At 60.8% G+C, this 57,671-nt stretch carries 50 protein-coding genes and 1 pseudogene (1 of these 51 running past the window's edge); 24 read left to right on the top strand and 27 right to left on the bottom strand.

From position 1 onward, the window contains the following. Positions 1–963: the 5' portion of a sodium/proline symporter PutP gene (gene putP, locus JX25_RS13040; protein ID WP_128255537.1), read on the bottom strand. Its footprint begins 498 nt before the window's first position; 963 of the gene's 1,461 nt are visible here — the first part of the coding sequence; its start codon is at positions 961–963; its stop codon lies beyond the left edge, outside the window. A 420-nt stretch (positions 964–1,383) separates the two neighbouring features. On the opposite strand from putP, the gene JX25_RS13035 reads away from it, so the two are divergent. Continuing rightward, positions 1,384–1,848 (top strand): Lrp/AsnC family transcriptional regulator, encoded by a 465-nt coding sequence (locus JX25_RS13035; RefSeq protein ID WP_128255536.1) that lies wholly within the window; start codon positions 1,384–1,386, stop codon positions 1,846–1,848. Here the strand turns inward: JX25_RS13035 and JX25_RS13030 are convergent. From JX25_RS13030 to JX25_RS13015, 4 genes are all read right to left on the bottom strand, one after another. Next, complete coding sequence (locus JX25_RS13030) at positions 1,845–2,768, bottom strand: DMT family transporter (protein ID WP_128255535.1); 924 nt, start codon at positions 2,766–2,768, stop codon at positions 1,845–1,847. The two genes, JX25_RS13035 and JX25_RS13030, sit on opposite strands and share 4 nt — an antisense overlap. Further along, a complete protein-coding gene (locus tag JX25_RS13025) occupies positions 2,765–3,940 on the bottom strand; it encodes a DUF2235 domain-containing protein (protein ID WP_128255534.1) in 1,176 nt (391 codons plus the stop codon). Before JX25_RS13025 ends, JX25_RS13030 begins: the two co-directional genes overlap by 4 nt. 60 nt (positions 3,941–4,000) lie before the next feature. After that, positions 4,001–5,098: an HPP family protein gene (locus tag JX25_RS13020; protein WP_241557966.1), complete on the bottom strand. Its 1,098-nt coding sequence runs from the start codon at positions 5,096–5,098 to the stop codon at positions 4,001–4,003. A gap of 213 nt (positions 5,099–5,311) precedes the next feature. Further along, entirely contained in the window at positions 5,312–7,285 is a 1,974-nt protein-coding gene (locus JX25_RS13015; RefSeq protein ID WP_128255532.1) for a PhoX family protein, read from the bottom strand. Positions 7,286–7,452: 167 nt separating this feature from the next. Here JX25_RS13015 and JX25_RS13010 point away from each other — a divergent pair, with 167 nt between their 5' ends. Further along, positions 7,453–8,241, top strand: coding sequence for a FadR/GntR family transcriptional regulator (locus JX25_RS13010; protein ID WP_164876158.1), 789 nt, complete (start codon positions 7,453–7,455; stop codon positions 8,239–8,241). Here JX25_RS13010 and JX25_RS13005 read toward each other — a convergent pair. The 6 genes from JX25_RS13005 to JX25_RS12980 form a co-directional block, all read right to left on the bottom strand. Further along, entirely contained in the window at positions 8,231–9,052 is an 822-nt protein-coding gene (locus JX25_RS13005; protein ID WP_128255530.1) for a carbohydrate ABC transporter permease, read from the bottom strand. The two genes, JX25_RS13010 and JX25_RS13005, sit on opposite strands and share 11 nt — an antisense overlap. Then, positions 9,049–9,933, bottom strand: a complete 885-nt coding sequence (locus JX25_RS13000) for a carbohydrate ABC transporter permease (protein WP_164876157.1) — start codon at positions 9,931–9,933, stop codon at positions 9,049–9,051. The genes JX25_RS13005 and JX25_RS13000 overlap by 4 nt, the downstream gene beginning before the upstream one ends. Before the next feature lie 42 nt (positions 9,934–9,975). Then, positions 9,976–11,253, bottom strand: a complete 1,278-nt coding sequence (locus tag JX25_RS12995; protein ID WP_128255529.1) for an extracellular solute-binding protein — start codon at positions 11,251–11,253, stop codon at positions 9,976–9,978. 48 nt (positions 11,254–11,301) lie between these two features. Beyond that, entirely contained in the window at positions 11,302–12,369 is a 1,068-nt protein-coding gene (locus JX25_RS12990) for an ABC transporter ATP-binding protein (protein WP_128255528.1), read from the bottom strand. Positions 12,370–12,372: 3 nt separating this feature from the next. Next, the gene (gene arfA, locus JX25_RS12985) at positions 12,373–13,869 is read right to left on the bottom strand and encodes an arabinosylfuranosidase ArfA (protein WP_128255527.1); all 1,497 of its coding nucleotides are present in this window, start codon (positions 13,867–13,869) and stop codon (positions 12,373–12,375) included. A gap of 281 nt (positions 13,870–14,150) precedes the next feature. After that, positions 14,151–15,158: a replication initiation protein gene (locus JX25_RS12980; RefSeq protein WP_128255526.1), complete on the bottom strand. Its 1,008-nt coding sequence runs from the start codon at positions 15,156–15,158 to the stop codon at positions 14,151–14,153. A 534-nt stretch (positions 15,159–15,692) separates the two neighbouring features. Here JX25_RS12980 and JX25_RS12975 point away from each other — a divergent pair. After that, positions 15,693–16,892, top strand: coding sequence for an AAA family ATPase (locus tag JX25_RS12975; RefSeq protein ID WP_128255525.1), 1,200 nt, complete (start codon positions 15,693–15,695; stop codon positions 16,890–16,892). Further along, positions 16,889–17,857: a ParB/RepB/Spo0J family partition protein gene (locus JX25_RS12970; protein WP_128255524.1), complete on the top strand. Its 969-nt coding sequence runs from the start codon at positions 16,889–16,891 to the stop codon at positions 17,855–17,857. The genes JX25_RS12975 and JX25_RS12970 overlap by 4 nt, the downstream gene beginning before the upstream one ends. Before the next feature lie 142 nt (positions 17,858–17,999). Here the strand turns inward: JX25_RS12970 and JX25_RS12965 are convergent, their stop codons facing one another. Together JX25_RS12965 and JX25_RS12960 are read right to left on the bottom strand one after the other, a co-directional pair. Continuing rightward, entirely contained in the window at positions 18,000–19,112 is a 1,113-nt protein-coding gene (locus JX25_RS12965) for a Gfo/Idh/MocA family protein (RefSeq protein ID WP_128255523.1), read from the bottom strand. A 13-nt stretch (positions 19,113–19,125) separates the two neighbouring features. Next, positions 19,126–19,827 carry a GntR family transcriptional regulator gene (locus JX25_RS12960; protein WP_206611594.1) on the bottom strand — a complete coding sequence of 234 codons (702 nt, stop codon included), beginning with the start codon at positions 19,825–19,827 and terminating at the stop codon, positions 19,126–19,128. A gap of 89 nt (positions 19,828–19,916) precedes the next feature. On the opposite strand from JX25_RS12960, the gene JX25_RS12955 reads away from it, so the two are divergent. The 9 genes from JX25_RS12955 (at position 19,917) to JX25_RS12915 (ending at position 28,818) form a co-directional block, all read left to right on the top strand. Continuing rightward, a complete protein-coding gene (locus JX25_RS12955; protein WP_128255521.1) occupies positions 19,917–21,074 on the top strand; it encodes an LLM class flavin-dependent oxidoreductase in 1,158 nt (385 codons plus the stop codon). A 5-nt stretch (positions 21,075–21,079) separates the two neighbouring features. Continuing rightward, complete coding sequence (locus JX25_RS12950; RefSeq protein WP_128255627.1) at positions 21,080–21,958, top strand: aldo/keto reductase; 879 nt, start codon at positions 21,080–21,082, stop codon at positions 21,956–21,958. Then, entirely contained in the window at positions 21,955–22,455 is a 501-nt protein-coding gene (locus JX25_RS12945; RefSeq protein ID WP_206611602.1) for a flavin reductase family protein, read from the top strand. The genes JX25_RS12950 and JX25_RS12945 overlap by 4 nt, the downstream gene beginning before the upstream one ends. A gap of 63 nt (positions 22,456–22,518) precedes the next feature. Beyond that, positions 22,519–23,109, top strand: coding sequence for a TRAP transporter small permease (locus JX25_RS12940; RefSeq protein WP_128255519.1), 591 nt, complete (start codon positions 22,519–22,521; stop codon positions 23,107–23,109). After that, the gene (locus tag JX25_RS12935) at positions 23,109–24,398 is read left to right on the top strand and encodes a TRAP transporter large permease (RefSeq protein WP_128255518.1); all 1,290 of its coding nucleotides are present in this window, start codon (positions 23,109–23,111) and stop codon (positions 24,396–24,398) included. Before JX25_RS12940 ends, JX25_RS12935 begins: the two co-directional genes overlap by 1 nt. A gap of 24 nt (positions 24,399–24,422) precedes the next feature. Continuing rightward, positions 24,423–25,481, top strand: a complete 1,059-nt coding sequence (locus tag JX25_RS12930) for a TRAP transporter substrate-binding protein (protein WP_128255517.1) — start codon at positions 24,423–24,425, stop codon at positions 25,479–25,481. 22 nt (positions 25,482–25,503) lie between these two features. After that, positions 25,504–26,514: a YeiH family protein gene (locus tag JX25_RS12925; RefSeq protein ID WP_128255516.1), complete on the top strand. Its 1,011-nt coding sequence runs from the start codon at positions 25,504–25,506 to the stop codon at positions 26,512–26,514. 392 nt (positions 26,515–26,906) lie between these two features. After that, complete coding sequence (locus JX25_RS15155; RefSeq protein ID WP_277750083.1) at positions 26,907–27,293, top strand: DapH/DapD/GlmU-related protein; 387 nt, start codon at positions 26,907–26,909, stop codon at positions 27,291–27,293. 145 nt (positions 27,294–27,438) lie between these two features. Continuing rightward, positions 27,439–28,818, top strand: coding sequence for a phosphomannomutase (locus JX25_RS12915; RefSeq protein WP_128255514.1), 1,380 nt, complete (start codon positions 27,439–27,441; stop codon positions 28,816–28,818). On the opposite strand, the gene JX25_RS12910 is transcribed toward JX25_RS12915, so the two are convergent. The 4 genes from JX25_RS12910 to JX25_RS12895 form a co-directional block, all read right to left on the bottom strand. Further along, a complete protein-coding gene (locus JX25_RS12910) occupies positions 28,794–31,607 on the bottom strand; it encodes a fibronectin type III domain-containing protein (protein ID WP_128255513.1) in 2,814 nt (937 codons plus the stop codon). The two genes, JX25_RS12915 and JX25_RS12910, sit on opposite strands and share 25 nt — an antisense overlap. Positions 31,608–31,631: 24 nt before the next feature. Next, positions 31,632–32,915: an oligosaccharide flippase family protein gene (locus tag JX25_RS12905; protein ID WP_128255512.1), complete on the bottom strand. Its 1,284-nt coding sequence runs from the start codon at positions 32,913–32,915 to the stop codon at positions 31,632–31,634. Between the two features lie 146 nt (positions 32,916–33,061). Next, the gene (locus JX25_RS12900; protein WP_241557964.1) at positions 33,062–34,381 is read right to left on the bottom strand and encodes a glycosyltransferase family 4 protein; all 1,320 of its coding nucleotides are present in this window, start codon (positions 34,379–34,381) and stop codon (positions 33,062–33,064) included. Positions 34,382–34,400: 19 nt separating this feature from the next. Further along, positions 34,401–35,237 carry a glycosyltransferase family 2 protein gene (locus tag JX25_RS12895; protein ID WP_241557963.1) on the bottom strand — a complete coding sequence of 279 codons (837 nt, stop codon included), beginning with the start codon at positions 35,235–35,237 and terminating at the stop codon, positions 34,401–34,403. A 165-nt stretch (positions 35,238–35,402) separates the two neighbouring features. Between JX25_RS12895 and JX25_RS12890 the strand changes: the two genes are divergently transcribed. Further along, positions 35,403–36,206: a WecB/TagA/CpsF family glycosyltransferase gene (locus tag JX25_RS12890; RefSeq protein WP_128255510.1), complete on the top strand. Its 804-nt coding sequence runs from the start codon at positions 35,403–35,405 to the stop codon at positions 36,204–36,206. Positions 36,207–36,253: 47 nt separating this feature from the next. Here the strand turns inward: JX25_RS12890 and JX25_RS12885 are convergent, their stop codons facing one another. Further along, positions 36,254–36,631, bottom strand: a complete 378-nt coding sequence (locus JX25_RS12885; protein ID WP_128255509.1) for a calcium-binding protein — start codon at positions 36,629–36,631, stop codon at positions 36,254–36,256. 138 nt (positions 36,632–36,769) lie between these two features. Here JX25_RS12885 and JX25_RS12880 point away from each other — a divergent pair, with 138 nt between their 5' ends. Then, a complete protein-coding gene (locus JX25_RS12880) occupies positions 36,770–38,218 on the top strand; it encodes a mannose-1-phosphate guanylyltransferase/mannose-6-phosphate isomerase (RefSeq protein WP_128255508.1) in 1,449 nt (482 codons plus the stop codon). Between the two features lie 3 nt (positions 38,219–38,221). On the opposite strand, the gene JX25_RS12875 is transcribed toward JX25_RS12880, so the two are convergent. Beyond that, entirely contained in the window at positions 38,222–39,247 is a 1,026-nt protein-coding gene (locus JX25_RS12875) for a glycosyltransferase family A protein (protein WP_128255625.1), read from the bottom strand. A 169-nt stretch (positions 39,248–39,416) separates the two neighbouring features. Between JX25_RS12875 and JX25_RS12870 the strand changes: the two genes are divergently transcribed. Then, the gene (locus tag JX25_RS12870) at positions 39,417–40,919 is read left to right on the top strand and encodes a hypothetical protein (protein WP_128255507.1); all 1,503 of its coding nucleotides are present in this window, start codon (positions 39,417–39,419) and stop codon (positions 40,917–40,919) included. Here the strand turns inward: JX25_RS12870 and JX25_RS12865 are convergent. From JX25_RS12865 to JX25_RS12850, 4 genes are all read right to left on the bottom strand, one after another. Continuing rightward, a complete protein-coding gene (locus tag JX25_RS12865; protein WP_128255506.1) occupies positions 40,916–42,178 on the bottom strand; it encodes a glycosyltransferase family 4 protein in 1,263 nt (420 codons plus the stop codon). The two genes, JX25_RS12870 and JX25_RS12865, sit on opposite strands and share 4 nt — an antisense overlap. Further along, positions 42,172–43,551: a hypothetical protein gene (locus JX25_RS12860; protein WP_128255505.1), complete on the bottom strand. Its 1,380-nt coding sequence runs from the start codon at positions 43,549–43,551 to the stop codon at positions 42,172–42,174. The genes JX25_RS12865 and JX25_RS12860 overlap by 7 nt, the downstream gene beginning before the upstream one ends. Further along, the gene (locus JX25_RS12855) at positions 43,548–44,144 is read right to left on the bottom strand and encodes a polysaccharide biosynthesis/export family protein (RefSeq protein ID WP_241557962.1); all 597 of its coding nucleotides are present in this window, start codon (positions 44,142–44,144) and stop codon (positions 43,548–43,550) included. Before JX25_RS12855 ends, JX25_RS12860 begins: the two co-directional genes overlap by 4 nt. A 96-nt stretch (positions 44,145–44,240) precedes the next feature. Further along, entirely contained in the window at positions 44,241–44,849 is a 609-nt protein-coding gene (locus JX25_RS12850) for a sugar transferase (RefSeq protein WP_338323038.1), read from the bottom strand. A 548-nt stretch (positions 44,850–45,397) separates the two neighbouring features. On the opposite strand from JX25_RS12850, the gene JX25_RS12845 reads away from it, so the two are divergent. The 5 genes from JX25_RS12845 to JX25_RS15270 all read left to right on the top strand — a co-directional run bounded on the left by JX25_RS12845 (position 45,398) and on the right by JX25_RS15270 (position 50,604). Further along, positions 45,398–46,270, top strand: coding sequence for an ExeA family protein (locus tag JX25_RS12845; protein ID WP_241557961.1), 873 nt, complete (start codon positions 45,398–45,400; stop codon positions 46,268–46,270). After that, the gene (locus JX25_RS12840) at positions 46,267–47,652 is read left to right on the top strand and encodes a GumC family protein (RefSeq protein WP_128255502.1); all 1,386 of its coding nucleotides are present in this window, start codon (positions 46,267–46,269) and stop codon (positions 47,650–47,652) included. The genes JX25_RS12845 and JX25_RS12840 overlap by 4 nt, the downstream gene beginning before the upstream one ends. Positions 47,653–47,681: 29 nt before the next feature. Continuing rightward, positions 47,682–48,485: a CpsD/CapB family tyrosine-protein kinase gene (locus tag JX25_RS12835; protein ID WP_128255501.1), complete on the top strand. Its 804-nt coding sequence runs from the start codon at positions 47,682–47,684 to the stop codon at positions 48,483–48,485. 470 nt (positions 48,486–48,955) lie between these two features. Then, positions 48,956–49,987 carry a glycosyltransferase family 2 protein gene (locus tag JX25_RS12830; RefSeq protein ID WP_164876156.1) on the top strand — a complete coding sequence of 344 codons (1,032 nt, stop codon included), beginning with the start codon at positions 48,956–48,958 and terminating at the stop codon, positions 49,985–49,987. Then, a complete protein-coding gene (locus JX25_RS15270) occupies positions 49,987–50,604 on the top strand; it encodes a serine O-acetyltransferase (protein WP_128255499.1) in 618 nt (205 codons plus the stop codon). Before JX25_RS12830 ends, JX25_RS15270 begins: the two co-directional genes overlap by 1 nt. Positions 50,605–50,624: 20 nt before the next feature. Here JX25_RS15270 and JX25_RS12820 read toward each other — a convergent pair whose 3' ends face one another. Next, a complete protein-coding gene (locus JX25_RS12820) occupies positions 50,625–51,155 on the bottom strand; it encodes a serine O-acetyltransferase (protein ID WP_128255498.1) in 531 nt (176 codons plus the stop codon). 291 nt (positions 51,156–51,446) lie between these two features. Here JX25_RS12820 and JX25_RS12815 point away from each other — a divergent pair, with 291 nt between their 5' ends. Continuing rightward, positions 51,447–52,712 (top strand): heparan-alpha-glucosaminide N-acetyltransferase domain-containing protein, encoded by a 1,266-nt coding sequence (locus JX25_RS12815; protein WP_164876154.1) that lies wholly within the window; start codon positions 51,447–51,449, stop codon positions 52,710–52,712. Between the two features lie 87 nt (positions 52,713–52,799). Here JX25_RS12815 and JX25_RS12810 read toward each other — a convergent pair whose 3' ends face one another. Beyond that, positions 52,800–53,435, bottom strand: a complete 636-nt coding sequence (locus tag JX25_RS12810; protein ID WP_128255496.1) for a LysE family translocator — start codon at positions 53,433–53,435, stop codon at positions 52,800–52,802. Positions 53,436–53,549: 114 nt separating this feature from the next. Continuing rightward, positions 53,550–55,055, bottom strand: a complete 1,506-nt coding sequence (locus JX25_RS12805; protein ID WP_128255495.1) for a catalase — start codon at positions 55,053–55,055, stop codon at positions 53,550–53,552. 95 nt (positions 55,056–55,150) lie between these two features. Between JX25_RS12805 and JX25_RS12800 the strand changes: the two genes are divergently transcribed. Further along, positions 55,151–56,074 (top strand): LysR substrate-binding domain-containing protein, encoded by a 924-nt coding sequence (locus JX25_RS12800; protein ID WP_128255494.1) that lies wholly within the window; start codon positions 55,151–55,153, stop codon positions 56,072–56,074. A 98-nt stretch (positions 56,075–56,172) separates the two neighbouring features. Then, positions 56,173–57,169 (top strand): annotated as a pseudogene (locus JX25_RS12795) (IS30 family transposase). A 186-nt stretch (positions 57,170–57,355) separates the two neighbouring features. Here JX25_RS12795 and JX25_RS12790 read toward each other — a convergent pair. Continuing rightward, a partial coding sequence (locus JX25_RS12790) for an integrase core domain-containing protein (protein ID WP_164876153.1) occupies positions 57,356–57,671 on the bottom strand: 316 nt, incomplete at its 5' end.

The following is a 57,671-nucleotide window of genomic DNA, read 5'->3' as shown; positions in this document are numbered from 1 at the left end:
CGGGTGGAACAGCAGGTTGGACAGCACGATGAACAGCGTTTCCGGATCGGCGATCGTCAGGCCGTTCCGTTCGGCATAAGCGCGACCGAAGATACCCAGCGACAGCGCGCCGATCAGCGAAACGATCATCCAGCTCATCCCGATGTTGCGGGCGGCCGGAACTTCGGACACGCGGCGAATGGCCATGAAACGCACGATGATGTGTGGCTGACCGAAATATCCGAGGCCCCATGCCATGGCGGAAATCCAGCCAATCGCTGTCACGCCGTCAAAGAAGGACAAAAGTGCAGGATCGATTCCGGCCAGACGGTCCAGTGCCTGTCCCACGCCATTGCCCTGCCCCGTAGTCAGGATCACGACCGGCATGATGATAAGCGCAACCATCATGATGCAGCCCTGCACGAAATCGGTCAGGCTGACGGCAAGAAACCCCCCGATCACGGTATAAACAAGCACGATGCCCAAGGTGATCAGCACGCCCGTCATATAGTCGCCGCCGAAGGCGCTGGCGAACAGCTTGCCCCCGCCGACAAGGCCCGACGCGGTATAAACGGCAAAGAAGATAACGATGATGATCGCGGACACCAGGCGCAACACGCGTGCCTTGCTGGGGAACCGGCTGCCGAGAAATCCCGGAATAGTGAGGGAGTTATCGTAAATCTCGGTCTGTTCGCGCAGGCGCGGGGCGACGATGATCCAGTTCAGCAGTGCGCCGATGGCCAACCCGACGGCAATCCAGGACTGCGACACGCCCGAGAGGAACAGTGCGCCCGGAAGGCCAAGCAAAAGCCAGCCGCTCATGTCCGATGCGCCCGCCGAAAGGGCCGCTACCGAGGGCGAAAGGCTTCGGCCACCAAGAATATACTCCTCTGAATTCGACGTGCTTTTCCGCCACGCATAAATGCCGATACCGATCATCAGCAGAAAATAAGCCAAGAGGCTTATCCAAATCCCTGTCTGCATTCGCTCCTCCTTTATTGGTCGCTCGCCTTCTTCCACACCTTGTCTTGTAAACAAAGTGTTCAAGAATGTCCGTCCCGAGCTTGAATTGCGATCCGGTGCAGGCCGGATCGACCCATTGGATTTTTGTTGATACAGTGCGCTGTCCGAAGCGCCGCGATCACTTGCCCGAAACCAGGCGTTTGCCCTTTTCCGCGATCATAATCGGGACAATGCCAATCCGGCTGCCTGGTGCACCGGCGCGATCATAAAGCCCGACGCTTCGGCATGAAACGCGTATACACGCGGAAGTTTTGTCCTGTTGACGCCGGGCATGGCGACCTCCTAAGTGATCGAAAGAGGCTATCTTCTTTTTAGTAGGCGGTTCGACCATAAAAGGCCACCATCGCAGACGAAAGGAACTTTTTTTGGGGACATCTTGGTGTGGACATTGATCTTGATCCTATCGACCGCAAGATACTGGCCGAACTGACAACGAATGCCCGCATTTCCACGGCGGAACTTGCGCGCAAGGTCGGCTTGTCGAAGACGCCCGTCGCCCATCGCATTCGCCAGATGGAGGAGATGGGCCTCATCACCGGCTATCGCGCGATGCTTTCGCCCCTTCGGCTGGGACTGAGCCATGTCACCTATGTCGAAGTCAGCCTTGACGATACGCGCGAAAACGCCTTGCAGCGGTTCAACGCCGCCATCAGGGGCATTCCGGAAGTGGAGGAATGTTACATGATCGCGGGGGGATGCGATTACCTGGTCAAGATCCGCTCCAAGGATGTAGGAGATTTCCGCCGCATCATGGCCGAGAAGATCTCGGTTCTGCCCCATATCAACAACACCTCCAGCCATGTGTCGATGGAAGCCGTGGTGGAGCAGAACCCCGTAACGATCTAGCCTGCCGTTTCGCGGCGCGCTGCGGGGCGAAACAATCTCAAGGGCATCGTCACGATCACAAGGCACGTGACGACCAGCGCCACGCCGATCCATCCCAGCGGTGGAAGACGTTCCCCGACGATGGCGACAGCCAGAACCGCGGCCACAACGGGTTCGAACAGGGTTATCGTGGTGGCTGTGCTTGCGCGAACACGGGCCAGACCAAAGCCAAAGCACAGATACCCAAGGAACATGGGGACTGCGGCCATATAGATGCCGACGGCAGTATTGTTCCATGACTGAAGGAAGGGTGCGCCTGTCATCACCAGCACCGGCAGAAGAAGCACCCCGCCAATCCCGAATGTCGCGCCCATTGCCACGGAAGACGGAACGCCACGCAACATCATTCCCCGTGCCGTCCATGAATAAAGGGCATAGGTGAGGCCACCAATCAGGCCAAGCGCGACACCCAGTGGAACGGAAACTACCTCTGCCTGCATTCCGCCTTCCGCTGTGCAGATCAGGATCATCCCCGAAACGCCTACGGCGGCCCCTGTGACCCATCGCATTGTCAGACGCGCCCTGTCGAACACGTATTCGATCAGGGCAGAAAGCAAAGGTGCCGATCCGATCGTTACCACCGTTCCCACGGTGACACCCGCCAACCGCATCGAGCTGTAGAATGCCAGCGGATAAACGGCCACCGCGACCGCACCGATCAGCAGAAGGCGGCGCTGTTCAAGAAGGCTGCCACCAGCGCGCATGATGCCGCGCCACGCGAACAAGGCTTGCGCGATGCCCCCAAGCCCCATGGCCGCCGCGCCGATGGCGGCGGCGCCGACATCGGGCGCGAGAGCGGCGGCGGTTCCCGTTGTTCCCCAGACAACTGCCGCAAAAAGGATCGCGAGGATTCCCGGAAGGTTGGATGTTTTTCGCGTCATGCCACCCCCCGTACGCCCAGACCCGGAGACGTATGATCCGAAGGATCACCCTCCACCCGATAATCGTCTGGTATGTTCGGCTGAAGTTCCCCCGTCAATGCCGCCCGTGCCAGAACCGATGCATGAATGCGCGAACGGGCCGGCACCTTGCGCGGTTGATTGCGGCCAAGGCTGAGGCGCAGCCCGCCCGATCCGCGCTGCGGCAGCGGAAGGTATTCCAGAACCTTCCACCTTGCTGTCATGGAATTGGTGACGGGCGCAAACGGATTGGGCGGTGCATATTTATGATCCTGCCCCTCCCCCTGCACCAGAAGGCTTACCGTTTCGGGGCAATAGCGAAGGCCAAGCCGGCTTGTTTCTTCGATCATCCATTGCAGTGAAATCTTGGCAAGCGCCGAGGCTTTCTCGGGCAGGCCGCCGCCGATGTCGCCATGACTGCCGGTGAACCAGACCTCGCGAACGTCCTGCGCAGGATCGGATGTGTCCCAAAGAAGCGGATCGAATAACCGGCGGCGTTCATCAAGTGCAACCGCATGGCGCACATGCGCGACTGACGGGTTGCGGGAGGTGAAGGCGTGATGTCGAAGCTGTGGCAGCACATTGCGCGACGGCTCGATCACCGAGGCGACGGTGTCGAACAGGCCAAGAAGGTGGATGCAGGGGTGATGCGTGTCCAGGATCCGCTGGTACAGCTTCACCTCCTCCAGCCCCTGATCGCATGTGCAGGGTTGCGTGCAGTCGCAACTGCGGTCCCCAATGCTTTTATAGGCACGATAGGCGTGATCCAGCAGGTTCAGGTTCCGCGGCTCCAACAACCCTATCGTATGGATGAAGCCGGCCAGCATTCGCGCCGTATAGGCCCCGCGTGAGAAGCCAAGCAAGCAGATGCGATCATCCTCGCCACCTTTCGCACAGTTCCTGACAAGGAAGCGATAGGCCTCCTTGACGTTGTGATCGATGCCCATGCCCGTCGCCATGCCCCAAAGCTCTGACGACGCCTGCGCCAGACCCGACCAGTAATGCTGCGATCCCAATGTGCCCACACCGGGATCATAATAAACGATCTGCTGGTCCGTTTTATCGAGACAGCCGTAAAGGCGCAGGATGTTGGTCCGCTTTTCCTTGATACTGTTCGACGTACCATCCAGCAGGATCACGATCGTTTTCGGCATGGTGCAAGTCCTATCGGGTTGCGGCACTTTCATCCGCGCAGGCCTGCCGGTGCAAGCGGTTCAGTTGTCACGGGCACTCAGGCTGCGGCGCGCCAATGCGGCGATCATGTCGGTTCGGGTCACGATCCCGACAATGCGCCCGCGTTCAAGGACCGGCACGGCATCGCAGATGCCGTCGGCCATCATGGGCAACAGGGCGGCAACCGGCGTTCCCGTCGTGGCGCGGGGCATCGCCGTTCCCATGATGTCTGCGGCACGAACAGGCGTGGTAAGCCGGCTGTCCAGCAGTCGCTTCATCGCGGAGCCGAACCCGCGATCCAACCGGAAAACATCCTCGCGCGCACGGCGGATCAGGTGAATCTGGAAAATCACGCCAAGGAACTTATCCCCTTCCTGCACCACCGGCAGCGAGGTGAAGCCGTGATCGCGGAAGAGGTTCGCCACCTCGCCAAGCGGTGTGTCGGGACCCACCGTGACAAGATCGCGCGACATGATATCGGCTGCGGTCAGATCGCCCGAGCGATGGCTAGCCGCCTGCATTTCTGCCGCGCCGATCAGCCGCGCAAGATCCTCGGTGCCGAGGTTCAGCGACTGGCGATAATTGCGCAGGATCGCGGCAAGCTCTTCTTCGCGCAGGCCGATCCGTGCCACGGGTGAAACGTCGGGCGGCGTCGGTGACTGGGGCGCATGGCGCATGGGGTAATGCCGGCCGGTGGCGCGGGCATAGATGCATCCCGCCAACACAAGGATCGTCGTTCCGGCCGCGACGGGCGCGAAGGCGAACCACGGACCCAACTGTCCCACCGTGTCGGGGCTGAGGGCAGCCGTCATGGCGACGGCGCCCCCCGGTGGATGAACCGCACGCATCAGCAGCATCGCCGCCACGGATCCGCCCACTGCAAGCGCCACCCGCAGCGCGGGATCGCCAACCGTCATGCAGGCCACCACCCCCACAAGCGCCGCAATGCTGTTGCCCACGATCGCGGACCATGGCTGCGCCAGCGGGCTGTTGGGAACGGCGAATATCAGGACCGCCGATGCGCCGAAGGGGGCAATCAGGAAAAGCCCCGTTTTCAGATCGACCGAAGCGGCAAGGAGCAGCCCGGCGACAGCAAGCCCGATACCGGCACCAATGCCTGCGCGGAAAACCTCTGCCATCGGTGCCCGCCCAACTGCCGGGAGCAGCGGCCGAAGCCATGATGTGAAACGAGATGAAAGATCTGCCATGGTGACGGCCCCCTGCTTGCAGACGGTCCGTCATCCGGCAAAAGGCGTCGCTTTTCAAGGCAGCCTTGTTCGTAGGGCAACTTCCCGTAGGCAAGGGCACAACAAACTGGGGTGCGGGCGGCCCGGTGGCCGCCCGCAGGATTGTCAGCCGATGCGGCCGCCACCTTGGCGGGTGATCGCGACCACGGCCGGGCGCACCGGCATGTCATCGCGGAAGTCCGGCCAACGGGTCGAAAGATCCTCGTAATAGGACGGGCGGCCATGACCTTCCCAATCCTCGCCCCCGTCGCCGGGATGCTGCACGGCCACGAACATGGTCGTCATATCCTCGGTCGGGCACGGCCCGCACATTTCGGCGCCCACTGGCACGCGATAGAACAGGCGGGAGGTGCCGCGCGCATCGCCTTCCGTGTCCACGGCCCAAAGGCCATCGGTGCGGCCGGTATCGCCCATCGAGTTGCCGTCGGTCGAAACCCACAGGCGGCCGTCGGCATCGATGGCGGCGTTGTCGGGCATGCCGAACCAGCCGTTCTTCGTCGTTTCGGTCGAGAAGGTGGCGCCAACTTCGGCGACCGAGGGATCGCCGCACTGAAGCAGGATCTCCCAGTTGCCGGTCGTGGCGGTGAAGTCGCCATCGGCTTCCAAGATCTCGACGATGTGACCGAAGGCATTTGCCACGCGCGGGTTGGCGGCGTTCGCCTCTTCACGCTTGGTGTTGTTGGTCAGCATGACATAGGCGCGGCCCGTGGCAGGGTTCGGCTGGATATCCTCGGGGCGGTCCATCGGCGTTGCGCCCAGCAGGTCGCCAGCGCGGCGCGTCTCGATCAGGATGTCGGCTTGCGATTCGAAGCCGTTTTCGGCCGTCAGCGGGCCTTCGCCATGCACCAGCGGCAGCCATTCCATTGAACCGTCTTCATCGAAGCGCGCCACGTAAAGCGTGCCTTCATCCAGCAGGTCCATGTTGGCGGCGCGGTCGTCGGGGTTGTATTTGCCCGCTGTCACGAACTTGTAGACATAGTCGAAGCGTTCGTCATCGCCGAGGTAGAAGACAACGCGGCCGTCCTTGGCCACAACGCTTTCGGCACCTTCATGCTTGAAGCGACCAAGTGCGGTGCGCTTTTTCGGGACCGAATTGGGGTCCATCACGTCAACCTCGACGACCCAGCCGAAGCGGTTCGGCTCGTTCGGTTCGGCGCCGACATCAAAGCGCTTGTGGTAGTTGCCCCACTGGTAGCTGCCGCCCGGAACGCCGAGACGGTCGTAGTTTGCCGCTTCGCGGTGACCTTCGGGCAGTTCCCCGATGAAATAGCCGTGGATGTTCTCCTCGGCCATGATGTAGGTGCCCCAGGGCGTCACGCCGCCAGCGCAGTTGTTGATCGTGCCGAAAACCTTGCGGCCCGACGCATCTTCCGACGTTTTGAGGCGGTCATGGCCGGCAGCCGGGCCCGTCAGCTGCATTTCCGTCTTTGCGGTGATGCGGCGGTTCAGCGGCGCGTCCAGCACCGGCTGCCACTTGCCATCCACCTTCCGGATTTCGATCACGGTGCCGCCATGTGCGGCCATCTCGATGTTGGCGCGATCTTCGGTGGCGTCGGCCACCTCCAGTTCGCCATTCTGCATCGTGACGATGCCGGGGAACATCAAGTGTTCGTTCGTGTATTCGTGGTTCACAACCAGCAGGCCGCGATCCGTCGCGCCATCCAGCGGGATGAAGCCGACGTAGTCGTTGTTATAGCCGAACTGGCGTTCCTGCGCAGCCTCGGACTGGTTCGTCGGATCGAATTCTGGCGCGTCGGCAAACACCTTGTCGCCCCAACGCAACAGCACGTCAGCGTTGTATCCTTCTGCCACGTGGTGGTCGGCATCAACGCCGGCCTCGACCTCGGGGAAGTTGAAAACGGAGGCGGATTGGGCGCGGGCCTCATCAGCGGCAAGAAGCGCGACGGGCGACACGGTCGCGGCGATGGCGGCGGAGGCCATCGATCCTTTCAGGAAGCCACGACGAGAAAAACGGGCGGCGATGATGTCGCCCATCGTGCGGTTTCCGGTCGGGTTCAGGCCCGGCCCATCGGCTTCTTCAAGCTGCGACGTGCGGAAAAGCTGGCTTTGCTTGGTCATGATCGTCCCCTGGCATTCGCTGTTCGTGAGGAGCCATGCCACCTTCACATGTCATTTGTGCGACATTCACTTTCGGTTTTTGTGAATTGCGGCCCCGGTGCAGAACGTACGTGCCGCGTTCCGCGGGGCCGCTGGCCATTCGGCACTGTTTTTCTTCTGAACCGGCAATGATTTTCTGCTACCATACCACGATGCAGAACCCCGCGCCCGACCCCGTATCATTTTCAACCCATTCCGTGCGACGGATCAACGGGTCCATCGCCGATTGGCTGGGGCGCCAAATCGTCCTAGGGCAGTTGCCCGAAGGGGAGCAGGTTCCGACCGAAATGGACTTCGTTCAGCAGGCGGGCGTTTCGCGAGGTGCTTATCGCGAAGCGCTTCGCCAGGTGGGGGCAAAGGGGATGCTGATCAGCCGCACACGCAGCGGCACCCGTGTTGCGCCGCGCGAATCCTGGGTGCTGCTGGATCCCGACGTCGTGCGCTGGTTCTTTGAGGCCGGCGCGCCACCCGACTGGTTCATTCGCGCGATCTATGAATTGCGGGCGATGGTGGAACCGCCGGCAGCTGCCTTCGCCGCCGAACGCCGGACAGAGGCCGATCTGGCCGCCTTCCGCGCGGCGCTTCATGCCATGCGGACATGCGAGATGACAGAAACAAGCTGGCATCAGGCGGATGCGGGGTTTCACCGCGCGATCCTGCGGAGTTCCCGCAACCCTGTGCTGATCACGCTTGAGGCGGGGATTTGTGCGGCCGTCGCCTCCACCACAGCCTTCCGGTACCGGGACATGCCGAACCCCCACACCCGCAACCCGGTGGAAGAACATGCCGCGGTTTTCGAACGGATCGAGGCGCAGGACCCGCAGGGGGCCCGGCGCCTGATGGCGGATCTGGTTGACACGGCGCTTCTGGACCAGCTTGGAACCACCGTGTTCGATCAGAAATCCTCTAGCCCTTGACGCCCGAGGAAATCATCACCGCTTCGGTCACGCGGCGCTGGAAGATCAGGTAGGCGATCACCACCGGCGCTGCACCCAGGAGGGCAACCGACATCAGCCGCGCATAAGCCACGCCGAATGCATCGTTCACCTGCGTCAGGCCAACCGGAATGGTCATCATGTCTTCGGTGGTGATGACAAGGAACGGCCAAAGGAAGGCGTTCCACGCCGAAATGAAGGTGATGATTCCAAGCGCGGTCGTAATGCCCCAGTTCAGCGGAAGATACACACGGAACAGCAGGGTATAGTCCCCTCCCCCGTCCAGAACGACTGCCTCCTTCATTTCCTTCGGAACTGCATCGAAGAACTGCTTGTAGACGATAATGACGACCGGCACGACAAGCTGCGGCAGGATGATCCCGCCCCACGTGTTGATCAGGCCAAGATCGTTCATCAGGATGAACTGCGGCACCACCAGCACCTGGGCGGGAACCATGAAGCTGCCCAGCACCACGCCGTAAAGCAGCTTGCGTCCCGGGAACGTCATCTGGCTGAGGGCATAGGCGCACATCATCCCCGTTGCAAGCACGACCGCCGTGATGATAAGCGATGTTCCGATTGAATTGATGTACCAGTTCGTGAGGTTGGAGTTGAAGATCGCGTCGTAGTAGGCGCCGAGGTTCAGCTCGTCCGGGATCAGCCCGGCCTCGTCGGAGACAACGCGGTTCTCGGTCCTGATGGAGGTGGTGAAGGCCCAGTAAAGGGGAAATATCCAGATGGCGCCCGCCGTCAGCGTAAGCCCCGTCAGGGCCACGTTTTCCAAACGCCTCATCTGCGCCCCCTTATGCGAAGCAGTTGGTATTGCAGGACGGAAACTGCCACGATCAGCAGGAACACGACCAGCGAGATGGCAGAGGCATAGCCGCCGTTGTTCTGCTGGAAAGCCTCGCGGTAAACCATCAGCAGCAGCACGGAGCTGGAGTTGAAGGGCCCGCCTTCGGACAGCAGATAGATCTGGTCGAAGATCTTCAGTTGCAGGATCAGTTGCAGTGTCAGGACCAGCGCCACGACCGGCCAAAGAAGGGGCCAGGTCACGCGGGTGAACTGCTGCCAGCGCGTTGCCCCATCCAGCGCCGATGCTTCGTAAAGATCGGAGGGGATGTTGCGCAGGCCAGCCAGAAACAGAAGCACGTTGAAGCCGTTGGTCCACCAGATCGTCACAACTGCGACCGACGGCATCACCCAGTAGGGGTTCTTGAAAACGGGGATTGGCTTGCCGACGATCCGTTCGAACAGGGGCTGCAGGATTCCGAACTGGAAATCCAGCATCCATGCCCAGATCTGCGTCACCACGGAAACGGGCAGGATGTAGGGCAGGAAGAACAGCGCAAGCGCAAGTGCCTGCATCCGCCCCGACAATCGCTGGACCATCAGCGCGATGCAAAGCGCGATGACAGTGGTGGGGATCACCGTCAGCAGCATGAAATACCCGTTATTCTTGAGGGACGTGTAGAAAAGCTTGTCCGCCAGAAGCTCCCGATAGTTTTGAAGTCCGATCCATTCTCCACCGCCGATCAGGGTGGCATTGGTGAAGGAAAGTCGCACCACCTCCACCAGCGGATAAGCGAAGACCAGAGCGAAGACCGCCACAAAGGGCAGGATCAAGGTCAGGGCGACTAGCCGGTGGCGCCGCTGATTGCGTATCATAGCCATGACGGAACCTTTCAGGTGGCCCCCCGAAGGGGGCCTGCTGGATCAGTTGAGCGCGCCTTCGAGTTCGGAGCGAAGTTCTTCCACCGCATCTTCGGGTGAAAGATAGCCATGGATCGCCGGCGACAGGATGTTGATCGCGGCATCATAAACCGGCGAGGCCACGCCAGCAGCGGGCGAGCGCGGATCATAGGTTGCCCGCTCTGCAATGCCGGCATAGGTGGCGTTCGGCTCCATCGACTTGAACTCGTCAGACTCCGCCACCGGTTTATAGGCGGGGATATGGCCTGCTTCCGCCCATGCGAGCGAGTTCTTCTCCATCCACCCGATCAGCGTCATGACCGCCTTGCGCTTTTCGGGATCCATCTCGTTTTTGCCCTGGATCGGCACGGCGAAACCGTGGCTGTCGGCCCAGTTGGTGTCGGTTCCCATCAAGTTCGGGATCGTGGCCACGCCCCAATCGAAGCCGAGGTTGCCGCCTTCCTGCATATCGACCATGGTAGGAACCTCCCACGCGCCGTTGAAGAAGAAGGCGGACTTGCCCGAGGTGAAAAGCGCGACCGAGGCTTCGTACATCGCTTGTTCCGGCTGCCAGCCTTCCTCTTGCCACTTCGTCATGATCTCGATGGCGCGGGCGGCCTTTTCACCGCTGTCGCCGGGAAGCACCTCGCCGTCGTCCGAAATCAGCTGGCCGTCCTGCTGGGCAAGAAGTGTGTAGAACACCCGATAAGTGCCGCCATCATCGCCAGTGGCGTATGAGAGAGGAGCGGTGGCGCCATTCTCCTTTGCTGCGGCGAGGGCGGCTTCGAAGCTTTCCAAAGAGTCGATGCCCGTCAAGTTTCCATCGGCATCCAGGAATTCAGTCCCCTCCAGCAGCGCCTTGTTATAGAACAGGACGGTGGAGTGGATATCGAACGGAACGGCATAAAGCGCCCCATCGGGGCCGCTTGCGGCTTCCAGCGCCGGGGCGAAGAAATCGTCCTTGGACAAGCCCGCCGCTTCAAGATCCTCGGCGGTGATTGGCGTCAGCACGCCTTCCTTCAGCCCCATCGGCAGGCGCGAAAGGTGATAGGTCATCACATCCGGCCCCTGCCCCACCGCGGCCGAGGTTCGCACCTTGGTATAGAATGGCGTTCCCCATTCCAGCGTGGTCGAAGTGACGCGGATATCGGGGTGCTCTTCGTTGAATTGCTGGATCAGCGCCTTCATCCGGACACCGTCACCGCCGGCGAAAAAGTCCCACCATGTGATGTTTTGCTCCGAAAGTGCCGGAAACGCGCTGCCAAGCAGTGCAGCCGTTGCGAATACTACGAGTTTCTTCATCTAGATCTCCTCCCTGATCGGCCGGGCCTCCCCGCCCGGCGCTATGGTTCAGCGCAACCTCAACCCTTCTGTCGTAAAGCAATGGATATGGCCGGCTTCGGCGCGCAGGCGGACGTTCTGGCCTTCCAGCCGGTCACGCTCACCGCGACGCTCGAATACGATGTCGCCGCCCGAGGGCAGACGCGAATGCATATATGCGTTGCCGCCCAGTTCCTCGGCCATCTCCACCGTGACCGTGATGCCGCTTTCTGCAGGCACAAGATGTTCGGGGCGGATGCCCAGAACAACGGCCATCCCTTCGGCCGGGCGCGTTTCAAGATCAACCTCCACCTCGCCATCCTCGGCCAGAACGCGGATGCCCTGCGGGGTGTGACCGATCACGCGGCCATTGATGAAGTTCATCGCCGGTGACCCGATGAAACCTGCCACGAAACGGTTGTCCGGATCATCGTAAAGATGAAGCGGTGCCCCCGATTGCTGGACCGATCCGCCCTTCAGAACGAAGATCTCATCCGCCAGCGTCATCGCTTCGACCTGATCATGAGTGACGTAGATCATCGTTGCGCCGATCTGCTGGTGCAGGCGGCTGAGTTCCAGCCGCATCTGGACACGCAGTTCTGCATCGAGGTTCGACAGGGGTTCATCGAACAGGAACACCTCCGGCTCGCGCACGATGGCGCGACCTATGGCGACGCGCTGGCGCTGCCCCCCCGAAAGTTCAGCGGGGCGCTTGTCCAGATGGTCGGTCAATTGCAGGATACGGGCCGCTTCGCGCACCTTCCGCTCCCGCTCGTCTCGGGACGTTCGGGCAAGGCGGAGTGAGAACGCCATGTTTTCCGCCACCGAAAGGTGCGGGTAAAGCGCATAGGATTGGAACACCATGGCCACGCCACGCTTCGCAGGTTCGGTATGGGTTACATCGCGCCCCCCGATCTGGATGGTGCCGCCCGTTGTATCCTCCAGCCCCGCGATCATGCGCAGAAGCGTCGACTTTCCGCAGCCGGAAGGGCCGACGAAGACACCGAACTCCCCCTTGTTGACCGTCAGCGAGACGTCTTTGATGACGTTCACCGCGCCGAAAGATTTGGCAACATTGCGCAGAACCACTCCGGACATGCGTCACACCCTCAGACGGACGACGTGATAGGACAGCGGACCAAGCTTTCCGCGAAGGACATGGCCTTCGATCCCGAGGCCGCTTCCGTTCACCGGCGCAATCGGTTCCGCCTCCGGTCCGTTGGTGGCCATCAGATCATGCCCTTCGATCACCTTATGCTCCTCCAGGGTTGCATCGAACCCGTGCAATGACAGCGAAAGATCAAGCACCTGATCCAGATGCCGGTTGATGATGAACAGCGTGACGGTTCCATCCCCCTGAACCGCCGCCACGTCCAAGTAGTCCACATCGGAAGCGACCGCGCAATCATATTTCGGTCCGTCCACCGCGACGCGCAGCGCCGTTCCGCGTCCGTAAAGCGAGGCCATCTGGTAGGGCCAGTAGATCGACTGCCGCCATGCCTTGCCACCTTTGTCAGCCCTGATCGGCGCGATGACATTCACCAGCTGGGCGATGCACGCGATCTTCACACGGTCAGACCGGCGGATGAACTCGTTCAGAAGCCCGCCGATGAACAGCGTGTCCTCGAAGGTATAGGTTTCTTCCAGCAGTTCCGGCGCTTCGGGCCAATCCCATGTCCGCCAATTGCGGCTGTCCTCTTCGCGGCGGTGATACCAGACGTTCCATTCGTCGAAGCAGATATGAACGTCGTTCTTGGCGCGCTTCTTAGCTTTTACGAAGTCGATCACGCCGCCGATCGCGTTGATGTAGCGGCCTGTTTCCTCGATCTTGCCGAAGAAGTTCAGCGTGTCGCGCGACGAGTTGCCAAAGTACTTGTGCAACGAGATGTGATCGACATGCTCGTAGCATTCCTCCAGCACCACACGCTCCCACTCGGGATAGGTCGGCATCTCGTCGTTGGAGGAACCGCAGACGATCAGTTCGGCGTCCGGTGTCAGCGCGCGAAGCGCCTTGGCCGTTTCATCGGCCAGCCGGCCGTATTCGCGCGCGGGTTTCGCACCGATCTGCCAAGGGCCGTCCATCTCGTTCCCAAGGCACCACATCTTCACCCCATAGGGCTTCTCCGCCCCGTGGCTGCGACGAAGATCTGACCAATAGGTGCCTGACGGGTGGTTCACGTATTCCATGAAGTTCCGCGCCTCCTCGATCCCGCGAGATCCGAGGTTGACGGCCAGCATCATGTCGATCCCGAGTTCGTTCGCCCAAGATGCAAATTCATTGATGCCGACCTGGTTCGTTTCGCGGCTGCGCCAGGCAAGATCAAGCCGCACAGGGCGTTCCTCTTTCGGACCGATCCCGTCTTCCCAGCGATAGGCCGAAACGAAGTTTCCGCCGGGATAACGGATCGCCGGGATCTTCAGGTCCCGAACAAGGCTGGCCACATCGCGCCGGAAGCCGTGCTTGTCAGCCTGCGCATGACCAGGCTCGTATATCCCGGAGTAAATTGCGCGGCCCATGTGTTCGATGAAGGCCGCATACAGCCTGTCATCGATCTTGGAGATGGTGAAATCGCGGTGGACAGTTGCCCTGACTTGCATCGTTCCCTCCCATTTGTCCTACAAATTAGAAGCAGCATTGCATCCTGTCAAAACATTTGTGAAGGGACTTCGACTGGTTGTTCAGGGCACACGCGTGTGGGTGGATGCCGTCATCGGCCAAAGTGGATTATGGCAATCATCAGCGTTGGGGGGACTTCTGCCCGAATCTGATTCCAGAAGAACCCACATGCCGTGACATATGACCGTCCGCCAAGATTGGGAATGCGCCTCTCCGAGCCGGAGGGGGGCGACCTGCCAAGGCTATAATTGCCAACTGGCAATTATAGAGGGTTGGCTTCTGCATACTTGCGGAAGAATGCGAGGAAGGCCTTGTCAGGGTCCTTCACCTCAGGCTTGCCAACAGCCCACGAGCGCCATTCGCCCTCAACAAAATAGATGTCATAGCCTGCGTGGCGAAGACGCGCCGTTTCATATGTTTCGGTGCGAAGTGCTTGCCCTTTGGCGGCCAGCCATGCCGGCCGCGCCCTTCCCTGCGGAACCGGTTTTTGTTCGGGCGGCGGCTTTCGACTAACTTTTGAATATTGGAGCGCCTTGTCGGCCGCCCCGGCTGCATCATCATCCTTCCGCCACCAGCGGAGCTCCACATGCGTGACACTGCGACCGGTCTTGATTGGATCGATCGCGACCATGAAGTCCGAGAGCGCATTGACTTCTGCGACGGCTGGATCGATCGCCCTTAATTTCAGGTTGGACCACGAGGACAACTTACCTTTTGGGACCCCCAGAACGCCCCGCAAAGCTTCGAGCGAAAACTTCTCGGAAGAGCGCCAGCGCAGGTTCCCCCGCTTCTGCACCATCTCGTAAAGCGTAAGCGCGTATTTAGAGGTAAGGGCGAACATAACCTCGCGTTGAAGCCGCGCGAAAACCGTGGAATTTCCTATGATCCGTCGCAATCTGGCCGGTATCTCATATTCAATCAGGCCATCAGGACGGTTGGCTTCGACATTGCCACCCAACAGCTGTACGCGTTCTATCGCAGGCTCACCATTCCAGTTGACCGCCACCTTGACGATGGCCGACATCAGCCGCTCGATGCTGTCACCTATCCGGTCATTGGAATTATGAGAGCCGCGCAAGGTAGATTTCGCGATAACATGGCTGACCGGCTTGTCGATAGCATCCCACGCATTCTCCAGAAGCTGATTATAGATGCGCCTGTCCGTGAGGGTCAGGGGTGTAACCTCCACAAGGTCGACAAGCTCCCCTGGCTTGATGAGGCTCTCGACATTTGGCTTAACTTCGATGGTTCGGTAGGATCTTTCGGCCATTCTCATACCTCACAAGCCATACTTTTGTAGCTCGTCATATGTATGAGATCAAGGGATAGGCGCTGCACCATCCCAATACGTAAGTTAACGCGGTTCAGAGATGGCGGTCATGCTGGAAACAGAAGATCACGTAGGGCGGAGTGCGGCTCTATTCATATGAAGCCGAAGGTGCGGAGACGATAAGCACCCGAAATGTAGGTCCTGGCGCTCCGATTCGTAAGGTTTTCCATCCCTAGAAGTAATAGATGCCTCCCGAAATGTAAGTTTGGGACAGAATTTTGTAGGATTTGCAGCATGTTATCGCGTCTGAACTATGAATCTCTGAAAGAATAAGAACAAGAGGGGTTTGTTATCCACAGGATGATCAGATTTGCGCTGTAACTCTTACGGATCGGGTGATCGGAGGAAGTTTTCTACCGAGAAAATGCCACCGTAGAACGTACTTTCGCTTTTTCACCCAATCGAGGGAATTTTCCGAACTTTACCTCTACGTCCACATCGCGCATTGTCGTACAGCAAGCAGCCAGAGGCATCATGACACCGGTTCTCCCCCCCGTCACGCTCGAGGAACTTTCCCAGCTTACCTACCGCGCGAACACGGTCATCGACCGACTGCGAGAGCGGGTCTTCGCGCCAGGTACGCAAAAGCGGCTCGACTTGCGCTTCAACGTGCGAACAGCCGCCGATATGGTGGGCCGTACCGAAAAGGCCATCCGTGACGCTGAAAGTGACGGGCGCCTTCCTGAGCCAGACAAAGATCCTGAAACCCGCCGCCGAACTGGTTATACCCTGGGCCAGATCAATCGGATGCGAGAGGTTTTTGGTACGCTTCCGCATCGTGCGCCTGAAGATCCGGCCTTGGTCTTGGCCGTTCAGAACTTCAAGGGTGGTGTCGGGAAATCCACGGTGGTGAGCCATCTGGCCCAGTATTTTGCGCTGAAAGGTTACCGCGTCTGTGTAATCGACTGTGACAGCCAAGCGTCGACCACCGCTATCTTCGGCATGAACCCAGATGTCGATGTCGACGAAGAAGAGGATACACTTTATCCGTTCCTTCGCCATGGCGGGCCCAAATCGTTGCACTACGCGCTACGAGCAACCTATTGGCCAGGAGTTGCACTGATCCCTGCGAACCTTGGACTGTACGATGCGGAATATGAATTTGCCGCTCGTATGGCGCGTGAACCGACCTTTATCCTCGATCGGTTGCGTGAAGGAGTGGAAAGTATCGCAGATCAGTTTGATGTCATTCTGCTGGATCCCCCGCCGGCACTTGGCATGCTTTCACTTTCCGTCCTGCGCGCGGCAAACGCGCTTCTGATTCCCGCGCCGCCGAACAATATAGACTTCGCCTCCACTGCGCATTTCCTGAAGATGATGGAGTCTACACTTTCAGAACTCGCGCAGCATGGCGGTGCGCGAGAGTACAGCTTCGTGAAAATCTTGGCCTCCAAGATGAACGACCAGAAATCGGCGCATATGGCAATCAAACGAATGATGGACGCTGTTTTCCCCCAAGATATGTTGCAATCGACGCTTAAAGACAGCGCTGAGATCGACAACGCTACCGCGAACCTGTCCACCGTGTACGAATTGACGGGCGCTGCAACGCGCACCGAGACCCATCGCCGCTGCCGTGCTTATCTTGATGCAATGGGCCGCGAGATTGAACTTCTGGCCCGCAAGACGTGGCCCAGTCACCACCCCGCGCTTCGCAAGGAGGGAGTGCTTTGAGCAAGCGACACGATGCCATCAACGACATCCTCAAGGGTTTTGATGCCCCTAAGCCTGCCGCAGAAGACCGGGGTGGCGCGCGGTTCCTGAAGCGATCCAACGCACTGGCGGACAGCGGGGAGCGCGAGGAAAAGACGCTTCGTTGGGTCGATCCAGCGCAATGCGTGATGTGGGAACGGCACAACCGCGAATATGCATTGCTGAATGAGCACTCTTGTGCGGACCTCATCAACTCGATCAAGGCCCAGGGACGGCAGGAGTTTCCGGCCATCGTCCGCAAGAAAGGCGACGGGTACGAAGTAATCTGCGGCGCGCGGCGACACTTCGCGATCAGTTGGTTGCGCGCAAACAACTATCCGCAGTTTCGCTACCTCATCGATGTGCGAGATCTGACAGATGAGGAAGCATTCCGGCTCGCAGATATCGAGAACCGGGATCGCGAAGACATTTCGGATTACGAACGGGCGCGTGACTACGCACAGGCACTTGAAGCCTACTATGGTGGGCGTCAGAAGGCGATGGCTGAGCGTCTGGAAGTTTCCGAAGGGTGGCTCTCGCGCTATCTGCAGTTGGCAAAGCTGCCGGACATCATCATTCAGTCCTATGCTTCGCTGCGGGAGGTGAAGGAGCTGCATGCACGCACATTGAAGCCGCTTCTGGCGGACTCTGCTACGCGTGATGCAGTTCTTCAGGTTGCCGCTGACTTGGCTGCCGAACAAGCGACTGCGCGAAAAGAAGGTGCTGCGCCTGTGGTGGCTGCCCAAGTTCTGGCACGTCTTAAAGCTGCAGGGGCGGGGACCAAACGTGTGCGTCCTGCCGAAACCGTATTCCGGCGTAGTCCGCATGAAGGCGGGATAGTGATGTCCCGGAAGGGCGGAAAGATAACTCTGGAATTTTCGGATACGCTGCCCGACGAAGAACTCAGGTCCGCTTTCGAACAGTTCATGCAGGCAAGACGGTCATAATTGCCAATTGGCAATTTTCTCAAGATGAGTTTCTTCAATGGGTTACCGGATGCTTGCCTTATTGACAGCCACTATTATCAAACCCCTGCTGGCCACAAACTGACCAGCAGGGAGGTGCACCACACCACTGAAAACAGAAGCTTCAGGCAGGAATATACCCAGCTGCCTTCAGGTCAATCACCTGCCCGGTCATGGCGGCTTTCTGTGCTGCTGCGCCCATGACCACGGCCCACCAACCGTCCTTCAATGTCACCTCGGGGCTCTGCAATCCGGCGACGGTGCGGGCGAAACCTTGGTGCTGGTAGAAGGTCGATCCGTTATGATCGCCCGCTTCCAGAAGTTCGGGATCCACGGGAACTTCAAGCAGGCGCGGCCCCTTCGGTTCGCGGGGCGAAACGATAACCTGTGGCACCGGCGCTTCGCCCAGATGCTCCGGCCAGAACCGGCCAGGGCCGGGAACAAGGCACTCGATCTTTCCAAGCGGGCCGACGGCGGAGATCTCCTCCTGATACCTCGCGCCCTCCGCGAACATGCAAAGCTCCAACATGGCCCGCAGTCCGTTTTCAAATTCCACGATCACATAGGCATTGTCCCATACATCCGGTACCTGCCCCTCATACACCTCGGACAGATGGTTAACGGCCTGTCCTCCGCTGGCCATGATCCGAACCGGATCGCAGCCGGCGATCAAACGCATCAGGTCGAAGAAGTGACAGCACTTCTCAACCAGCGTTCCGCCTGTCTGCGCGTTGAATCGGTTCCAGTGCCCCACCTTGTGCAGGAACGGGAAGCGATGCTCCCGGATCGTCAGCATCTTCACCCCGCCGGTGGCGGCCTGTGCCTCACGGATCAGGTGGGCAACTGGCGGCATATAGCGATATTCCATCGCGACCCATATAGGCGCAGGGTAGGCTGCGCGAAGCGACGCCAAACGCGGTGCGTCGGCCGGATCCACAAATAGTGGTTTTTCCACCAGAACCGGCAACGGCCTCACTGCCGCGATTTCTTCCAGTTGTTGCAGGTGGAAGAAATTCGGGCTGGCGATCAGCAAGCAGTTCACAGCGTCCACCGCCAGAACTTCGGCGACTGAACCGACAAGCTTCGCACCCGGCTGAAGCGAAGCGGCCAGTTGGCGCATTGCATCATCGGGTTCATAGATCGCCACAACCTCTGCCTCGGGCAGCAGGGCAATGTTACGCAGATGTTCCTGCCCCATCATGCCGCAGCCGATGACACCGTATCTGATCGTTTTCATGTGAAGCTTCCTCCTACTTCAGTCGGGCGACGTATCGCACCGTGTCGGGGTCGAACCACGTGCGGGACACTTCGGCCCTTGCGCCATCTTGCGCTTCGCTTACCCGGGTGATGCAGGGCAGGGGGGTGCCGATGGCATGTGGAAATTGTTCCGGGGCCCAATCGGGCAAAGGCGCCTGGCCAATGCTGTCCTCGGCCCGCACGATCCACAGATTGAGGCGCGTGCGATAAAAGAGGTATAGCGAGTCGACCAGATCCGTTCGGGCAATCACCGAGGCATAAGAGCCATCGAGCCAGATCTCTTCCACCGCACCGACGCGCCCGGACAAGAACCGCAGGCGGCGGATGCGATGGCCTTCACTGCTGGTACCGAACTGGGGAAGGTCCGGATCCTTAGGAACACGTTCCACCGCCAGCACCTGCGCCGTCGGCAAACCACCACCCTCTACCAGTTCCAGACGGAACATCGCATAGATGCTTTTAGGGTCCGACGCGGCACGGATGTAGTTGCCTGACCCCTGCACCCGATCAAGCAGGCCTTTCTCGGTCAGGTCCTTAAGGGCCTGGCGCAACGTCCCGACCGCTATGCCAAGATCGGCTGCCATCTCTCGTTCGGGCGGCAGGCGTTCGCCATCGATAAGACGCCCCGCTGCAATATCGCGGATTAGAAGCTCTGAAATCTGAAGATAGACGGGAAGAGAGCCACTGGAGGACATCATCGGGCCAAAACTAAATTGATACACGATTGATTTACATATGCGCCCATGTTACGCAAGTGGAAACTCGCGTGTCCGGAGGAGATCGCATGACCGTCGTTCCCGTCACATCCGCAGACCTTGACGCGGTTGAGGTGAGCTGGTTTTCCGCCCTTTGCTCAGATGATTATGCGTTCCTTGGCGTGCCTGACGGCGCACTGCGCTCGTCTTGGGAGCATTGCTCCGAAATTGTGAAAACCGCGGAACGGCAGGGCTTTCGCAACATCCTGTGCCCGTCCTCCTATCAGGTCGGGCAGGACACGCTTTCCTTCGTGGCGGGCTGCGCCCCGATCACCGACAAGATCAATTTCCTTGCCGCGATCCGCTGCGGTGAAATGCAGCCGATCATGCTGGCGCGCACGGTTGCAACGCTGGATCACATGCTGAAGGGGCGGTTGACGCTGAACGTCATCTCCTCCGACTTTCCGGGTGAGGTCGCGCCAAGCGACTACCGCTACAAGCGCAGCCACGAGGTAGTGGAAATCCTGCGCCAGGCCTGGACGCGCGACACGATTGACTTCGAGGGGGAGGTTTATCAGTTCAAGGGCGTTCCCACCGACCCCGCCAAGCCCTATCAGCAGAACGGTGGCCCGCTTCTTTACTTCGGTGGCTATTCCCCCGCAGCGCAGGAACTTTGCGGCGCACAATGCGACGTCTACCTGATGTGGCCAGAAACCAAGGACCAGTTGGCGCAGCGGATGCGCGATGTGCATGCCCGCGCCGAGGCACATGGCCGCACGCTGGATTACGGGCTGCGCATCCACATGATCGTGCGCGACACGGAAGCCGAGGCGCGCGAATATGCCGAACACCTTGTCAGCAAGCTGGATGACGAATACGGGCAGCTGATCCGGTCGCGCGCGCACGACTCCATCTCCCTCGGTGTGGCGCATCAGGCCCGTGCGCGTGAACTGGCGGACAAGTTCGGTTATGTCGAACCAAATGTCTGGACCGGTGTCGGGCGCGCGCGTTCCGGCTGCGGTGCCGCGCTTGTCGGTTCCACCGATCAGGTGATGAGCAAGATCGACGAGTACCGGAAGATGGGCATCCGCGCCTTCATCTTCTCGGGCTATCCACATCTGGACGAGGCAGAGCATTTCGGGGCCAAGGTGATGCCGCATCTGAAAACCTGCTCGCTGCCGCATGAATATGGAAGGGTGCCTGCAGAGACACCCGCAACCCCACTCGGAAACGGAGAACGGCGCTGATGACGATGGAACGTGTGGATCTTGGAACGATCAGCCTTTCGCGGCTGGTATACGGCATGTGGCGGCTTGGTGATGATACCGACACTTCGGCCAACCATGTTCGGGCCAAGATCGAAGCTTGCCTGGAACAAGGCATCACCACCTTCGATCAGGCCGACATCTATGGCGGCTACACGGCCGAGGCTATTTTGGGCGGTGCCCTGACGCCTTCGCTGCGCGACCGGATGGAGATCGTGACAAAATGCGACATCGTGGCCCCGATGGGCCGCTATGCCGACAAGCGGGTCAAGCATTACGACACCTCCGCCGCGCATGTCGAAGCATCGGTCGAACATTCCCTTCGCGACATGAAGACCGACCGCATCGACCTGCTGCTGATCCACCGCCCCGACCCGTTGATGGATGCAGATGAAACCGGCGCGGTGCTGGACAGGCTCGTGGCTACTGGCAAGGTGCTGTCGGTGGGCGTGTCGAACTTCCGCCCATGGGACATGCGCCTGCTGCAAAGCCGGATGAAGACACGGCTGGCAACAAACCAGATCGAGTTGAGCTTGATGGCGCATGACGCGCTGACAAATGGCGATCTGGCCTATCTGCAGGAAGAACGCATCGTTCCGATGGCGTGGTCCCCGTTGGCCGGCGGTGCCCTGTCGATGGACGGACCGCTGCGGCAGCGTCTGGACAAGATCGCCGCCGAACAGGGCGCCGATTGGTCCGCGGTGGCCGTGGCGTGGCTTCTGCGCCATCCTGCCGGAATCGTTCCGGTGCTGGGCACGAACAACCCCGACCGTATCCGCGCTATCGGTGAAGCCGCGCGGGTGGAAATCGACCGTCAGACGTGGTTCGAGCTTTACACGGACGCGCTTGGTCGCGAGGTCGCCTGATGCTCGACATCCCGTTCGCACCTGACCATGATCCACGCGCCTTTCGTGATGCACTTGCCTGCTTTGCAACGGGCGTGACCGTGGTGACGATCGCGGGGCCGGACGGGCCGATGGGGATGACGGCGAACAGTTTCGCAAGCGTTTCGCTGGATCCGCCACTTGTTCTGTGGTCGCCCGCCCGTTCATCCTCGCGTTTTACGTATTTCACGACGGCGCATTTCTTTGCCATCCATGTGTTGCCTGCCGATCAGGCAGCCCTTTGCGCCCGCTTCACGCGCGGCGGGGCCGGCTTCACCGGACTGAAGGCCGAGATCAGCGAAACCGGCGTGCCACTGCTGACGGACGTGCTGGCGCGCTTCGAATGTGAGATGCACGCAACCCACGAGGGAGGCGATCACATGATCGTCGTGGGTCGGGTGCAAAAAGCAGTCCTGCGGGGGGGAGATCCTTTGGTCTTTGCCAACGGAACTTTCGGGCGTTTCTTGACGGAGGCGTAAGACCCTGCGAACGGTCAGGCCTGGCTTAAGAAACCAGGTACCGGAACTTGGGAGGGGTGAAGGATGGTCGTTCTGATCGGCCTGGCGCATATCGTCGCCACGGTAAATGCGGCGCTTCTGGCGCTCGGCCGCTATGTGGGCATGATCTGCCTTACCGTAATGGTGGTCGTTATTCTGGTGCAGGTGTTCTGCCGCTATGTGCTGGGCAATGCCTTGGCATGGCCGGATGAAACATCGCGGTTTCTGATGCTTTGGCTGACCGGCCTGATGGCCCCCACGGCATTCCGCCGCGGCGGGTTCGTCGCGATCGAGATGTTGCGCAACCTTCTGCCAGCCCTGTTGGCAACATTGGTTGCGCTGTTCTGCCTTGCCCTTTGCGCGCTGGTCCTGTGGTTCGGCATCCGTATCGGCTGGTCCGAGGCCACGGGATTCAGCGGCCGCTTTGACACCGTCTCCATGAACGTGCCGACCAGCCTTGATCTGTCCGAATGGCGAAAGGTGCCGCGCGCCTGGATGATGGCGTCGCTTGCGACCGGGGTGACACTGCTGTTCGCCGTCAATATCGAACTGATCCTGAGATCCGTCATCACGCTTATGGGCGGTGGGTCCAGATTGCCCGTCATCCCCGAAACCCAGAACGTCGGAGCGGAATGATGCTGACGCTGTTCCTTCCCCTGTTCATCGTTTTCCTGTTTCTGGGCGTCCCCGTTTTCTTCGGCCTCATCGCCGCACCCGGCATCCTTCTTTGGCTGAACGGGCAAGAGCGTGATATCGTGCTTCTGTATCGCAACATCTATGCCGGGATGGACAGTTTCCCGCTGATGGCGATCCCGTTCTTCATGCTGGCGGGCGAGTTGATGAACCGCTCCGGCATCACCCTGCGGCTGGTGGAATTCAGCCAGACGCTGATCGGCCATTTCCGCGGCGGCCTTGCTCATGTGAATGTGCTGTCCTCGATGATGTTTGCCGGACTGTCGGGTTCTGCCGTGGCGGATGTGTCGGCCTTGGGCTCTATGCTGATCCCGGCGATGGAAAAGCAGGGATATACCCGCAAGTTCGCGGCCGCGATCACGGCTGCAAGCTCCATCATCGGGCCGATCATCCCGCCATCGGGCATCATGATCATCTATGCCTATGTGATGGGTGAAAGCGTTGCTGCACTGTTTCTGGCTGGCATCGTGCCGGGCCTTCTGATCGGTGGCGGGTTGATGGTCGTGCTTGGCCTGATGGCCGACCGCTACAAGCTGCCGCCCGCCACGCCCCGCGCAAGCTGGGGCGCGCGCGGCAAGGCTGCCATCCGTGCATTCTGGCCCCTGCTGACACCGCTGATCATTCTTGGCGGCATCCTGGGCGGCGTCTTCACCCCGACCGAGGCTGCCGCCATCGCGGCCGGATATGCCGCTTTCATCGGCCTGTTCGTCATGCGCACGCTTTCGCTTCGCGATCTGCCCGATATCCTGATCCGTGCGGGCATGACTTCGGCGGTCGTACTTCTGCTGGTCGGGGCGGCAATGGCCTTCAAAACCGTCGCCTCCCTTGCCCACACACCCGAAATGCTGGCAGACCTGATCCTTGGCCTTTCGGACAACCCGCTTGTGCTGCTGTTGCTTATCAACGTGCTTTTGCTGGTCGTGGGGATGTTCCTGGATGCCGGCCCCGCGATCATCATTCTGGGTCCGATCCTCGGCCCGATCTTCACTGCGATGGGCGTGGATTCCGTCCACTTCGCGATCATCATGGCGGTCAACCTGACGGTGGGCTTGCTGACACCACCGATGGGACTGGTGCTTTTCGTCACCTCTTCGGTTTCTCGCCTGCCGGTTGAAACCATTGCCCGCGCCGTGTTGCCTTTCCTTGCCGTGGAAATTCTGGTGATCATGCTGATCACGTATTTCCCCGCAATCAGCCTTACGATCCCGCGCCTGTTCGGGTTCGTGCAATAAAACAGCCATCCAAGGGAGGATGAGATGATCAGAACCACCATGACGGCCATGATGCTGGCTGCGCTTCTGGCTGGCACGGCCGGACTGGCCAGCGCACAAGACATCACGCTGCGCGCCACCGCCAACTCCAACGAAAACGACGAAGATTATGACGGGCTCGTCGTCTTCAAGAACTACGTGGAGAACGCGTCCAACGGCTCCATCGCCGTGGAAATCTTCATGGGCACCCAGCTTTGCGCCACAGGGGAGGAATGCCTTGCCGGTCTGGCCGATGGTGCGATCGATATTTACCAGTCCACCTCGGGCGGGGCGGCCGGCATCTTCCCCTACCTGCAGGTTCTGGATCTGCCCTACCAGATGTCGGATGACCGCGTGGCCGAGCAGGTGCTGACTGGCGACTTCACGCGCTTTCTTCGGGAAAAGGCACTGGCCGACAGTGACGATACCATCCGCCTGATGACCATCGGCAACACCGGCGGCTGGCGCAACTTCGCGAATACCAAGCGGCGCGTCACCACCCCCGCCGATCTGAAAGGCCTGAAGCTTCGCACCGTGCCCGCCGATCTTCCACAGGAACTGACCCGCAGCCTCGGCGCTTCGCCCACTCCGATCCCGTGGCCAGAACTGTTCACATCGCTGCAGACCGGCGTTGTCGAAGGGACCGCCAACGGCATCACCGACATCATGTCGATGAAGTTCCCCGATGCCGGCCTCAAATACCTGACGCTGGACCAGCACAGCTATGTCGCGGCCTTCTGGTGGCTTTCAAACGCACGGTTCCAGGAACTGGACGACGCGCAGAAGAAGGTCGTGCTGGACGGCTTCGCAGCGTTGCAACAGGCCACCTTTGCCAGCCCGAAGCGTAAGGAAATTCAGGCATATGCCGATTTCCGCGCCGCCGGGGGGGATATCTATGTTCCCACGGCCGACGAAAAGGCCCAGTTCGAAGCTGCGGCAGAGCCAGTGATGGATTGGTTCGCAAGCAACGTCCGTGACGGTGCCGAAACGCTTGAAGTCTTCAACAAGGCCGTTGCCGACGCCCAAGCCGCAATCGACGCCGAGCGTGAGGCGGACCTTCAGTGACTGACCTGAACCCGGCCCAGTGATGTCTGCGCTTCTTGCCCCACTACATGCGTTCTGGCAGCTTCGGCTGCCAGGCCTTGTTGTCGCCATGCTGGTCGCCGTAACGGCGCAGTTCCTGTCAGAGCATTACGGTGCGCCCGCAATGCTTATGGCGATCCTGCTGGGCATTGCCCTGCACTTCATGACGGAAGAAGCGCGTACTGCCCCGGGGGTCGAATTTGCGTCCAAGACAGTGCTGCGCATCGGTGTGGCCCTATTGGGCGTCCGCATCAGCTGGGAAATGTTTGCCGATCTGGGCGCGGCCACCGTTTTTCTTGTGCTGGGCGGGCTGCTTGCCACGATTGGCTTCGGGTTGCTGGCCGCGCGGCTTTTGGGGCAAAGTCGCGCCTTCGGGTTCCTGACAGGTGGCGCGGTGGCCATTTGCGGCGCTTCGGCGGCCATGGCGATTGCCGCCACGCTTCCCAAGGGCAAAACCGCCGAACGGGACCTGATCTTCACCGTGGTGGGGGTGACGGTCCTTTCGACGATGGCCATGATCCTTTACCCGATCCTCGCGGCACGGCTGCATTTGGATGCACAAGCAACTGGCATCTTCTTTGGCGGCACGATCCACGACGTCGCCCAAGTGGTCGGCGCAGGTTTTTCGGTGTCGGAGGAAACCGGCGAGATCGCAACGCTGGTCAAGCTGATCCGTGTGACGGCACTTGCCCCTGTTGTGCTGATCGCCGCCCTTCTGATCCGCGCGCGCGGATCCGAGGATGGGACGCGCCCCCCACTGGTACCGGCGTTCGTGCTGGGCTTTCTTGTCCTTGCCGCACTTAACTCCTTCAACGTCTTTTCCGCCACGGTTATCGAATTTGTCAACGAACTCTCCCGCTGGGCACTCCTAACGGCCATCGCGGCGGTCGGGATGAAAACCTCCATCCCGGGCCTTTTGAAGGTGGGCGGGGCGGCCATTTCGCTTTTGGTGGCCGAAACTGTATTCCTTGCGGTTCTGATCCTTGGAGGGGGGCAGCTCGTCGCAGTCATGTGACGGCAGGGCGGCATATCTCGACCTTCAGGCTTTCCACTGCTAAAGATCAACGCTCATCGTCGTCGACCTTCTTGGCGCGGTGAAGGCAGGCAGGGCTGGCGTCGATGCATTTCGCGGGGACCTGAAAGTGGAAATGCAAGGTTTTTACGGGTTTACACATGGGTGTCAGTGCAGCTTTGAAGCGGTTGATCCGCAAGTTCCTCAAAAATGAAGCACTGAGTCGCGGAAGGTATGCCTCGCTTTGGCGGCGCCTCGGGCGGCCCACACCCGAAGAATGGGCCGAATATCTTCGCCGGCATGGCGGATTTCAACGCTTCGGCTCCAACTGCCACATCAACCCTTCGGTCCATCTGGGGGACCGGCACCTCATCTCCATCGGGAATAACGTCTGGATGACCGGCGGGTGGATGGCCTGCCATGACGGCAGCGCCATCATGATCAACCAGGCCGAGGGAACAAATTTCGACGCTGTTGCGCCGATCATCATCGGGGACAACGTCTTCATCGGCTACGGCTCGATCATCTTGCCCGGCGTAACGATCGGCTCCAATGTCGTGATCGGCGCCGGCTCGGTGGTCAGCCGCGATGTTCCTGACAGGAGCATCGTCGCAGGGGCCCCAGCCAGACAGATCGGTACCTATGATGCTTATCTGGACAAACTCGTCGCACGGAACGAGGATTTACCCTGGCGCCACCTGATCGAATGTCGCAAGGGCGGGTACGACCCGTCGTTGGAACCCGGTTTGGCGAAACTCCGTCAGGCGCACTTCTTCGGCTGACCTTGTGCGGCTGGTTTACCATGATGGCGGAACGCGGATTCGCCGGTGTTTCAAAACGTGCTCTTCCATATGATAAGGCTTGGGGAAAGATGCCCGCGGGGCTCGACTTGGTCGCAGCGTCCGCTTCACGATTGAAAGGTCCACGATGACACTGAAATTCGGCACAAGCGGTTTGCGGGGGCTCGTAACCGAACTGACCCCTGATTGCGTTACGGCCTATGTTACGGCCTTTGTTGCGGCCTGTCCTACGGGCGGTGCCTTGTTCGTCGGGCGCGACCTGCGGGATTCCTCGAAGCGGATTGCCGGGGATGTGGCGAAGGCAGCGCAGGCAGCCGGATTGCGCGTCGTCGACTGCGGGACGGTGCCGACACCCGCGCTTGCCCTTGCATCCATCGGGGCAGGGGCCGCGGCCGTGATGGTGACAGGCAGCCACATCCCTGCTGACCGGAACGGGCTGAAGTTCTACATTCCCTCCGGCGAAATCTCCAAGGCCGACGAAGCCGCCATCATGGCCATGCGCAAGATGCCGGAAGGAACCGAACCGGGCCCGGCACCCGTGACGGATGACAGCGTCGGTGCGGCTTACATGTCGCGCTATATCTCGGCTTTCGGGACGGATGCCTTGGCCGGTATGCGAGTGGGTGTTTATTCCCACTCAGCCGTTGGCCGCGATCTGCTGATCGACACCTTACGCGCCATGGGGGCCGAGGTGACGGAATTCGGCCGCTCCGACATCTTCATCCCCGTGGATACCGAAGCGGTCGATCCTTCGGTGCGTGATGCGCTGAAGGTCTGGGCGCAAGGTCTGGATGCCATTGTTTCCACCGATGCCGATGGTGACCGGCCCTTGGTGGCCGATGCGACGGGCAGGGTGATCGGCGGGGATATCCTTGGCCAGATCGCGGCAGCCGCACTGGGTGCGCAGGTGGCGGTGACACCGGTTTCGTCGAACGGCGGCGTGGACCAGAAAGGCTTCCGCGTCATCCGTACGCGCATCGGCTCTCCCTATGTCATCGCAGCGATGGAGGGGCAGGACGGCGTCGTCGGATACGAGGCGAATGGCGGCTTCCTTCTGGGGTTCGAGGCAGCAGGGCCGAAGGGTCCCCTGCCGGCCCTCATGACGCGTGACAGCACCTTGCCCATCATCACTGCGCTGGTGCAGGCGCGTGGCCGCGGACTGGCCGATCTTGTCGCGGCAGAGCCGCCTCGGTTCACCACCGCCGACCGCCTGACAGAGGTTCCGTCGGAACGTGGCCAGGCGCTGGTGGAACGACTGATCAACGACGCGGTCGCAAGAACGGAGTTCCTGTCCACCCTCGGCACCGAGGAGGGCGTGGATCTGACCGACGGGCTCCGCATCACCCTGTCGAATGATCGGGTCGTACACATCCGCCCGTCAGGCAACGCGCCCGAACTGCGGATCTATGTCGAGGCTGAAACCGCCGAGGCGGCGGCGGGGCTGCTTGCTTCCGCGCAAGCAGCCGTCGCAGATCTCCTTGATCACTCGATCCCGTCAAAGACGTAGATCAGGACCTCTCCGGGCGGAAGATCGTCGATCCGAAGCTGCGAAGGCGCAGCAGGAACCGGCAGATCTTCCGCGACGATCTTCGCCGCCTCACCTTCGATGTTGTTGTCATCATAATCCCCCGTCATAGAATAACGGGTAAGGCTGCTTGCCGCGCTGATCGGAAGGTCCACCTCCACGCTTGCGTGGCCATCCTGACCTTCCGGCACACCCGGCACCAGTCGCGACATCACGATGACGGAAAGCCGGTCATCCTGGCGCAGCGCCTGCACATCAATCTGCGCGGCATCATCCAGCGCCTTGCGTCGCCCCATGGCTTCAAGATCGCGGCTTGGCACGTCTTCGGCCTCGACCTTCAGCATGTCGCCCAACAGTTCGGTATTCAACAGCGCAAGCCAAGCCCATGAAGGATAGGGCTGGCCACCCTGATACCAGACCGCGTGGGACTTCCAGTAATCGCCCCGGTCGAAAGTGAAGTAGTTCTGGATCGTATCGCCGTTCCGCATGCGGGTCAGGAAGGTGTCGAGCGTCGCCGTTCCGGCAGCAACGCTCTTCATGACCTTTTCCTGCTCTGCAGCCTGCTCGGGCGTCACGGCAGTGCCGTTCAGCCCGTTCATCGCGTATCCCGGGCCGGATTCATAGGTGCCAAGCTGCAGCGGAACATCGCGCGCTGGAAGGTCCTCCAGCGCTTCGTGCGCCTCGGCTGCATCAAGTGCCGTGCGCTGCGGCGAATGTGCCAGCACCGAGGCAAAGCCCTCGGGCGTCGGCCGGACTGGCCCTTCTCCCTGATCCCACCCGCCGATGTAATCGGCGTGGGTCAGAATGCGGGAGCGTGGGGAACGCCGCGCAGCATCGAAGCCATAGGATTGCCGCACCCACCCGCCAAGCACGGGCACAAGACGCGGCTCCAACGCGTCCCAAACGGGGCTCTCCTCAAGGATCGACAGGACGTATTCCTGATAAAGGCCATACACCTCGCCAGTGCCATAAGTCTCGCCGGTTGCCGCATCCTTCATCGAGGAGAAAACCCACGGCTTGAAAAGCCCGTTCCAGGTCTCGTTCCCAATTTCCAGATAGATGCGGTCGAACACGTCCGTCCACGGCTCGGTCTGGCCCTGTGCGGCCCGTTTTTCTGCCCACGGACCGGCATCGGCCGGTGCGGCAAGATATTCGGCCAGCCCCAGCCACTCCTCGCGCGAGAAGTGGGGCTGAATCTGCAGCCAAGGCGTCGACTCCACGGCCTCTATCACCTCGAGCGTTTGGGGAAGAGTATTCCCACCTGCCACGCTTCCAAGGCCACCGGGATCGGTCAGCTGCGCCAGATCATACGTCCGCTGCGCCAGTTTCGAAAATGCATGCGTCCGCAGGGCGGAAGGAGCGGCTTCCTTTAGCGCGGCCTCATCCTCGGGCAGCAAGCCAAGATAGGGTGCATCGGCCCGATAAACGCGGAAGTTATCGACATCGACCTGCCCCTTGCCGGAAAGTGTCAGCGCCATCCGCCCCGCACGCTTTCCGTCATGGATCTCCGGCACGCTGAAGTCCACCACATGCTTCTGCCATTCGGGCGTCAGTGCAAGTTGCTTGGGAAGGCCGGCAACCGCCTTGCCGCCGAACGGCCCCTCCAAGGCGAAAGATGCTGTCGCAGTGTCTGAGCCACGCAGCCAAACCTCGAACCGATAGGGCTTCGACGGGTCCAGCACCTCGTACCAAGTCTGGTCGGTGCCAGAGTGGTTGTAGTCGCCCACGACCAAAGGCTTGCCACCGGGCAGATCGACACGCAAGAAGGTTTCGCCCGCCTCCTCCACGGATGTGTCGGCATCGTGGGCAACCAGCGTCCATGGTGGCGTGTTCTGGTCGCCGCCGAAGTTGCGCAGGCTGCGCGGGGCAAGCTGTGTCCGTGCCTGTGCCGCGCCCCAAACCCGGTTCGTGACAAGATGGGTCCGGTCGAAATCCGTGATCCGCTTGCGCAGCATCACCAGATCACCTTCCTGAACCGCGGGGCCATCCCCCGCCAGATCGATCGAGTAGCCGCGCTGCTGATCCTCGGGCAGGTCCGAACGATAGATGACGTATCCCGCAGCGCCCTCAACGGGCTGCCATTCAAGCTGCGCCACACCATCCCCGCGCAGCAGCCGTGCTTGCAGGCCGGACGGCGCACCAAGTGCAGCCGCACCTTCCTCGGTCGGCTGCAGATCAAGGGTGGGTGCGTCCGGAACCTTTCCCGGCTCGGCCGGGCTGACAACATCAACCGCAGGGGCGGCAGGGGAAAGCCGCCCCTGATCGTCAATGGCGCGAACGGTATAATAATAGGGCACGCCAAGGCGGTTGTAGTTGTCCCACCCCGTCAGGAAAGTGGTTCGATCGGCAGGAACGGCTTTGCCGCGGTTCAGGGGAGTCCAGCCGCTGGCATGATAGCCGCCTTCGGGAATGCGGTCCTGCCGCACCGAAACGAACTGCCCGTTCTCGATCCGCAGGACCTCGATCTCGGCACCGTCGAAGGTCCCTTCCGTCCAGCTGTCCCAGTTCGAAAGGGTGGTGGCATCGGCAAGAACCGTATCCCCGTCACCGCCGCTGGCCACGAACATGGTGCGAAGGATAACGGGTTCGAAGCCGCCGCCAGGAGTCAGCCGGTTGCCGTTGCCTATGCCGTCGATCGTCGCGGTGAAAGGTTCGGATCGCGAAGCAACCACGTCATCCGTCACACGAAACCGTGCATGTTCCTGTGCGGCAGCCGGCAAAGCCATAAGAGAGGCAAGGACCGCGGCGTTCGTCAAACGTGATGGCGTCATGTCGTATGCTCCCATAGGGCAGGTTCAGATTGGAGGCTGCAGACCCTCTTGCCACAGAAAGATCGCAAGACCGGAAAAGATCAGCAGTGCCACGGTTTCATAAAGCCAGTCCTGCCGCATGGTGCGATGCAGCCAGACCGCGGCACCAAGAAGCGGGATGGCAGATCCTGCCGCAAGGCCAGCAAGCATCCCGTAATCGCCGCCGAAGTGGAAGCCGATGAACAGCCCGAGGATGCGACACATCGAGTTGACGAGCATCAGCATCGAATAGCTGCGGCTCAGCCCCAGGGTCAGCAGCAGGTTGTTATAGGGCAGCGAAGCTACCTGGATCCCGCTGCTTAACGCGGCAAGGCCAAGATAATAACCGACCGAGGCATAACGGTCATCGTAAAGCAGGTTGGCGATCGGGTGCGCGCCTACAACCAGCAGCACGAAAACCGGCAGAACCACCACCATGACCACACGCCGAACGCGCGTCACGGCGCGGGGCAGATCATCGGGCCGTTCGCGGTAGATGCGCGACAGGGTGGGAAAGACGACATTGGTCAAGACCCGCGCCGTCAGATCCCCTGCCGCCCAGGCGATGATGAAGGCGATCGTGATCTTGCCCAGCGTTTCCACCGGAACCAGAAGCCCCATGATGCCGTCAATGCCGCGATTGCCAAGATAGGTCAGGATCGTTGCCAGCAGCACCCAACGCCCGAAACCGACAATCTCGGAAAGGGCGGCAGGCTCGAACCGCAGGCGGTGCGGAAAGCGGGGAAGCCAAAGATGCCCCAGGGCCACCCGCAGCACGCTGCCCGCAAGGCTGCCGATCACCAGCGCCCAAGGCGACCGAAGCCAATAGGCTGCCGCCACGTTGATGGCCAGCGAAGTCAGCTGCACCACGATGTTTATTACCGTCAGACGTTCAAGCTTCACATGGCGCTGTGCCGACGAGACGCTGATCGAGATGAACCCCTCGATCGCGGATGACAGCGAAAGAACGCAAAGCAGCGGGAACAGGATCGGTTCTTCGTAAAGCCGCGAAACCGGCCATGCGATCAGGCAGATCACTGCACAGATCGCAAAGCCGCGTACGACATGGATGGTCCAGGCCGTGGTCAGGAAGTCGGGATCGTCGCCCCGCTTGCTGCGGATGATCGACGGCACCGTGCCCAGATCGCTGAACATGTGGATCGCCGTCAGGAACACGAGCGAGATCGCCATGATCCCGAACACCTCGGGCGCCAGAAGCCGCGTCAGGATCAAAGTGGAGGCAAGGCGAAGCGCATATGTGACGGCAAAACCGCCCGTGGTCCAGATCATCCCGCGTCCTGCAGGAGTCCGGAACCGTGCGAGCGAAAAGCGGCCAGCAAGTCCCAACTGTGTCAAAATGCGAACCCGGAAACCAATGAACAAAAAAGCATCTGACAGGACGCCTCAGCATGCGCTAGCAATTCCACCCGAGGCTGTCAAATCTTTGCGCCGGTCCCCTCGAAAGTGTCATCGGGTTTCACGTCTTGCAGCGGAAGGATGGGCCGCAGCGAAGCCGGAAGTTCGCCGGCCTGGCTTCCTGCGAAGATCTGCGCCAGCCATGTGGCCTCACGTTCAAGGTTGAATTCCGCCTCCACGACGGCGCGGCCCGCAGCGCCCATCGCCTGCGCGCGCTGCGGGTCAGACAAAAGCGTGTCGATCCGGGCCGTCAGCGTTTCCAGATCGCCGGCGGGCACAAGAAAGCCGGTCTTGCCATCTTCGACCAGTTCCGGAATGCCTGCGATACGCGTGGAAACCACGGGCAATCCCGACGCCATCGCCTCCATCAGCACCACGGGAACCCCTTCGGCAAAGCTGGGTAGAACCAGCATGTCGGCGCCGGAAAGGATCCTCGCCACCTCCTCCTGCGTGCGATAGCCGTGGAATCGCACCTTCGACCCAAGGCCCAGTTCGCGCGCGCGGGCTTCCATTGCGGCGCGGTCGGGGCCGTCGCCAACGATTTCCAGCGCGGCATCGGGATGACGTTCGCGCAGGGCGCCGAAGGCTTCAAGCAGCAGGCGGCCGCCCTTGACGGAATCCAGCCGGCCCACGAACAGAACGCGCGCCGGTGCATCGGCAGGGCGGGCGATATCACGGGCATAGCGTTCCGGCCGCACCCCGCAATGCACGATGCGCAGGCGGTGCCAGTGAACGGGGTCCGAGAAGAACATCAACTGGCTGCGGCAATAATGGCTGATGCAGGCCACGAACGCGGCTCGCCCCACCTTTTCATCCAGCCGCCACCATTTCGGCTCGAAGAATTCGGTCGGGCCGTGCATGGTGAAACTGAACGGGATGCCCGACATTTCGGAAGTCAGCATCGCCACGCTGCCCGAGGAACTGGCGAAGTGGTTGTGCAGATGCACCGCCCTGCGGTCCAGCAGGTGACGTGTCAGCACTGCCGCCTCAAGGAAATAGAAGATCTGCCACAGCAGCGCCTTTGCCCCCGGTGGGCGCGTGCGCCATGCCAGGCGCAGGGCCGAAAGCCAGCGGCCACGGTCGCGGCGCAGCGCCGCAAGATGCGCGCGAATCAGCGTCGCGGGCTGTTTCGCCGCCTTCAGCACGAAAAACGTGCGCGCCGCCTCGGCCTGCTGATCCGCGACCACATCCTTTGCCGGTGCCTGACGGACGGAACAGCGCAGGATGGTGTGGCCCGCCGCCTCCAGCATCTCGATCTCGCGCTGGATAAAGGTATGAGAGACCTTGGGATACTCGCCCGTCAGATAGGCGATCGGGCCGGAAAAAGAGGGAACAGTCACAAAGGTCTCCAGAAAATGATTATCGGCCACGTGTCCACTCGCCCGTGGAGGCGCGAAGCCGGACGGCAAGATGAACGGCCAGATACACGGAAAAGTCCACCGGGTGGCGCATGGCAAGCTTCAGCAGGTCGGGGCGTGTCAGCGGGGCCTTGCGCTCGTTCCCCATCAGATGCGGATAAAGGCGGGCAAGTTCGATCACGCCTGCATCCTGCCGGCGCCGCACGCGGACAAGCCGCTCGAACCCTTCCACCATCGGCCAGTGATAGCCTGCAGGAACCTCCACCCGTTCTTCGGGGGTGAAGTGCAGGCGAACGAACGTATCGTCCGAGATGATGGACGGGAACCTGTCGAACCGCGCACGACCTGCGGCATTAAGCGCGAACAGACCCGCCCCGACCGCGCCGCCCTTAACAAAGGGAAGCCGCTGCCACAGCGCGGCATAGCGGCGGGTGGTCCAGCTGCGCGCGGGCGCAACGACCAGCCGCCCCGTTGCATAGCGTGGCGTCTCCGTGGCCAGCGCCTTGCGCAGTTGCGCGCAAAGGTCCGGACCGCAGATGACATCGGCATCCAGCCACATGCGTGCACTGGTGCTGCCTTGCAGAATTTCATCCGCCCGGTTCAGCGCATTCAGCTTTCCCGGTTCGGCAATCTCCAGCACGTCAAGCTGGTGTCCCGCGGCCGCAAAGGACGCCTGCCGGTCGCGAACGATCTGCACCGTGCGATCGGTGCAGGCATTGGCGGCAACGATGATTCGCAGGTGTCCGGCGTTCCGTTGTGCCAGGATGGCATCAAGGCACGGCCCGATATAGGCTTCCTCATTATTGGCGGCGATGATGATCGAAAATGCGTCGGTCACGAGGGGTCCTGCGGGGCCAAGGGTCGCGCGGGACGCTGCCACGGAATCGCGGGGAGGCATAGCCCCGTAATTGGTTAATCGAAGGGGAACCCTGATCCGGCTGGACAACACCCCGCCGCTCCTCCACTTTAAGCGGTACATTTTTTTCCCAGGTTCGGACTTCAAATGACACGGTTCGTGAGCTTTCTGAATTCGCGGCAGGCCGATGCACAGCGTGCCGTGCGCATCACCACCCCGAATCGTGAAATCCTGTTCGACCAGCTTTCCGCCTGCATGGCCGGGCGCCAAGGCTTCACGCTGGCGACGCTGAATCTTGATCACGTGGTGAAGCTGGAACACGATAGCGCCTTCCGGGAAGCATATATCGCCCACAGCCATGTTGTCGCAGACGGAAACCCGATCGTGTGGCTGTGCCAGATCGCCGGATACCGTGCCGACGGCGCTGAGGTGGAGCTGTTGCCCGGCTCCGAACTGGTCACACCGCTGATCGCGATGGCGCAAAAACATGATGTGTCGGTGGCGCTTGTCGGCTCCACGTCGGAAATCCTGGCCAAGGCCGCAGGACGGATCGAGGCGGCGCATCCGGGTGTGCGCGTTGTTGCCCGCATCGCACCGGACTTTCCCTTCGATCCGCAAGGCCCCGCCGGCGATGCCGTGATCGAAGAGTTGCGCGCCAGCGGTGCCCGCATGGTCTTCCTTGCTCTTGGCGCACCCCGGCAAGAGGTTTTTGCGGCGCGGGCCGCAAAGCAATTGCCGGAATGTGGTTTCGCTTCGGTCGGGGCGGGGATCGACTTCATCGCCGGTGCGCAGCAGCGTGCGCCCGTCTGGGTCCAGCGCGTGGCGATGGAATGGGCATGGCGGATGCTGTCGAACCCCCGCCGGTTGGGCCGCCGCTATGCCGGTTGCTTCGCAGCACTTCCAGCATTGCTGCGGTCGGCCCGCTCGGCCCGCCCGTTGAACGCGCGGTAGGCGCGGACGCACCCGCCGGTCATCCGATGGCCTCGATCCCACAAAGGTCACCCTGTCAGCCCCGTTCGACAGCCACAGGTGGCGTTCGCCATCCACACCATGCGCAGGCAGCTAGACCCCGAACAAGACCGGTCAAGACTGTCATCGCGGGTGCAATCCTCGATCTGGGTCGTGCCTGCGTCAATTACGAACATGTCGCTGCCAACCCCGCCAATCAAGGCGCCATTGCTGCGAAGGGGATCGTTCCCGCCGCCGCAGGACAGGCGGTCATTTCCCGCTCCGCCGTCGACATGGTCGTCATAGTTGCGACCATAGAATTTGTCATGCCCGGCCGCCAGGGTCAGGGCACCGGCATCCTTCAGGATGGATCCAAGATGCAGCGCCATACGCGTCGCGGCTTCGGTCAGAACCGCGCCCGTGCGCATGTTCCTGTTTCGTCAGGAACATGCCCCTTTTCCTATGGCGCGTCTGACGTCATAACGGGTGAGTGATAATGATTCAGGCGTTGCGCTTCCAAGCCAGTCTTGCGCTGATGCCGTGTTGACAAGTCCTGCGGGGAAAACATGCAAATCCATCCAGTTCTTTTGTGCGGCGGTTCCGGTACGCGGCTTTGGCCGTTGTCGCGCAAATCCTACCCCAAGCAGTTCACTCGCCTCATGGGCGACCAGACGCTGTTTCAGGCGGCGGCCTCTCGGCTGGCGGGAACGCAGGGCGCGGTGGAATTCGCATCACCGCTGGTCGTAACGGGGGCGGACTTCCGGTTCATCGTGACGGAACAGCTTCTTGAACTGGGCATCGATCCCGGCGCTATCCTGATCGAGCCGGAGGGCCGTAACACGGCCCCTGCCGTTCTGGCCGCTGCGCTGTATCTTCATGCGCGCGATCCGGAGGCCGTTCTTCTGGTTGCCCCTTCGGATCACGTCGTTCCCGATGCCGAAGCGTTCCGCGCCTCCGTCGAGGCGGGTCTGCCGATGCTGGAAGCGGGCCGTCTTGTCACCTTCGGCATCACGCCCGACCGGCCCGAAACAGGTTACGGATATCTTGAGCTGGAAGCCGCACCACATGGCGTGCCGACTGCCCAACCCCTGACCCGCTTCGTCGAAAAGCCCGACGTGGCTCAGGCCGAGCGGATGGTGGCCGACGGCCGTTACCTGTGGAACGCGGGCATCTTCCTGTTCCGCGCCAAGGATATCGTCGATGCCTTCAAGGCACACGCGCCGGACCTGGTTGAACCTGTCAGCTTGTCGGTGGAACAGGGGCAAAGCGATCTGGGCTTCCTGCGGCTTGCGCCCGACCATTGGGCACGGGTGCAGGATATCTCGATCGATTACGCGGTAATGGAACGGGCATCGAACCTGTCCGTCGTTCCGTTTTCATCCGGCTGGTCCGACCTTGGCGGATGGGACGCCGTCTGGCGCGAGTCCACTCCGGATGCGGCAGGGGTCGTCGCCTCCGAACATGCAACGGCGATCGATTGCCGCAACACGCTTCTGCGCGCGGAAGGGACCGGGCAGGAAATCGTGGGTATCGGCCTCGACAACATCTTCGCGATCGCGATGCCCGATGCCGTTTTGGTCGCGCCGATGGATCGCGCCCAGGATGTGCGTAAGGCGGTGGATGCCCTGAAGGCCCGGGGCGCCCCGCAGGCGCAAACGCTTCCGCGCGATTACCGCCCGTGGGGGTGGTATGAAAGCCTGATCGTCGGCGGCCGCTTTCAGGTGAAACGCATCGTGGTCCATCCGGGCGCGGCGCTGTCGCTGCAAAGCCACATGCACCGATCGGAACACTGGATCGTGGTGGAAGGAACGGCGCAGGTCACCGTCGATGAGAATATCCGCCTCGTGACCGAAAACCAGTCCGTCTACATCCCTCTGGGTTCCAAGCACCGGATGGAGAATCCCGGCAAGGTCCCGATGGTCCTGATCGAGGTGCAGACCGGCAGCTATCTGGGCGAAGATGACATCATCCGCTATGAAGACCGGTATGCGCGGGGGCAGGGGGCAAAGGGCTAAGCCCTACTTGTATTCGATAAGCCCTGCGGGCCGGCCGCGCAGGCGGCGCCAGTAGAATTCTGCGGCGCCGACTGCCTCGGCAAACTTCGAAACGGTCAGCAGCCCCGCCTGCGTGAATGCGACCTTCCGGCTGCGCTCACGGTCGCGCAACCCAAGCCGCACCACTTGCGCAGGATAGATCAGCGTAAGAAGCAGCATCGCGGGACTGATGAAAACCGCTGCGGCAAGGATCACGGCAGGCAGAACCGCCCCCCAAAGAATTGCCCGACGCGTTTCGCTGACGAAATGACGCTCCGGCGGGCGGCCGTGCATTGCGGCCCCTTCGGCAAAAGCATGACCTGCACGCCGCGCACGTTTCCAGAACTGGCCAAAGCGGGTCATCGCAGCATCGTGCAGCGTCATCTCCGCATCCAGACGGTGGATTTTCCACCCTTCGGCGCGCAGGCGGACGCACATCTCGGGTTCCTCGCCCGCGATCAGGGCGGGGTTGTAGCCGCCAACAGAAACCACCGGCGCACGGCGCATCAGCGCGTCACCTCCGCAGGCGCGCGCCTCGCCTATCGGCGTATCCCATTCGCGATTGCACAGCGCGTTATAGATCGACGCCTCGGGAAAACGCTCTTGCCGCCGCCCGCAAGCCACTGCGGCATCGGGGTGCCGTTCCAGGAAATCCTTGGCAGTGATGATCCAGTTTGGATCAAGCTCGCAATCGCCATCGACGAACTGGACGTAGTCAGGCGCCTCGCCCCCGGTCAAAACCGCAAGACCCGCATTTCGCGCACGTGCAGCGGTGAAGGGACGCGTGAGGTCCAGCTCCACGACCTCTGCGCCCGCCGCCCGTGCCGCTTCCACCGATCCATCGGTCGATCCGGAGTCGACATAAACGATGCGCCCGCCCCCGCCCCCGCCATTCGCCGCATCAAGACCTGCCCTCACCGATGACAGGCAGCGCAAGAATCGCTCGCCTTCGTTGCGCCCCACGATAACGGCGCCCGCAATCCCGGAAGACGGAACGTTTGCGGTTGTCATTTCGGTGCGATGGGCGGAGGGTTCATTCATCTGCAAACTTTATACGAGTATGTTGATAAATCTGATAAGACAGATTCCGGGCCATTTCCGGATGGCGACGAGCCTTTGTACCTATTTCCCCGAGGCGGTGGTGGAAAACAATCCCCGCACCTCATAAAGAACGTGTCTGATGCCTAATATTGTCGCTTATATTGTTCTGTTCGCGTTCCCGTTCGTCGCAATCCTTCTGTTCCGCCGCTTACCGTTGCGGCTTGCGCTGATCTGGGTGACATTCGGCGGTTACATGGCGCTGCCCGACCGCGCCGGCTTCGACCTGCCCGCAATCCCGAAGGTCGACAAGAACCTGGTCCCGGGCGTCATGGCAGCGATCCTGTGTATCGCCACCCTGGCCGAGGCGTCGCTGCGGGTGCGGCGGCTGCGTGCCCGGGGGCCGGCGCAGGTTCATGACAGGGCCATGTCGCAACAGGGCTTCCTTTCGGCGCGGGGCCAGTCGGTGCCGGATGCTGCCACCATCACTTTGGGCGAAGAAAACGCCATACCCCGGCGCAGCCTGTGGATCACGGCGCTTGTCCTGATATGCTTGCTGAACCCGATCCTGACCATGATGACCAATCGCGAGCCGTTGTTCTATGGCCCGACCTTTCTTCGTGGCCTGACAGTGCAGGATACGTGGGGCGCCATGCAAACGGCGCTTGTGATGCTTGTGCCGTTCCTGTTGGGACGCAGGTATCTTGCGACGGCAACCTCGCACCGCATGATCCTCAAGGCCTTGTGCCAGATGGCGCTGGTGATGTCCGTTGGCATCCTGATCGAGGTCCGGCTGAGCCCGCAGTTGAACTCGTGGATCTATGGCTTCCAGGCCAGTTCCTTCGCACAGCACGTCCGCGCCGGTGGTTTCAGACCGATGCTGTTTCTACCGCACGGCCTATGGGTCGGCGTTATTATCTCCATGTCGGTGGTTGCGGCATTCGTTCTGGTTCGCTCCAGCACCGGACGCACGCGCTGGATCTGGGCAGGGATCGCCGTCTGGCTTTTCTGCACGCTTGTCATCAGCAAGACGGTTGGCGCGCTTGGCCTTGGCATTCTTCTCGGGGCGGGCGTGTTTCTGTTGCCGCGGCGCGGCCAGTTGATAATGGCAGCCGCACTTGCGGGCGCCGTTGCCGTTTATCCAATGCTGCGCAGTACGGGCGTCGTGCCGGTGATGGACATCTATGAGCTGACCGCCTCTTTCAGCCCGGAAAGGGCACAGTCCCTTCTGTTCCGGATCGAGAACGAGGATCAGCTTCTGGCGCGGGCCAATGAAAAGCGGCTGACTGGCTGGGGCGGCTGGGGCCGGCCGGCGATCTTCAATCCCTATACCGGTGATCGCACCTCGATCGCCGACGGGCAGTGGGTGATCGCCATGGGAACCAGCGGCTGGATCGGCTATCTAGGCATATTCGGGCTGCTTTGCCTGCCAATCGTGATGCTTGCGGTGCGCCGAAGGGCGGACCTGACCCTTATAACTTCGGGGCTGGTCATGGTTCTGACCGTTAACGTTGTCGACCTGATCCCGAATGCAACGCTGACGCCGCTTACCTGGCTGCTTGCCGGTGCGGTTACCGGCTTCTATGAACTGCGGAAAAGTCAGAAGCGAACAATCTCACCAGCAGCGGTGCCGCTACGCGCTTAGCGCGAATAGCGGCCGTAGATCTCCAGAATCCGGTCGATCTTGGTATTCCAGTCGAATTCCGCAACAATGCGCGCGCGGCCGGCTTCACCCATCCGTCGCCGCAATTCGGGATCGGCGGCAAGTTTTGTCATGGCCGCCGCGAATCCTTCGACCAGCGCCGCACGAGAGGTTGGCGGGACAAGAATCCCGCACTCTTCATTCAGATAGTCCACCGGGCCGCCCCATGCTGTGGCAATCACAGGCAGGCTGCAGGCCATCGCTTCCAGCACCACGGCGCCGCCGCATTCATAGATGCTGGGAAGAACCAGTGCATCTGCCTGCGCAATGCGCTTTGCGCACTCGGACTGCGGCAGCCAGCCAGCGAACGTCACGCGATCCGATAGACCTGCTGCCTGAACCGCCGCTTCGATCGAAGGGCGCATCGGGCCATTCCCGATGATTTCCAGAGTGGCAGGAATATCCTGCGGCAGCCGCGCCATAGCCTCCACAAGCACATCGACGGCTTTCCAATCGACAAGCCGGCCCATGAAAACGAACCGGGTCCCGTCACGATTCGGGGCCGTTTCCGGTTGCGGCGGCGACCAGACGGCAAGATCGACACCGTTTTCTACCAGCGTCAGAACGTCGCCCTTCGCAGCTTTGGGAAGGCCCGTCGCCGTGCGATCATTCGCAACGATCAGTGCCGACGCTTGCAGCTTGCCTGGCATCAACCGATGCAGAGCGCTTGACACCGCGCGCCCCGCGCCAACGAACAGGCCAAGCGCCTGCTTGCCTTTGACCGACCCCTCGAACCCGTCCGGAAAGCTCATATTGCCGTTCATCGGCCCCATGATGACGGGGGCGCCCATGTCCTTCAGCAGCGATGGTTCTCGGGGAGAGACAGGGATCGGCTGATGAACGATTGTGATCGCTTCTTTCCGCACAAGATCGCGTGCCATCTGCCGCGCAAGACGTTGGCTTGCTACCCTGCTTATATATCCGAATGTCAGGTAAGAGATCTGCTTGGGCAGGCGCGCGCCCAGCTTCCACATCAAACGGTTGAGCGAGGTATCCGGAACATAAAGAATTCGATCGGCCGCCTCGGGCAGCAGCTCTTCCAGCTCACGTCGCGTCCGTTCGTGTACGATCAGCCAGACCGGAACGCCGCGGCGGAACAGTCCCCGAAAGAAATGCAGCGGCAGCGCTGCCTCGCCGCCGAACGCCAGCGAGGCATGCTCGCTGACGATCAGCACCCGTGGGTGCGATGGGGATGTCACCATAGATGAACTCTTGTGGCGAGGCCGAGATAGAGGCTGTCGTTGCGCCGATCGTCCCTGCCATCACTTTCAGACAGAACGTGCCGATAGCGCACGGAAAGATCCCAATCACGCGTCAGGGCGTGCCGGTATCCCACCATCATCTCGCTGCGACGATTGTCGGTCGCCTCGAGGCCGAATTCGTTCAGGTCGATAACGCTGACCTGCGCTTCCCATGAGGAAGTGCTGTTGATCTGCCCTAGGTATCCAACGCCAAGGCGGCTGCGAATCGTTTCCTCGTCCTCGGTGCTGATAGCATCCTGTTCAAGGCTAAGCTGCAGCCGGGCGCTGGAAATGTTTCGCTGCCACACGATGTTCAGAAGAGGGCGCTGATCCAGTTCGTCACTGTCAACGACGCCGAGAGAGACGCGCAGTCCACCGGCTTCCGAGGCTGTTTCGTGCGAAACCTCCAGCAGGTCGCGGCGTCCCGTGGAATGCAGAGCGGTTTCGAAACCGATCCCTATCGTTCCACGTCCAAGATCAACCTCATAGCCGACCGCTCCGCCCAGGCCTTCCTGACGATCTTCTTCAAGCGAGCCGGTGACGTCCGAAATCTCTGATGAATCGACCCGCATGGAAAGCAACTGCCCGTGGACACGTTGCCGTGCCGTCAGGGCGTGGCGCATGCCGAAGCCGATCCACGACGAGTCGAACTCGTACTCTTCGTCATTCTTGTAGTCCTTCCGCGACAATCCGGAAAGAAGCATGACGTCGGTGCGTGCTCCGACCGAGAGCCGCAGCGCAGCAGTCAGATCCGCATTGTCGCGTCCGTCACCATCATTATCGAAATACCGAACAGACGAAGCGGAGGCATGGACCTCCGTGCCAATGCGCCGATCGCGACCCGTCTCAAGGTCCAGTTCGAACCGGGTCAAGCCGCGCTCTCCTGTTGTCACCTCAAGATCATCGCTTTCGACGCTTTCCGGCAGCGTCGTGTCTTCAACACGCGCACGCGAATATGCCGCTATAACCTGCAGTTCGGCCGAAGCCGATTCGCGGGAATATCCGAAATCGAGCCGACGCTCCGCCACGCGGGAAGCCGAATCCCGCCCGGCAAAATCGCCTGCTTCGAACTGGCCACCGATGCCCATTTCCATTCGCTGAACCCGCGTCGCGGTGACATAGCGAAGGTCCACATCACTGCGAAGCATCACCTGATCGCGCGCGGGATCATCGATAAGTTCCGGATTGCTTGCGACTTCCAGCCCCTGACTCAGATCAAGCGTAAGGCTGCGGGCCCTATCGTCCTGTGCGAGTGCGGGCAGGGCAGACGTGCCTAGAAATGCCATAACGCACAAGAACGGGACGTGAGGGCGGTTGCCCTCTTTACAGATCACTCGAACAGTCCCCGTTCCGGCACCAGGACGACATCACCTTCGGCAAGCCGAACGTTTCCGCCAGCCAGACCGCCGCGCGCCATCTGGCTGTAATCCAGCATCCACACCTTTTCCTGACCGGAGGCAGGGTCGATGCGGCGCAGTTGAACGCGCTTCGTGGCTGCAAATTCGGTGAAACCGCCGCCTTGGGCAAGCGCCTGAAGCAGCGTCACGCCGGGTGACACTTCCTTGACGCCGGGGCTGGCAACCTCGCCCATCAGGTAGATGTTCATCACCTGTTTCTGCACTTCGCGCGGGGGCTTGGGTTCAGGAATGGCAGTGACGGCAACGTTCACGGTCGGCGGCACGGCATAATCGCCGGCGATGCCGTTGCGAATCACGCTGGCAAGCTGCTGCGTGCTCATCCCGCGTGCGCGGACGGATCCGACGGTGGGGAAGCTGATCGTCCCGTCCGGCAGGACAAGGACGTCGCGACTCATCGCCTCATCTTCTGCAACTTCGATCCGGAGCGTATCGCCGGGACGGATCCCGTAGGATTGGGCAAGCGCAGCGACCGGCGCCAACAGCGAAAGGGCAATTACAAGGGCTCGCATGGGCAACATCAACTTCCGGAATTGTTTTACAATGGATGGCGATACCGAATAGGACCAGTATAGGCGCCACTTTGTAAAGATAATCTTTCTAACGCCTCAGCAACCTGTTGCCCGCAGAACCACACCGACCGTCTGGCAAAGGATCCGCAGGTCCGTCTTCAGCGACAGGTTTTCCTCATAAGCTGCATCATATGTTGCACGGGCGCTGAATTCCGTTTCGTGACGCTTGGAAACCTGCCAGTTCCCGGTGATGCCGGGGCGCAGGCGGAAGTAGGCGCTTCCGGGGTAAAGCGGTTGCTGATCGACCATCATGGGGCGTGGCCCCACAAGCGACATGTCCCCCCACATCACGTTCCAAAGCTGCGGCAGCTCATCCAGTGACGTCTTGCGTAGGATCCGCCCGACGCGTGTGATACGCGGGTCACGTTTCAGCTTCTGGTTCGAATCCCATTCGGCCCGTGCTTCGGGGTTGGCCTCCAGGTGCCGTGCCAAGGCCGCATCTGCCCCCACAACCATGCTGCGCATCTTCCACATGCTGAAGATGCGCCCGTCACGCCCGACCCGTGCCTGACGATAGAAGGGCGATGCGCCATCCGTCGCCACCAACAACGCCATCAACACCACGAGGGGCAGGGCGATGGGAAGCAGCAGGAGGACAAACAGGATATCAAGCGCGCGCTTGATACCACTGCGGTAGGAAAACAAGGAACGCTGCCGAGGGCGATGCAGTGAGGGTAGGCCCTGCTCTGCTTCGTTCGCCTTGAAATTCGACGCGTGCAACATATCGCACCTCTTTTAATCGTAAGCATCTCGCGATGCCAAACTGGTTAAACCTAGTACCTGTCTGCGCCGTAAAATTAACCGATCCGAATGTGGCGTACGCATCTGCCGACATCACGGGATAGTGCAGTTAACGGTTTCTTAACCTTTTACAGTTGTAGGTGGCAACCGAGATTTTGGGAATGACTGGCGTTTAAGTAGTAGTTGGTTAACCTCTCTCGGGCTGCATAGTAGGACGCGTCTGCACGATTTATAGGCGTCTGCGCAGAAAATCCTGCAGATCGCAAAGAATCCTTCTGTGCGTTAACGACTATTGTGCGATTGCTCCGTACAATCTCAGGGGTTATAGGGGGGGCGATTGATCTCGTTGGCGCCGCAGTGCAGCGTATTGTTCTGGGGGACCTTTGACCTACTTGGGGTCCACTGCCTGTCCGGGCCGTTTGTGATTGTTTTGAGGAAAAGTAGAGGCCGCGTTGTCCATCTCCAATCTTTACACGATGGTCTACAAGCTGCGTGAACGTCCGTTCACCCTGCTGCCCGACCCCGATTTCCTCTTTTGGACGCCCAAGCATCTGAATGCCTACACGGCGTTGCAGTATGGGGTGCAATCCCGGTCGCCGATCACCGTCATCACGGGTGATGTCGGAGTCGGGAAGACCACGCTTCTTCAGGCGTTGCTTCGCGAGATGTCGGAAAGTGCCACGATCGGCCTGATCTCCAACGCCCAAGGCGGGCGGGGGGAACTTCTTCGATGGACGCTGAACGCCTTTTCTGTCGATGTCCCTGCGGGGGCCGACTATGTCGGTCTGTTCCAGACGCTGCAGAACTTCCTTCTTAAGGAATATGCCGAGGGGCGCCACGTGATCCTCGTGATCGACGAGGCGCAGAACCTTTCGGTCGAGGCGTTGGAAGAGCTGCGGATGCTGACCAACATCAATTCCAACAAGGACGAGCTTTTGCAGCTTGTTCTCGTGGGCCAGCCGGAGCTGCGTGAGATGGTGGAGCGGCCGAACCTGTCGCAGTTCGCGCAGCGGGTGGGGGCAAGCTTCCACCTGACGGGCCTGGATGCGGAAGGCACCACGGCGTATATCCACCACCGCCTTCGCCATGCCGGTGGCACTGGCGAAGAAATCCCAGCAGACGCGATCGAGTTGATCCACGAAGCTGCAGAAGGCATTCCCCGCCTTGTAAACAAGATATGCGACCTTGCCATGGTTTACGGAAGTACGCGCACGCCGCCCGGCGTTTCGGCGGATGTCGTGCGGGGCATTCTGGTGGATGGCTTGTTCATCCGCACACGCAAGGCCGTGGACCCAAATTCCGCTGATCAAGGAGTTCAGGCATGATGTCGGAAGCAAGATTCTACCTGAAGATCCTGCTGCGCCGGCTGCCGCTGGTTATTCTGATCGTCATTGCAACCACGGGTGCCGCGGTTCTTTACGCGCTGTCGCTGCCACGCACCTTCACGTCCTCCGCGCGCCTGCTGGTGGAGGCGCCGCAGGTGACCGAAGGGCTCTCAAGCTCCACCGTGCGGACGGTTCCGCTGGCGATGATGAACACGGTCCAGCAGAAGGTCATGGCGCGCGACAGCCTTCTTGCGCTGGAGCAGCGGCACGACATGGTAGACGTTCCCGGTCTTCCCGAGGAAGAGGTTGCCGGACTGGTCGCATCTTCCGTGTCCATGCGAAGTGCGGTGGCCGCGGTCGGCGATCTGAACGTGATCACCACGGTCAGCGCCAATGCCGCCACCGCCGAAAAGGCGGCCGAGATCGCGCAGGACATCGTCGACCAGATCATGACCGAAAGCACGCGCCAGCGTACACAGGTGGCCAGCAGCACCCTGAGCTTCATTCAGGCTGAGGTTGAACGCTTGTCGGAAGAGTTGGAGCAGCGCGGCAAGGCCATCATGGACTTCAAGATCGAGAATGCCGGAGCTTTGCCGGAGGGTCTTGAATACCGGGAAAACCGCCGCTCTGCGTTGCAGACGGATCTGATCAATGCGCGGTCGAGTCTTGAAGCGCTTGAGGAGCAGGAGCGCAGCATCCAGGCCCTCGCGCAAACCGGCGCCGATGGCGATGTGCTGCAAACGCAACTCGACAATATTCGGGCGGAGCTTTCGGCAGCACGGCTGGTCTTCAGCGAAACCAACCCGCGCGTGACCCGGCTTGTCCGGCAGGAAGAGCAGATCGTAGAACGCATCCGTGCCGCTGCCGCGGCGGAACCGGCCGACCAGCCGGCGCAGGGAACCGGTAATGTTATTGCCGACATGCAGCTTGCCGATCTGAACCAGCGCCGCCGCGCGCTGGAGGAGCGTATTCCCGTTCTGAACGCAGAGCTGGAAGAACTGACAAAGGCCATCGAAGCCACACCGGCCAATGCCACCGCGCTTGCGGCGATGGAGCGGGAACTTGAGGCGGCGCAAAGCAGGTATGACAGTGCACGCGCCCGCCTTGTTCTGGCGCAGAGCGGCGAACGGCTGGAAATGTCGGATCAGGCGCAGCGTATCACCGTGCTTGAATCCCCATCCGTTCCCAGCTGGCCGTCCAAGCCAAACCGAAAGCTGATCGTCGCCGCGGGCCTTGCCGGTGGATTGGGCCTTGCGGGCGGTCTCATCGTTCTGCTGGAGCTTCTGGGCGGACGTGTGCGCCGGTCCAGCGATCTGGTACAGGCACTGGAGATTACCCCGATCGTGACGATCCCGCTTCTGCCATCGAAGGCCCGTGGCTGACTTGCCCGCGTGACGCAAAGGAAAGACGAATGGAAAAGCTTCGCGCCGCGATGGAAAAATCGCGAGCCATGCGGTCGGGCACAGCCCCGGCGATCCACATGCCCCGCACGACACCCCGGGACGTTGTCGGTGCGGCGTCTTGGGCCGACTTGCGCGCCCTGCCGACCGATCTGGCGCAACTGTCGCTGGCCGCAAGCATGGGCGGCACGATCTCGGCCCCCTTCGATCTTCTGCGGACGCGTCTGAGGGGGATCGCGCAAGGGCAGGGTTGGCGTCGGATTGCCATCACTTCGCCAACAGCGGGGGCAGGCAAGTCGACTCTGGCTCTTAATCTTGCGTTCAGCCTGATGCGCCAGTCCGACAACCGCATCGTGCTTATGGATATGGATATGCGTCGCCCGGGGCTGGCGCGGAAACTGAATCTGCCGCTGGATGGCAAGGCCGGAACGGCCGAGGTTCTGGCGGGGGATGCTTCTTTTGCCGAAACCGCTTACCGCATTTCAGACAACCTTGCGATCACGGTGAACACGCACACACGGTCGGGATCTGCTGAACTTCTGCAAAGCCGCCGCACGGCCGAGACGCTTGCCCAGATAGAGGCAGACTATGCCCCCTCGATCGTAATTTTCGACCTTCCGCCGATGTTGGCCTGTGATGACGTGGCAGCTTTCGTGCCGTCGATCGACTGTGCCCTGCTGGTGGTCGAGGCCGAGGTGTCCACGATCGCACAGGTGAACCGCTGCGAGAAGGAGCTTGCCAGCCTGACGAACGTTGCCGGGGTGGTGCTCAACAAGAGCCGGTTCGAAGGAAGCGAAAGCTATGGCGAGTATTGATCGATCCAGCCTACCCGCAGTGCGGATCGGTCAAGTCAGCTAAGCAGGGACCACAGAAGATAAGCCCAGACAGACGCGCCAAGGATTGCGAAAGGAATGATCCACCAGCCGTTTTTCATGCCCCCGCTCCGTTGAAGGTTCGAACCGTGACGGCGGGGCTGCAGATCCATGCAGGCACTGGTCTTGGCATCTGTTGGTTTAATGCTCGGCGGCATGCGACATTCTTTGATGAAGGTGATTCGCTGTGCTGCAGCTTTCTCGTGTAAGGTTAATGTTGTTTTATCCGCTCAGGTTAAGTCTACCATAAAGATGATCATTGTTCAGGCGCACGTAGGTTTGAAAGAGAATCGGCGGATACATGCCACGGCGTACCAGCCATGGTAACGCAGCCTTCAAGCATGGCCGCTGCATCGACTTGCCCGAAAGTGCCTGATGACGGATCAGGCCAGAAGTGTTCAGGAGTTCTTGGTATGCCTCATCCGCAGGCGAGTATTGCAGTCATCGTCGTGAACTATGGGACAGCTGATCTGGCCGTTGCGGCCGTTGAAAGCGTTCTGTCGCGAACGCACGATCGCCATTCGGTTGAAGTTCATCTCGTTGATAACGCCTCGCCCGGGGGGGATGCCGAGACGCTGAAACTTGCTGCAGCGCAACGCGAATGGGGTGATCGCGTGGTGCTGTGGCTGGAGGATGAAAACCGCGGTTTCGGGCGCGGCAACAACGTTGTTCTGGAAGCGCTGAACCAACGTGCCACCCCGCCGGATTACATCTTCCTGCTGAACCCTGACGCTTCGCTTGAAAATGATTGCCTGACAATCCTCGCCTTGTTCATGGATGAAAATCCTCAAGTTGCAGCCGCCGGCGCGCAGATTGTCCGCCCTGATGTAGGAGCGGTCACTGCGGCTTTCCGTTTCCCAGGCATGGCAAGCGAATTTTGCGAAGGGCTCAGCATCGGGGGCGTCAGCCGGTTGTTTGCCTCCAGGCAGGTTGCCTTGCCAGCCGATCTTCCGCGTCAGAAAATCGGCTGGGCATCGGGCGCTGCGGTCATGATCCGTTTCAAAGCGGCGCGCGAGGTCGGGTTCTTCGACCCCGATTTCTTCCTCTATTACGAGGAAACGGAGTTGATGTGGCGTTTGCACAAGGCCGGCAGTGAGATCTGGTTCGTTCCCGAAGCGCGCATCAGCCATGTGGCGGGTGCTGCCACCGGAATGCAGGGCGGAACCCACCGCAGCAAAGAGCAGCCCAGCTATTGGTATGACAGCTGGCGGCTTTATTACGTGAAGACTCTCGGTCTTTCAGGCGCACGGCGGGTTGCGCTGGCGCGGTTTCTTGGTTTCGTTGTGAACGCCGGGGTGCGCACCTTGATGGGGCGCCAGGTCAGGGGCCCGCTGAACTTCCGCAGGGACTTCAGCCGCTTCGTCTTGCGTCCACTGTTTCTTGGCAATCCCACGGAAGCGCATCCAAGTGGCCGCAAGGCGAAGATGACGAACGTGGCGTCGTGATGACCGCCAACCCCGTACCCGAGAAGCGTCGACCGGCCCCGCCGCTTTCTTCCGGCGCCACGAATGCGAATCCGGAGGGCATCAGCTTCTGGGCACTGATCCGGGAGGACTTGCGCACCCATGACGATGACTGGGCAGCACAGGGGTTCTGGGCTTTGTTCTGGCACCGCTTTGGCAACTGGCGCATGGGATTGCCGAAGATACTGCGCATTCCATGTTCTTTGCTGTACCGCGTCATGTTCAAGCTGTGCGAGATCACGTGCGGCATAAAGCTCTCTTACAACGTGCCGGTCGGCCGGCGCGTTCGTCTGGACCACTTTGGCGGGATGATCCTTGGCGCTCGCGCCATCGGGTCTGACGTTATCTTGCGGCAGAACACGACCCTTGGCATCGCCTCGGTGGATGATCTGAACGCCAAGCCGACTATCTGTGATGGGGTGCATGTTGGCGCGGGTGCCGTGATCATCGGCAATATAACAGTTGGCAAGGGCGCGCGTGTGGGGGCAAATGCGGTGGTGACTCGTGATGTTGCTCCGGGAACGATTGTCGCGGGCGTGCCTGCCAGAGTGATCGGGCGCGTCGCTGAAAAACCGGAAAACCTCAACTCCGTTGAATAGCGGCCTTCTGGTCTGCCGATCTAGGCAGGGTCTTCCGGGACAGGATTGATCCTGATCACCCGCGCAGGCACCCCGACCGCGACGCCGCCATCAGGAACATCCGAAAGAACGACGGCGTTCAGGCCGATCACGGCGTGGTTGCCGATGGTGATCCCGCCAACGATGCGGGCGCCGGCGGCGATATCCACATGGCCACCGATGACTGGAACGGTTCGACCGTCGGGGCCTGCTTTCCCCCTTCCGATGGTAACCTGATTGAAGATCAGGCAATTGGGGCCGATCACCGCTTCAGGGTGAATGACGATGCCATTCGGATGCGTCAAAAGAAGGCCGCCGCCGATCTTTGTGGTTAATTGGATTTCGTTCTGGGTTATCACGCTCCAGAACTGATGGGCGCGTCTCCAGTAATTTCGTGCAATCCATGCAACGGGGCCGTGCTTTCCTCGCAGGGCTTGAAAGCGCCGGATCGTTTGGATCAATCGCCGCCCCGGGTCCCACGCCTTGCGGAGCTTTTCGCGTTCCCAGTCTGCGATCTTAGCGGATATGGACATCGGGGCCTACGATCCTCCGGACAAATCCGGCAACCTGACCGGGCGATGAATGACTGACCCAATCTCGCATATTTTGGGTTTCGGTCAACGAGTTATACATCGGTTTCTTGCAGAAACGCGCCTTCGCTGCTGACCCCCCAGCCCTGCGGCAACAACCAGCAAATCAGCCCCAATATCAGGGCGACGCTGCCGTGCCTTGGATCAACCTTCGGCCATTCTTCTGAATTTTTGACGATTTCGCCCACTCGGACCGTCTGCGCGGTCCTTTATGCTATGCGTCCACGGATCAGGGTGCTAAAAGAAACCGGTAATCATGCGCATTCGGTTCGAGATAACGCAGTTAGTCCGAGGCGGTTTCGGCGACTGGCCGAGCCTTCAGTCTTACCCCATGGGCTGAGGCTGTTTTCAGCCCGTACGGCTGTTTATGATGGTGCGAGGTTAATGGTTAAGTTGGACACAGCCAAGTTAAAAATAAGACGATTTACGGCTCTCGACCAAGTCAGGGGCCTTGCGGTCCTTATGATGATCTGCGCCCATTTCGGCCCGGGCTTGTACGAAAGGGCTGGCCTCCAAGGCGTGGTTCTGGATTTTCTGAACTTCCTGGGGCGAATTGCGACACCGGCCTTCGTTCTGATTTTCGGAATCACCATTGCCATCATCTATGTCCGCAAGGCACAAACGGATACCGCGAAAGCACGCAGGACGCTTCTGAAGCGGTCCGGACTGGTCTTCTTTTGCAGCTTGGCCGTCGCGCTGCCGGAAACGTTGGACTTCATCCTGCATCCGGCTGAGGAGGATGTCGGCGGATGGACCTATGGCATCCTTCTGCGGCAGTATAGCGTGTTGAGCTTTTACGCTGTTGCGATTTTCATCACGGCATTCTGCATCGGCCATATCGCCCGGGATCCTGTGCGCCGTGGCTTGGTCTACGGGGCGGCCCTGGTATTCATAGGAACATATCTTGGCTACGATGCGTGGCCCGAAGAAGCGGGCACCCTGATCGAGATTGTCAGGCTGTTGGTCGTCTCGGGCAAATATGCGGTTTTCGTTCTTCTTGGCTGTTCTTGGATGATGATCGCCGTCGGCGTTTTCGTGGTCCGGAAGATGGCGGCAAACGAGGATTATCGACAGGACCTGACAGTAGCCGCCATTGTTCTGACGCTGTTGGGGCTTGCCGCGGGGAGGATCGTGGGCTGGCGATCCCTTTACGATTTACAGAACGATTATGGCGCCCCGCCTCAGATATGGTATCTGCTGATGATCGCGGGCCTGATGATTGCCTCGCTGGTGGCGCTGGACAGGTTTCAGATCCCGTTCTTCAGCACTCTGCTGGAGCTTGTGGGCCGCTCACCCCTCTCATTCTATATTGCGCATGCCTTCGTTCTTCCGTCCATTGACGTGATGCGCATCATCCTGCCATTTCTGCCCGATCTGGTGATCATCGGAACCTGCATGAGCTTGTTTATGCTGTACGGGGCCGCGCTGCTTTGGCGGAATTACAAGCTTAGCGGACGATCGGGTTTCGCAAACCCGGCGCCCCGACTCCGTGCGTCGTGACTTCTCGTTCATCAGCAACGTAGGACTTGCCTGAGAAGACGCGAAAAAGTCCCACCGGTAGGATTTGCGGGGCACCGTCTTCCAAGCTCAGCGTTGGGTCAACGCCAGTTTGATGCCAAGCGAGACAAGAACCGTGCCAAGAACACGGTCCAGCAGACGACCTGCGCGCGGACGGCTTCTGAGGGTTCGTGTCAGGCCTTCCCCCAGCAACACGAAAAGCGGCTCGATGATCATGGCGGCGACGATGACCAGCACGCCGTGCAGAAGAAGTTGTGCCCAGACGGGGCCTGCACCCGGAACAACGAACTGGGGCAGGAAGGCCAGAAAGAAGATTGCGACCTTCGGGTTCAGCAGCGATACCAGAACGCCCTGCCGCCATATGCGCAAGCCGGAGGTACGCTTGGCCGATGTATCCGCCGTGAACGTGGTTCCACCGGAACGGAGGGCTGAAAGACCAAGATAAACAAGGTAAGCCGCGCCGGCCCACTTCACCAATGTGAAGGCCGTGGCCGAAGATGCAAGGATTGCCGAAACGCCCGCCGCTGCGAACAGCACGTGCATGAAGCCGCCCGTCCAGACGCCGGCCATGGCCGCGAAGCCCGAACGCCGCCCGCTGCGCAACGTCTGGCCAAGGATGAACGCCATGTCCGGGCCCGGCGAAAGGTTCAGCAGAACCGCTGTTGTCAGGAACGTCGTCCAGTGTATCAGAGAATAGTCGAACATCCGGAATGACCCTCATGAGGCGCGTAGCTACATCTGCCTAACGGATGCGGCGCCGGTCATGCAAGCGGCGTCCGCGGCTTGCATTGGGGAAGGTGGCCTTGCGGCCCCCTTGGATCATTCTGCGGCTTGGGTCTGCGTGGCCTCCGTAACCGGAATGGCGTTCACGTCATCGGCTGCCGCCAGTGCCGACCGCACGCCCGCCTCGTAATCGGTGTGCACGCGGCGCAGAACGGCCAGCCAGCGTTCCTTCACATTGGCCGAACATGGACCCATCGCCGAAGCCATGTTGTCGAACAGGCGCGCCTTTTCATCCGCCGGCAGAAGGTTGAACAGCGCACGCGGCTGGACATAGTCGGCATCCGCGTCGGGCTGCACATAACGGTCTGCGTCACCCGAGATTTTCAGGGGCGGTTCCTGAACGCCGGGATCTGCCACCGGCCCACCATGCTGGTTCGGCTCGTAATATGCGTCGGGATTGCCAAAGTCGTTGGTGAAGAACCGCATCGCCCCATCTTTGTGGTAATGGTGCAGCGGAGCTTTCGGTGCATTGGCCGGCAGCGCCTCGTAATGCGTGCCAAGACGATAGCGGTGGGCATCGGCATAGGAGAAGATGCGCGCCTGCAGCATCTTGTCGGGCGAAAAGCCGATCCCGGGCACCACGTTGGACGGGCTGAAGGCCGCGTTCTCGATGAACATGAAATAATTCTCGGGGTTGCGGTTCAGCTCCATCACGCCAACTTCGATCAGCGGGTAGTCGTCATGCGGCCAGACTTTCGTCAGATCGAAGGGGTTGTAGGGCACGCGTTCGGCGTCCTCTTCCGGCATCGCCTGGATGCACAGCGTCCATTTCGGGAAGTTGCCGCCGTCGATCGCGTTATAAAGGTCTTCCTGATAGCTTTCGCGCGTCTTGCCGATCAGCGCCTCCGCCTCGGCATTGGTGTAGTTGCGGATCGGCTGCTGGCTGCGCCAGTGGAACTTCACCCAGTGCCGCACGCCGTCCTTGTTCCACATGCTGAACGTGTGGGACCCGTATCCGTGCATGTGCATCGGGTTCACCGGAATGCCGCGGTCCGACATCAGGATCGTCACCTGGTGGACGGATTCCGGATGCGCCGACCAGAAGTCGAACATCGCCTCGGGGGAACGAAGGTTGGTTTTCGGGTGGCGCTTCTGGGTGCGGATGAAATCGGGGAACTTGATGCCGTCGCGGATGAAGAAGATCGGGGTGTTGTTGCCCACGACGTCCCAGTTGCCTTCCTCGGTGTATAGCTTGACGGAGAAACCGCGCACGTCCCGTTCGGCATCTGCCGCGCCCAACTCTCCCGCGACGGTGGAGAACCGCGTAAGGACTTCCGTCTTCTTGCCGACGGTGTCGAACACCTTCGCGGCCGAAATGTGTGTGATGTCATTGGTGACCGTGAAAGTGCCGAACGCGCCCCAGCCCTTGGCATGAACCACGCGTTCGGGAATACGTTCGCGATTCTGGTGGGCCAGCTTTTCGATCAGCTGGTAATCCTGAAGAAGGACCGGCCCACGCGGGCCTGCCGTCTGGCTCGTATTGTTCGAGGGGACTGGCGCGCCTGCGGTCGTGGTCAGGCGGGGGCGGCTTTGGTCGGCCATCTGGTTCTCCTTGCTGGTCATTCTGCACTGGTTGATGCCTTGAATGCGCGATAAAGAGAAATCGAGTTTTCTTCCTGACGCGATAAGTTAACCTGATGCCTCTGACGCTTCGCCAATTGTCCTACTTTGTCGCCTTGTCGGAGGAGCGTCATTTCGGACGCGCAGCGGAACGGGTGCATGTGAGCCAGCCCGCGCTTTCCATGCAGATCCGCGAGATGGAGCAAACGCTGCGCCTTCCGCTTCTGGAACGTGGCCGCGAGATACGCCTGACGCCTGCAGGCCGCGCAGTGGCGCAGCGCGCCGTGCAGGTTCTGGCAGACGTGGCCGAGATCGAGGCGATGGCCCGGCGACAGGGGCCCGGCGGATGGGTGCATCTGGGGATCATTCCCACCGTGGCGCCCTATCTGCTGCCGGACCTTTTGCCGCGCCTGCCGCTTCAGCTTCGCCTGCGCGAGGCGCAGACCGACCTGTTGCTTGAAGAATTGCGAAACGGCACGCTGGACGCAGTCGTGGTGGCAACACCTGTCGGCCGTGGGGATCTGGTATCCCGGCCTTTGTTCCGCGATCGCTTCCTTCTTGCCGCGAACGAGACGCGACTGGCCGCGCTCGGCTCGGTCGAGGATCTGCGGCCGATGGGGCTGGATCCCGACCACCTGCTGCTTCTGGACGAAGGCCATTGCCTTTCCGCGCAGGCACTGGAGGTTTGCGGGCTGGAGCGCCGCCGGGCGGGGTTCGATCTTGGCGCGTCTTCCTTGTCAACGCTGGCCGGGCTGGTCAGCCAAGGCGTCGGATTCACTTTGTTGCCAGAGATCGCGGTGCCGACCGAACGCGCCGCCCATCCCGAGATGAGGGTCGCGCGGTTCGCCAGTCCCGAACCCTCGCGCGAGGTGACGCTGGTTGGCCGCGCCAGCACGGCGGTCGAACCATGGTTCGCCACCTTGGCAGGCGCATTGACCCAAACCGCTGATCGGCGGCTGGCCCGCTGCGCCTCGTGTGGCGCTTCAGATTACATCACATAACCGGTTTTAACCGCATAAATCGCCCCTTTCGGCGAGCGCTATTTCCAACTGCGACTTCTGTTTGAATGCAATGACTTGTTCAAACGGGAGATCGCAGAGTGGGCACCTCATATTCGCAGCTGATCATTGAGGAACGCAAGAAGATCGAGCGCTGGAGACATGCGAAGGTCTCGGTCGAGGAGATGGCGCGAGCGCTGAAGCGCCACCGCTCGACCATCTTCCGCGAGATCCGGCGCAACTACTTCCACGATGCGGACATGCCGAAGGTGCGTGGCTACTTCGCGATGGCGGCGCAGATCCGCACGGCCGACCGTCGCGCCCGCCAGCGCAAGCTGATCCGACATCCGCAACTCTGTCGTCGGATCGTGGACCATGTCACCTCCGGCTGGACACCGGAACAGATTGCTGGCCGCCTGCGCCTCGAGAACGCCCGCCCCCGTGCCTGCCAGGAGACGATCTATCGCTACATCTACGGCCGCGAAGGTATGAAGCAGGAGCTGTGGTGGTATCTGCCCACCCACCGCAAGTCGCGCCGACCACGACGTGGTCGCAGGCCTCGCATCTCGAAGTTTCATCGAGATGTCAGCATCCTGTTCCGACCCGAAGCCGTGGCGCAGCGAAAGGAGTTCGGCCATTGGGAGGGTGATTTGATCCTGTTCCGGCAAACCTTCGGCCAACAGAACCTCACCTCGTTGGTCGAGCGCACGACCCGCTTCGCGGTCCTGCTGAAGAACGACAGCAAGCGTAGCACCCCGGTCATGGCGAAGATCGCAACCTTGCTGCGCGACCTGCCGCATCACGCCCGCAGATCCATCACCTTCGACCGTGGCACCGAGTTCGTCTCATGGCCGCACTTGCAGGCCGAGATCGGCACCGCCAGCTGGTTCTGCGATCCCTCCGCACCTTGGCAGAAAGGATCCGTAGAAAACGCCAATCGCCGCACCCGCCGCTGGCTGCCCCGCGACATCGACATCCGCCAGGTCACCGAGCCGGACCTCCGCGCGCTCTGCGATCGCCTCAACGCCACGCAAATGCCTCGGATGGAGAACGCCCGCCGAAGCCTTCCGGCAGAAGATGCTGGAAAGCAGGAGATGACCGCCCTACCCTCATCGCAACAGAAGTCGCACTTCAAATGGCGCCCACCTCGCCCTACCCGAGGGCACGGCCCCCCAATTCGAAAGCTTTCCGACGGTGATGTAGAAAAGCCCCGCGTGGACGGGCAGCACATGATCTTCGCTGATCGGTAATGCTCCCTATTTCAAAGGGGTTTGGCCGTAGAACTCATGCAGCCATTTTCAGTTTTTGTGCGGGTGTTATGCCGCCGATGCCCATGTTGGGTCGCTTGTTATTGCAAGTCCTTAACCAGTCGGTGGCGATGCTCTGTGCCTCTGCAATGGTTTCAAAGATGTAGAGGTCCAGCCATTCGTGCCGGACGGTGCGGTTGTAGCGTTCGACATAGGCGTTCTGCTGCGGCTTGCCTGGCTGGATGTGGTTCAGGGCAATACCCTGCTTGGCTGCCCAGATCGCCAACAACGTCGAGCTGACGTATACCGGGCCATTGTCGACCCTGATCGCGGTGGGTTTGCCGAGCCATTCG

It is taken from the genome of Falsirhodobacter deserti (assembly GCF_004015795.1).
GTDB lineage: Bacteria > Pseudomonadota > Alphaproteobacteria > Rhodobacterales > Rhodobacteraceae > Falsirhodobacter > Falsirhodobacter deserti.
This window is presented reverse-complemented; position numbering and strand designations above follow the sequence as displayed.

Excerpts from the sequence above, each read along its gene's own strand:
- JX25_RS13025 (WP_128255534.1), bottom strand. The coding sequence starts at position 3,940 with ATGCCGAAAACGATCGTGATCCTGCTGGATGGTACGTCGAACAGTATC.
- JX25_RS13015 (WP_128255532.1), bottom strand. The coding sequence starts at position 7,285 with ATGACCAAGCAAAGCCAGCTTTTCCGCACGTCGCAGCTTGAAGAAGCC.
- JX25_RS12975 (WP_128255525.1), top strand. The coding sequence starts at position 15,693 with ATGACACCGGTTCTCCCCCCCGTCACGCTCGAGGAACTTTCCCAGCTT.
- JX25_RS12835 (WP_128255501.1), top strand. The coding sequence starts at position 47,682 with ATGGAAAAGCTTCGCGCCGCGATGGAAAAATCGCGAGCCATGCGGTCG.
- JX25_RS12810 (WP_128255496.1), bottom strand. The coding sequence starts at position 53,435 with ATGTTCGACTATTCTCTGATACACTGGACGACGTTCCTGACAACAGCG.
- JX25_RS12840 (WP_128255502.1), top strand. The coding sequence starts at position 46,267 with ATGATGTCGGAAGCAAGATTCTACCTGAAGATCCTGCTGCGCCGGCTG.
- JX25_RS15155 (WP_277750083.1), top strand. The coding sequence starts at position 26,907 with ATGACCGGCGGGTGGATGGCCTGCCATGACGGCAGCGCCATCATGATC.
- JX25_RS12830 (WP_164876156.1), top strand. The coding sequence starts at position 48,956 with ATGCCTCATCCGCAGGCGAGTATTGCAGTCATCGTCGTGAACTATGGG.
- JX25_RS12820 (WP_128255498.1), bottom strand. The coding sequence starts at position 51,155 with ATGTCCATATCCGCTAAGATCGCAGACTGGGAACGCGAAAAGCTCCGC.
- arfA (WP_128255527.1), bottom strand. The coding sequence starts at position 13,869 with ATGCAAGTCAGGGCAACTGTCCACCGCGATTTCACCATCTCCAAGATC.
- JX25_RS12865 (WP_128255506.1), bottom strand. The coding sequence starts at position 42,178 with ATGGTGACATCCCCATCGCACCCACGGGTGCTGATCGTCAGCGAGCAT.
- JX25_RS12910 (WP_128255513.1), bottom strand. The coding sequence starts at position 31,607 with ATGACGCCATCACGTTTGACGAACGCCGCGGTCCTTGCCTCTCTTATG.
- JX25_RS12935 (WP_128255518.1), top strand. The coding sequence starts at position 23,109 with ATGCTGACGCTGTTCCTTCCCCTGTTCATCGTTTTCCTGTTTCTGGGC.
- JX25_RS12995 (WP_128255529.1), bottom strand. The coding sequence starts at position 11,253 with ATGAAGAAACTCGTAGTATTCGCAACGGCTGCACTGCTTGGCAGCGCG.
- JX25_RS12880 (WP_128255508.1), top strand. The coding sequence starts at position 36,770 with ATGCAAATCCATCCAGTTCTTTTGTGCGGCGGTTCCGGTACGCGGCTT.
- JX25_RS12930 (WP_128255517.1), top strand. The coding sequence starts at position 24,423 with ATGATCAGAACCACCATGACGGCCATGATGCTGGCTGCGCTTCTGGCT.
- JX25_RS12905 (WP_128255512.1), bottom strand. The coding sequence starts at position 32,915 with ATGATCTGGACCACGGGCGGTTTTGCCGTCACATATGCGCTTCGCCTT.
- JX25_RS12875 (WP_128255625.1), bottom strand. The coding sequence starts at position 39,247 with ATGACAACCGCAAACGTTCCGTCTTCCGGGATTGCGGGCGCCGTTATC.
- JX25_RS12915 (WP_128255514.1), top strand. The coding sequence starts at position 27,439 with ATGACACTGAAATTCGGCACAAGCGGTTTGCGGGGGCTCGTAACCGAA.
- JX25_RS12990 (WP_128255528.1), bottom strand. The coding sequence starts at position 12,369 with ATGTCCGGAGTGGTTCTGCGCAATGTTGCCAAATCTTTCGGCGCGGTG.
- JX25_RS12805 (WP_128255495.1), bottom strand. The coding sequence starts at position 55,055 with ATGGCCGACCAAAGCCGCCCCCGCCTGACCACGACCGCAGGCGCGCCA.
- JX25_RS12980 (WP_128255526.1), bottom strand. The coding sequence starts at position 15,158 with ATGGCCGAAAGATCCTACCGAACCATCGAAGTTAAGCCAAATGTCGAG.
- JX25_RS12890 (WP_128255510.1), top strand. The coding sequence starts at position 35,403 with ATGACACGGTTCGTGAGCTTTCTGAATTCGCGGCAGGCCGATGCACAG.
- JX25_RS12940 (WP_128255519.1), top strand. The coding sequence starts at position 22,519 with ATGGTCGTTCTGATCGGCCTGGCGCATATCGTCGCCACGGTAAATGCG.
- JX25_RS13000 (WP_164876157.1), bottom strand. The coding sequence starts at position 9,933 with ATGGCTATGATACGCAATCAGCGGCGCCACCGGCTAGTCGCCCTGACC.
- JX25_RS12950 (WP_128255627.1), top strand. The coding sequence starts at position 21,080 with ATGGAACGTGTGGATCTTGGAACGATCAGCCTTTCGCGGCTGGTATAC.
- JX25_RS13010 (WP_164876158.1), top strand. The coding sequence starts at position 7,453 with ATGATTTTCTGCTACCATACCACGATGCAGAACCCCGCGCCCGACCCC.
- JX25_RS12870 (WP_128255507.1), top strand. The coding sequence starts at position 39,417 with ATGCCTAATATTGTCGCTTATATTGTTCTGTTCGCGTTCCCGTTCGTC.
- JX25_RS12965 (WP_128255523.1), bottom strand. The coding sequence starts at position 19,112 with ATGAAAACGATCAGATACGGTGTCATCGGCTGCGGCATGATGGGGCAG.
- JX25_RS13020 (WP_241557966.1), bottom strand. The coding sequence starts at position 5,098 with ATGGCAGAGGTTTTCCGCGCAGGCATTGGTGCCGGTATCGGGCTTGCT.
- JX25_RS13005 (WP_128255530.1), bottom strand. The coding sequence starts at position 9,052 with ATGAGGCGTTTGGAAAACGTGGCCCTGACGGGGCTTACGCTGACGGCG.
- JX25_RS15270 (WP_128255499.1), top strand. The coding sequence starts at position 49,987 with ATGACCGCCAACCCCGTACCCGAGAAGCGTCGACCGGCCCCGCCGCTT.
- JX25_RS12885 (WP_128255509.1), bottom strand. The coding sequence starts at position 36,631 with ATGCGCACGGGCGCGGTTCTGACCGAAGCCGCGACGCGTATGGCGCTG.
- JX25_RS12960 (WP_206611594.1), bottom strand. The coding sequence starts at position 19,827 with ATGTCCTCCAGTGGCTCTCTTCCCGTCTATCTTCAGATTTCAGAGCTT.
- JX25_RS12855 (WP_241557962.1), bottom strand. The coding sequence starts at position 44,144 with ATGCGAGCCCTTGTAATTGCCCTTTCGCTGTTGGCGCCGGTCGCTGCG.
- JX25_RS13030 (WP_128255535.1), bottom strand. The coding sequence starts at position 2,768 with ATGACGCGAAAAACATCCAACCTTCCGGGAATCCTCGCGATCCTTTTT.
- JX25_RS12800 (WP_128255494.1), top strand. The coding sequence starts at position 55,151 with ATGCCTCTGACGCTTCGCCAATTGTCCTACTTTGTCGCCTTGTCGGAG.
- JX25_RS12925 (WP_128255516.1), top strand. The coding sequence starts at position 25,504 with ATGTCTGCGCTTCTTGCCCCACTACATGCGTTCTGGCAGCTTCGGCTG.
- JX25_RS12955 (WP_128255521.1), top strand. The coding sequence starts at position 19,917 with ATGACCGTCGTTCCCGTCACATCCGCAGACCTTGACGCGGTTGAGGTG.